The organism is Pseudomonas sp. Y24-6, from assembly GCF_020295325.1.
In the GTDB taxonomy this organism is placed as follows: Bacteria; Pseudomonadota; Gammaproteobacteria; order Pseudomonadales; family Pseudomonadaceae; genus Aquipseudomonas; species Aquipseudomonas gregormendelii.
Map to the genome: position 1 here is coordinate 1 of NZ_JACBXG010000016.1, position 56,222 is coordinate 56,222.

Sequence of the window (56,222 nt, forward strand, 5' to 3'; positions counted from 1 at the left end):
CGTTGTCGAGGGTTCGATCCCCTTCGTCCACCCCATATTTCGAAAGGCGCCAGATTTAACAGTCTGGCGCCTTTTTTGTTTCAGTGGTTTCAGTGATTCACGGCCGCAGTTACTGGGTCGTAGTAGCGGGGCGTTTCGTCGTATTTATGTTTCTCGATGATGCCGCGCTCCCGCCGGCCTTGCTCGCAAGGTCGGTTGTCCGGGGTCTGCCCGGCAACCGCTTCTATATATAGGAGGGTTGGTGCAGAGCCCTGGCGTGATTGACCGTATTTGCCATTGGGGCGGGCTGCATTGGTGTATCCGCCCCTATAAATTGCCTGCCACGTTTTTACCCGTTTTCAGTAGGGTGACTTCTTGAGTTTGACCTACTAGAATGCATGCCCTTGATTCTGGGGTCGGAAACGGCCGGCCAACGTCTGTGCAACGAGGAATATCCATGCAAGTTTCTGTTGAAAATACTTCTGCTCTTGAGCGCCGCATGAGCATCACCGTGCCGGCTGAGCGCATCGAGACTCAGGTCAACAAGCGTCTGCAGCAGACTGCCCAAAAGGCCAAGATTGCTGGATTCCGTCCAGGCAAAGTGCCAATGAGCGAAATCAAGCGCCGTTTTGGTGCTGATGCCCGTCAGGAAGCTGTTGGCGACGTGATCCAGTCTTCGTTCTACGAAGCCGTCGTTGAGCAAAAGCTGAACCCGGCTGGCGCACCTTCGATCGAGCCAAAATCTCTGGAAGCTGGCAAAGATCTGGAATATGTAGCCATCTTCGAAGTGTTCCCTGAGTTCACCGTTGCCGGTTTCGAAGGTATCGCTGTCGAGCGCCTGAGCGCTGACGTAGCTGATGCTGATCTGGACAAGATGCTGGACGTGCTGCGCAAGCAGAACACCCGCTTTGAAGAAACTGATCGCGCTGCTCAGAACGATGACCAGTTGAACATCGATTTCGTTGGCAAGGTCGACGGCGAAGTGTTCGCTGGCGGTTCCGCCAAAGGTACTCAGCTGGTGCTGGGTTCGGGTCGCATGATCCCTGGTTTCGAAGACGGCCTGGTTGGCGCTAAAGCCGGCGAAGAGCGCGTTCTGAACCTGACCTTCCCTGAGGATTATCAGAACCTCGATCTGGCCGGCAAGACCGCTGAGTTCACCGTTACCGTGAACACTGTGTCCGAGCCGAAACTGCCAGAACTGAACGAAGAATTCTTCGCTCAATTCGGCATCAAGGAAACCGGTCTGGAAGGCTTCCGCGCCGAAGTTCGCAAGAACATGGAGCGCGAGCTGCGCCAGGCCATCAAGTCCAAGGTCAAGAATCAGGTAATGGACGGTCTGCTGGCCACCAACCCGATCGAAGTGCCAAAAGCCTTGCTGTCCAACGAAGTTGACCGTCTGCGTGTGCAGGCTGTTCAGCAATTCGGCGGCAACATCAAGCCTGATCAACTGCCTGCCGAGCTGTTCGAAGAACAAGCCAAGCGCCGCGTTGTACTGGGTCTGATCGTGGCTGAAGTGGTCAAGCAGTTCGACCTCAAGCCTGACGAAGCCCGCGTTCGCGAAATGATTCAGGAAATGGCTTCGGCCTACCAGGAACCTGAGCAGGTCGTGTCCTGGTACTACAAGAATGACCAGCAACTGAACGAAGTTCGTTCGGTTGTGCTGGAAGAACAAGTTGTGGATACTGTTCTGCAGAAGGCTAACGTGACCGACAAATCGGTCTCTTACGAAGAAGCAGTCAAGCCGGTAGAAGCTGCACCAGCCGCCTGATCGTTTTTGCGCTAAGAAGTACACACCATAAGCCAGCCTTCGCGCTGGCTTATGCGTATTCAAGACATAACTATTTGGGAGCGACTGCAGAGCATGTTCCGTAATTCTTATATTCAGCAGAACTCTGATATCCAGGCCGCAGGCGGCCTGGTCCCGATGGTTGTCGAGCAATCCGCTCGTGGCGAGCGCGCCTATGACATCTACTCGCGTCTTCTCAAGGAGCGCGTGATTTTCCTGGTTGGCCCGGTAGAGGACTACATGGCCAACCTGATCTGTGCGCAGCTGCTATTCCTTGAAGCGGAAAACCCGGACAAGGACATCCATCTCTACATCAACTCCCCGGGCGGTTCGGTGACTGCAGGCATGTCGATCTACGACACCATGCAATTCATCAAGCCGAACGTGTCGACCACCTGCATCGGACAAGCCTGCAGCATGGGCGCATTCCTGCTGACGGCCGGTGCCCCGGGCAAGCGTTTCTGCCTGCCGAACTCGCGCGTGATGATTCACCAGCCACTGGGCGGTTTCCAGGGCCAGGCTTCGGACATCGAAATCCATGCCAAGGAAATCCTGTTCATTCGCGAGCGTCTCAATACGCTGATGGCCAAGCACAGCGGGCACACACTTGAAGAAATCGAGCGCGATACCAACCGCGATAATTTCATGAGTGCGGAAGCCGCGCGTGCGTACGGGCTGATCGATGAAGTGATCGCCCAGCGCCCAGCTTAAAATAAGCAGCTCAAAATAGGGCTGGTCGGCTTGTCTGATCACCTGCGGACTTGAAAAAGCCCGCAATAGCCTTCATCTTGTGTTGCAAGCCTATCGGATTTGGATCGATCGAATGACTGACACCCGCAACGGCGAGGACAACGGCAAACTGCTTTATTGCTCCTTCTGTGGCAAAAGCCAGCATGAAGTGCGCAAATTGATTGCCGGTCCCTCGGTCTTTATTTGCGACGAGTGCGTCGACCTGTGCAACGACATCATCCGTGAGGAGGTGCAGGAAGCCCAGGCCGAAAGCAGCGCGCATAAATTGCCATCGCCTAAAGAAATCAGCGGCATCCTTGATCAGTATGTGATTGGTCAAGAGCGTGCGAAGAAGGTTCTGGCCGTAGCGGTGTACAACCACTACAAACGTCTGAACCAGCGCGACAAAAAGAATGACGACGTCGAACTCGGCAAGAGCAACATCTTGCTGATCGGCCCGACAGGCTCGGGTAAAACCCTGCTTGCCGAAACACTTGCCCGCTTGCTGAACGTTCCGTTCACCATCGCCGACGCTACCACCCTCACCGAGGCGGGTTACGTAGGGGAAGATGTCGAGAACATCATTCAGAAGTTGTTGCAGAAGTGCGATTACGACGTGGAAAAGGCCCAGATGGGCATTGTCTACATCGATGAGATCGACAAGATCTCGCGCAAGTCCGACAACCCGTCGATCACTCGGGACGTTTCCGGTGAAGGCGTGCAGCAGGCGCTGCTCAAGTTGATCGAAGGCACGGTCGCTTCCGTTCCGCCTCAAGGTGGTCGCAAGCATCCGCAACAGGAATTCCTTCAGGTCGACACCCGTAACATCCTGTTCATCTGCGGCGGTGCGTTCTCCGGTCTGGAGAAAGTCATCCAGAACCGTTCCACCAAGGGTGGCATCGGTTTCAACGCCGAAGTGCGCAGCAAGGAAGAAGGCAAGAAGGTCGGTGAATCCCTGCGTGAAGTCGAGCCTGACGATTTGGTCAAGTTCGGTCTGATCCCTGAATTTGTCGGTCGTCTGCCGGTACTTGCCACGCTGGACGAGCTTGATGAGGCTGCGCTGATGCAGATTCTCACCGAGCCGAAAAATGCTCTGACCAAACAGTATGCCAAGCTGTTCGAGATGGAAGGTGTTGACCTGGAGTTCCGGGCTGACGGGCTGAAATCGGTTGCCAAACGTGCCCTGGAACGCAAGACCGGTGCCCGTGGACTGCGCTCGATTCTCGAAGGTGTATTGCTCGACACCATGTACGAAATCCCCTCGCAATCCGAGGTGAGCAAGGTGGTGATCGATGAAAGCGTGATAGAAGGCAAGTCCAAGCCACTGTATATCTACGAAAACAGTGAGCCGGCTGCCAAGGCCGCGCCAGACGCTTAAGCGTCACGCCGCTGGAATAAAGAAGGGGCCTTCGGGCCCCTTTGCTTTTTGCAGGTTTTAACACAGTCATTGCGCTTGTTTTTTTTCAAGGCAGCCCCCATCTTGGTTTCAAGCTTACTTCCATCTGTTTACGGCCTTATGGCCGCCGTAGAGGCGAAATCATGAAGACAACCATCGAATTGCCTCTCCTGCCATTGCGTGATGTTGTGGTTTATCCGCACATGGTTATCCCGCTGTTCGTGGGGCGCGAGAAATCTATCGAAGCCCTCGAGGCCGCGATGACGGGTGACAAGCAGATCCTTCTGCTGGCCCAGAGAAACCCTGCTGACGACGATCCCGGTGAAGATGCCCTTTACCGTGTAGGTACCATTGCGACTGTCCTGCAGCTGCTCAAGCTGCCTGACGGCACGGTCAAGGTTCTGGTCGAAGGTGAGCAGCGGGGCGCCGTGGAGCGCTTCAGCGAAGTGGACGGCCATTGCCGTGCAGAAGTCTCCCTGATCGACGAAGTCGACGCACCGGAGCGCGAGTCGGAAGTTTTCGTCCGCAGCCTGCTGGCCCAGTTCGAACAATATGTGCAGTTGGGCAAGAAGGTCCCGGCTGAAGTCCTGTCGTCGCTCAACAGCATCGACGAGCCAGGCCGCCTGGTCGACACCATGGCCGCGCACATGGCCCTGAAGATCGAGCAGAAGCAGGAAATCCTCGAAATCATTGATCTGTCGGCCCGGGTCGAGCACGTGCTCGCGCTGCTGGATGCCGAGATCGACCTGCTGCAGGTCGAAAAACGCATTCGCGGTCGGGTCAAGAAACAAATGGAGCGCAGCCAGCGCGAGTACTACCTGAATGAGCAGATGAAGGCCATTCAGAAGGAGCTCGGCGACAGCGACGAAGGCCACAACGAAATCGAAGAGCTGAAAAAGCGCATCGATGCCGCTGGCTTGCCGAAGGATGCCCTGGCCAAGGCCCAGGGCGAATTGAACAAGCTCAAGCAGATGTCGCCGATGTCGGCGGAAGCGACCGTGGTGCGTTCCTACATCGACTGGCTGGTGCAGGTGCCGTGGAAGGCCCAGAGCAAGGTTCGCCTGGATCTGGCCCGTGCCGAAGACATCCTCGATGCCGACCACTATGGTCTGGAAGAAGTCAAAGAGCGGATCCTCGAATACCTCGCCGTGCAAAAACGCGTGAAGAAGATTCGCGGCCCGGTGTTGTGCCTGGTCGGTCCTCCAGGGGTCGGTAAAACGTCCCTGGCGGAGTCGATTGCCCACGCCACCAACCGTAAATTCGTGCGCATGGCCCTCGGTGGCGTGCGTGATGAAGCTGAAATCCGAGGTCATCGCCGTACTTACATCGGTTCGATGCCAGGAAGATTGATTCAAAAGATGACAAAGGTGGGTGTGCGTAACCCGCTGTTTCTGCTCGATGAAATCGACAAGATGGGCAGCGACATGCGCGGCGATCCGGCGTCGGCGTTGCTGGAAGTGCTCGACCCAGAGCAGAACCACAACTTCAACGATCACTATCTGGAAGTCGACTACGATTTGTCCGATGTGATGTTCCTGTGCACCTCCAACTCCATGAACATCCCGCCGGCGCTGCTCGACCGGATGGAAGTCATTCGTCTGCCGGGCTACACCGAAGACGAGAAGATCAACATCGCCGTCAAGTACCTCTCGCCCAAGCAGATCACTGCCAACGGCTTGAAGAAAGGCGAGCTGGAATTCGACGCCGAAGCCATCCGCGACATCATCCGCTACTACACCCGCGAAGCCGGTGTACGGGGGCTGGAGCGCCAGATAGCCAAAGTTTGCCGCAAGGCGGTCAAAGAGCACGCACTGGAAAAACGCTTCTCGGTGAAGGTCACTGCCGACATGCTGGAGCACTTCCTGGGCGTGCGTAAATTCCGCTACGGCCTGGCTGAGTCCCAGGACCAGATCGGTCAGGTAACCGGGCTGGCGTGGACCCAGGTGGGCGGCGAACTGCTGACGATCGAGGCCGCAGTCGTGCCAGGCAAGGGCCAGTTGATCAAGACCGGTTCCCTGGGTGATGTGATGGTCGAGTCGATCACCGCCGCTTTGACGGTGGTGCGCAGCCGGGCCAAGAGCCTGGGGATTCCCCTGGACTTCCACGAGAAGCGCGACACGCACATCCACATGCCGGAAGGGGCGACCCCGAAGGACGGCCCTAGCGCTGGTGTAGGCATGTGCACGGCCCTGGTATCGGCCCTGACCGGTATCCCGGTGCGCGCGGATGTCGCCATGACCGGTGAAATTACCTTGCGTGGCCAAGTGCTGGCGATTGGTGGTCTGAAGGAAAAACTGCTCGCGGCACACCGCGGTGGAATCAAGACCGTGATCATTCCTGAAGAGAACGTACGCGATCTGAAGGAAATTCCTGACAATATTAAGCAGGATCTGCAGATCAAACCGGTTAAATGGATTGACGAGGTCCTGCAAATTGCGCTGCAATACGCGCCGGAGCCCTTGCCTGATGTGGCTCCCGAGATAGTCGCAAAGGATGAAAAACGCGAGTCTGACTCTAAGGAAAGAATTAGCACGCATTAATACGCATTTGCCTGGGGGGCTTCCTTGACAGCTTTTTAGAGCCCTTGTTATAAAGCGGCTCTTATAGTGTCTGTAGGCCATTCAGCACTCGTTTTTGCTTTCACCAAAAAACTTAGAATCATACTCAAATAGATATAAGGGGACTTAGAGTGAACAAGTCGGAACTGATTGATGCTATCGCTGCATCCGCTGATATCCCGAAAGCTGCTGCTGGCCGTGCGCTGGACGCTGTAATCGAATCCGTCACTGGCGCTCTCAAGGCTGGCGACTCTGTTGTTCTGGTTGGCTTCGGTACTTTCTCCGTGACTGATCGTCCTGCTCGCATTGGTCGTAACCCACAGACCGGTAAGACGCTGGAAATCGCAGCCGCCAAGAAACCAGGTTTCAAAGCCGGTAAAGCACTGAAAGAAGCTGTCAACTAAGTTCGATTCAGGTTTTTGCCTATCCGGGTCGGGGTCATACCTGACCTGGCAGCGGAGCGGTAGTCCAGTCGGCGAGTCGCCGGTCCGAGACGCCGAGGGTCGCACGTTCGATCCCCTCGGTCCGCTCCGCCAGTTACGAGAAGGCGCATCCTCGGATGCGCCTTTCTTCTATCCGGATTCTACCCACGCTCCACGGTTGCCTAATTTTGAAGTTCAACCGTTTCTGGGGGACGCATGCTGCAAAATATCAGGGACAATTCACAAGGCTGGATTGCCAAAACCATTATCGGGATCATCGTTGTACTGATGGCTTTCACCGGTGTCGAAGCCATATTCCAGGCGACTAGCAACAGCCAGGACGCGGCCAAGGTCAATGGTGAAGAAATCAGTCAGAGCGAGCTCAGCCAGGCGGTTGATATGCAACGCCGTCAGCTGATGCAACAGCTGGGCAAGGATTTCGATGCCTCGCTGCTCGACGAGAAAATGCTGCGCGAATCTGCCCTCAAGGGCCTGATCGACCGCAAGCTGCTGCTGCAAGGTGCGCAGGACTCCAAGTTCGCATTTTCCGAGGCTGCTCTGGATCAAGTGATCCTGCAGACGCCTGAGTTCCAGGTGGACGGCAAGTTCAGCGCCGAGCGCTTTGATCAGGTTATTCGTCAACTGGGCTACAGCCGGATGCAATTCCGTCAGATGCTGGCTCAGGAAATGCTGATCGGCCAGTTGCGTGCAGGCCTGGCAGGCAGCGGTTTTGTCACCGACGCCCAAGTGCTTGCGTTTGCTCGCCTGGAAAAACAGACCCGTGATTTCGCCACCTTGAATGTCAAGGCCGATCCGGCGGCTGTGAAGCTGACTGACGATGAGGTCAAGGCTTACTACGACGAGCACGCCAAGGAGTTCATGACGCCGGACCAGGTGGTCATCGATTACATCGAAATGAAGAAGTCCTCCTTCTTCGATCAGGTCAGCGTCAAGGACGAGGACCTGCAGGCGGCTTATCAGAAAGAGATCGCGAACCTGTCCGAGCAGCGTCGGGCGGCGCACATCCTGATCGAAGTGAATGACAAGGTCACCGAGGCGCAAGCCAAGGCGAAGATCGAAGACATTCAGGCGCGCTTGGCCAAGGGCGAGAAGTTCGAGGCGCTGGCCAAGGAATTTTCCCAGGATCCGGGTTCGGCGAACAACGGTGGTGACCTCGGCTACGCAGGTCCGGGTGTGTATGACCCTGCCTTCGAAACGGCCTTGTACACCCTGGCCAAGGATCAGGTTTCCGCACCGGTTCGCACCGACTACGGTTTCCACCTGATCAAGCTGCTGGGCGTGGAAGCACCTGAAGTGCCGACGCTGGCCAGCCTGAAAGACAAGCTGACCCGCGAACTGAAAGCCCAGCAGGTTGAACAGCGTTTCGTCGAGGCTACCAAGCAGCTCGAAGACTCCTCGTTCGAAGCCTCCGACCTGGCCCAGCCGGCCCAGGACTTGAACCTGACCGTGCACACCTCCAAGCCGTTCGGCCGCGAGGGTGGCGAAGGTGTTACGGCCAATCGTGCCGTGGTCACTGCAGCGTTCAGCCCGGAAGTACTGGATGAAGGTGCCAACAGCACCGCCATCGAGCTGGACCCTGAAACTGTGATCGTGTTGCGCGCAAAGGAACACCTCAAGCCAGCTCAACTGCCGCTGGAAAGCGTGAATGCCAGCATTCGTTCGCAGTTGGCCAAGGAGCACGCCAGTGCTGCCGCCAAGACCAAGGCCGACGAGTTGATCGCCAGCCTGCGCGAGGGCAAGGCCCCAGCGGACAAGGCGATTGACGGTCAAGGCTGGAAAGTCATCGAAGCCGCCACTCGCGCTCAGGAAGGGGTTGACCCGGCTGTGCTGCAGGCGTTGTTCCGCATGCCGAAGCCGGCTGCCAAAGACCAACCGACCTACAGCAGCGTGACCCTGGCAGATGGCAGCCTGGTAATCGTGCGACTGAATTCGGTCAACGAAGCCGCTGCACCGACCGACGAAGAGAAGGCTCAATACCGTCGCTTCCTTGCCTCGCGCATTGGCCAGCAGGACTTCGCCGCGTACCGTAAACAGCTGGAAAGTGCTGCAGACATCAAGCGTTTCTGATGCCTTGGCACGCTACACGCTAGACGAAAACCCCAGCCAGCCGGCTGGGGTTTTTTTTTGAGCTCGCATTCGGTTAAGTGACATTGCTGATACGCCAGATGGAATGGGAGGGTGAAATGATGGTCAACCACCTGTAATTGTTACAAGACGCAATCGATGCGACGCTAAGCATCGATCTGTTGCACAATACGCCCCGAATCGTTTTCTCCAGGATGTTCAATGTTTAAATCATTTCCCATGCGTGTTGTCGGGCTGGCATTGGTGCTGGGCGCTGCTGCCGGCTGTTCGTCGAAAAAAGCCGCGATCTACGAGCATGAGAATTTCGATGACTCCGGTACGTTTTCACGCAATTACCCGGTGACCGACGCACAAACCTGTGAAGCCGCTCGTCGGGCTCTGTTGAGCCAGGGCTATATCATCACCAGCAGCGATCCAAAACTGGTGAGTGGCCACAAGAGCTTTCAGCAGACTGGCGAAACCCACATGGAAATCAGTTTCAGTGTGGTGTGCGCCGATGACGGCAGCGAAGGGCACCACGCGACTATGTTCGCCAACGCCTTGCAAGACCGCTATGCGTTGAAAAAGACCAACAATTCCGCAAGCCTGGGTGTCGGTGTGTTGGGCTCGGTATCGATGCCGATCGGTTCATCGGATGATTCGATGGTGAAGGTGGCCAGCGAAACGGTATCGTCCGCCAAGTTCTACGAACGCTTTTTTGCCCTGGTCGAGCTGTTCCTGCCCCCGGAAGCAAAAAAAGCTGCACACATTCCGGAAAAGCCGAAAACCGATCTGGGCATGCCTGAAACCAAGGCCGCACCGGCTGCGCTGGTACCCGCTGCAACACCAGCACCAGCACCAGCACCAGCAGCCGAGCCAGCGCCAGCCGCACCGATAACGGAACCTGCCCCGGCGCCGATCGAAACGGCTCCTGCGGCTTCCGAGCCGGTTACGCCACCGGCTGAAGCGGCACCGATTACGCCAGCCGAAGTCAGCGAGCCTGCGCCATCGACTGAAACAGTCATGCCACCGCCCGAATCGAGCCTGCCGCCTCCCACCGAACCGATCCCGGCCATGCCCGCTTCAGGTCAGTAATATTCGGTCATTGATCCATGTCACCCAGGCCGTAGCTCTACGGCCTGTCTAGAAAAAACCCCGCGATAAATTCCCTGACGCCTGCTACGTTTTAATCAGTAGCCGCCGAGCGGCGCACCTGCGTCATTTTTCTTTCATGCGGGCACTTTATGCTCAAGGCGCTGGTCATTTATTCAGGCAGATTTTTTAACGAGCAGTGAGGGATGTAACAATGGACGATTATCAAGAAGAACTGCTCGAGTACCAGGCATTCGAACTCGATCCGCTGGAACCTGCCGAAGACGCTACCGAGCTCTAGGCGTCAAGCTGATTGGCGATGGCTTCGGCGAAATTCGCCGGGGGTCTGGCCGCTCCAGCGCTTGAACGCCCTTTGAAAGGCTTCGGCTGAAGCGAAGCCCAGCAAATAGGCGATTTCTCCGAATGCCAGTTCGGTGTCACGGATGTAGGTCATGGCCAGGTCGCGACGGGTATCGTTGAGGATTGCACGAAACTGCGTGCCTTCTTCAGCAAGCTTGCGACGCAAGGTCCAGGTGGGCAGCTTCAGGCGTGCCGCCACTTCTTCCAGGTCGGGTTCCCGGCCGCCATTCAATAACGGCCCCAGCAGCTGAGTGATGCGTTCACGCAGGCTGCGCGTGCGGGTCAATTGTTCCAGTTCCCGCTCACACAGCTGCAACAGGTGGCGCCAAGTGCTGGGGCAGTGCTCCGGGTTACGCTGGCCGAGGCTGGCAACGCTCAAGCGCAGTTGGTTGTGCTCGCTGCCAAACTGAATCGGGCAGTCGCCCAGGCCTTCGTAAGCTTGCGCGTAGTCCGGGGTCTGGAACTCGACTTCGATGCGTTCGGCGCGCAACGGGGCAGGGCACAGGCTGGACAGTTGATGCAACCAGCCCGAGATGATCGAATCCACCACAAAGCGGTTGTAGCTGTTGTACGGGCTGATGGAATAGAACCGCAACCAGGCACCCTGGGCGTCTTCGTGAAAGCTCGATTGGCCGCGGTAATTGGACCCGTACAAGGCTTCAAAGCGAATCAGGCAGCGGGCCCCTTCGCGTACTGTCGGCGCCTGGGCGGCGGTGATGCCCGCCAGGCCGGCCTGACTCAGGCGACTGAGCTGGCCCATGCGCAGACCCAATGCGGGATTGCCGGTCAGTTGGATTGCGCTGTGGCCCAGGCGCATGTAGCGAGGGATCGATAACCGCGCACCGGCTTCGCTCAAGCGCGCGGCGTCGAGCCCATATTGCTCGAGCAAGGGTTGCGGGTCCAGATCGTGGCTGCGCACCGCATCGGCCAGGCTGTGGACGAAGCCCACCGACAGGTCCCCGAGGCGCATTGGCAGCGGTTTCATGGCCTACAACCAGAGGTTCAGCAGACGTGCGCCACGGGCATCGCCGTCGGCAAAATGCTGGCCGTTGCTGCTGAGAAAACTATGCCCGGCGCTGCCCTTGTCCCAGAACTGGCCACGCAGGAACACACTCATGCCGCCGATGGCCTGGCTGCTCGGTGGTTGCGCAGTCAGGGTCAGGCGTTGCCAGGCCTGGCCTTCACTAAGCTCACCGGCCTTGAGGCTGACCGAGCTCGGAGTGGCCAGCCCTTTGTAGCCGCGCCATGGTTGACCCCAGGCGCCGCGTCCCATGACATAGGCCGGTACTGCTACCAGTTGCGCACCCTGTTCGTTGAGTTTGCGGTAGTTGTCCGGATACCAGCTGTCACTGCCGATCAATACGCCCAGGCGTCCGGCCGGCGTGTCGACGACATTCATGGCGTGCTCGCCGTTGGCAGCGATCACGTCAGTTTGATCGAACACCGGATGGATCTGCCGTTGTGGCTGGCCGATTGGCAACCCGTCACGACCAAACACCACGCTGCTGTTGAACAGCGCACCACGGCCGATTTTCAGCCTTCCGTCGATGATGCTCGGTTCGGGTAGCACGATGGACCCTGCGACCAGGGTCACGTTGAATTCTTTTGCCAGGCCACCGAACAGGGCCTGGTAGTCCTTGGCCATGCCCTTGGCCTTCATCCGCAAATGCGCGTCGTCCAGGCGATTGTCGCCTTCGGCGCCGATCCAGGCCCGGGCGAACTTCAAGGGGTTGCTCGCGGCCAGCCAGTTCATGGCTTCCTTCAGCGTGGTGGCCTGGTACAACTCGTCTTTTTCGCCGCTCACCATCAGCCAGGTGCCGACGTGTTCCGGCAGCACGACGATGGTTTTTTCGTTGAGCAGGCCCTGTTGTTCGGCTTTTTGCAGGTAAGCCGCCAGTTTGCGATGCAGGCGCGCCGGGCTTTGATAATCGGTGGGGAACAGCTCGGGTTGGATACCCAGCAGGTTGCCATGAGTGCCCGGAACACCCTGGTCGACCGCGAGATCGATGCGCAGGTCGGAGAGGTAATGTCCCACGGGACGATCTGCGGCCCACATCGCGTAGGTCGTCAGGGCGGCAATCAATGCCATGGATAAGGTCAGGTACAGAAGTTTGCGCATGGGAAAACAGTCAACGGCCGTGTGCAGGGTTCGCGACTAGGGTAGGGCCCATGCCGGCGCTTGCCAAGGGGCGCTGCGCATTTGGATCAATAAGTTGTCAGTTTCGGTCATTGAGCGATGGCGGCGCGGCTCTTAGTCTGTTCAGTATGAATGACGGGGCCGTAGAGCTCCTGCACTTTTTCCGTGATCGCTCGTTGTGGAGTTACCGATGGCCGCCGCTTATTACCCGCACCTGTTGGCCCCGCTGGACCTGGGTTTTACCACGCTGCGCAACCGTACCCTGATGGGCTCGATGCACACCGGCCTTGAAGAGAAGCCGGGTGGATTCGAGCGCATGGCGGCGTATTTTGCCGAACGCGCTCGTGGCGGTGTCGGCCTGATGGTCACCGGGGGCATCGGCCCGAACGACGAGGGCGGGGTTTACTCCGGCGCGGCCAAGCTGACCACCGAGGAAGAGGCACTCAAACACCAGATCGTCACCCGCGCCGTGCACGAGGCCGGTGGCAAGATCTGCATGCAGATCCTGCACGCTGGCCGCTATGCCTATAGCCCCAAGCAGGTGGCACCGAGTGCGATCCAGGCGCCGATCAACCCGTTCAAGCCTAAAGAGCTGGACGAGGAAGGCATCGAGAAGCAGATCAGCGATTTTGTCACCTGCTCGACCCTGGCACAGAAAGCCGAGTACGACGGCGTGGAAATCATGGGGTCCGAAGGTTACTTCATTAACCAGTTCCTCGCGGCTCACACCAACCATCGCACCGACCGCTGGGGTGGCAGCTACGAAAACCGCATGCGCCTGCCGGTGGAAATCGTCCGGCGAGTGCGCGAAGCGGTAGGCCCGAACTTCATCATCATCTTCCGCCTGTCGATGCTCGACCTGGTGGAAGGCGGCAGCTCATGGGAAGAAATCGTCACCCTGGCCAAGGCCATCGAACAGGCTGGCGCGACTATCATCAACACCGGTATCGGCTGGCACGAAGCGCGCATCCCGACCATCGCCACCAAGGTACCGCGAGCCGCGTTCAGCAAAGTCACGGCCAAGCTGCGCGGCTCGGTGAGCATTCCCCTGATCACCACCAACCGCATCAATACACCGGAAATCGCCGAACAGATTCTGGCCGAAGGCGACGCCGACATGGTGTCGATGGCGCGACCATTCCTCGCCGACGCCGACTTCGTCAATAAGGCCGCCGCTGGCCGCGCCGATGAAATCAATACCTGCATCGGCTGTAACCAGGCGTGCCTGGACCACACCTTTGGCGGCAAACTCACCAGCTGCCTGGTGAATCCGCGGGCCTGTCATGAAACCGAGCTCAACTACCTGCCGGTGCAGCAGATCAAGAAAATTGCCGTCGTCGGCGCCGGTCCTGCCGGTTTGTCGGCGGCCACCGTGGCCGCAGAGCGCGGCCATCAGGTGACGCTGTTCGATTCGGCGAGTGAGATCGGCGGCCAGTTCAATATCGCCAAGCGCGTGCCGGGCAAGGAAGAGTTCTTTGAAACCTTGCGCTATTTCGGGCGCAAGCTGCAGACCACCCACGTGGAACTGTGCCTGAACACCCGTGTAGACGTCGCGCAACTGGTCGAGGGCGGTTTCGACGAGATCATTCTCGCCACCGGTATCGCGCCGAGAACGCCAGCGATTCCGGGGGTGGAAAATGCCAAGGTGTTGAGTTACCTGGACGTGATCCTCGAGCGTAAACCGGTGGGCAAGCGCGTGGCGGTGATCGGTGCGGGGGGTATCGGCTTCGACGTCTCGGAATTCCTGGTGCATCAAGGCGTATCGACCAGCCTGGATCGGACCGCGTTCTGGAAAGAATGGGGCATCGATACTGCTCTGCAGGCCCGCGGCGGCGTAGCCGGAATCAAGGCAGAGCCCCATGCTCCGGCCCGTGAAGTGTTCTTGCTGCAACGCAAGAAATCCAAGGTCGGTGACGGTCTGGGCAAGACCACCGGCTGGATCCACCGCACCGGCTTGAAAAACAAACAGGTGCAGATGCTCAACAGTGTCGAGTACCTGAAGATCGATGATGAGGGTTTGCATATCCGCATTGGCGAAACCGGCGAGCCGCAGGTGCTGGCGGTGGACAATATCGTGATCTGCGCCGGGCAGGACCCGTTGCGCGAGTTGCACGATGGCCTGGTCGCGGCGGGACAGAACGTGCACCTGATCGGCGGCGCGGATGTGGCGGCCGAACTGGACGCCAAGCGCGCCATCAACCAGGGATCGCGACTGGCTGCGCAGTTGTAACAGCAGGTCCAGCTTGCCAGTGGCCATCGCGAGCAGGCTCGCTTCCACAGATTCAGTGTGGGAGCGAGCCTGCTCGCGATGGCGTCCTTCGAACGACTAGAATAGGGGGTCTTTCCAGGTACCAGACGCGAATGCTTTTTCCTCCTTCCAGTTGGCTCCCCCACGCCCCCCTCGAACGCCTTCAGCTCGATTGGCTCACACGATCCAGTATCGAAGTCGCCGTCCTGCGCCTCGACCAGATCGACCCACTGATCAGCGGCAACAAATGGTTCAAGCTCATTGAGCATCTCAAGGCCGCAGACCTCGTCGGTGCCAGGGGCATCATCAGCCTCGGCGGCGCGCACTCCAATCATCTCCACGCATTAGCGGCGGCAGGCAAGCGCTTCGGCTTCGGCACTGTAGGGCTGTTGCGCGGTCATCCCCAGGACACGCCGACAGTTCTGGACCTGCAAGCGTACGGCATGCAATTGCACTGGCTGGGTTATGGCGGATATCGTGCGCGGCATGAGGCAGGGTTTTGGGAGCCCTGGCGCGCCCTGTATCCAGACTTGCTGGCGGTGCCGGAAGGCGGCGGCGGTTTGCTCGGGGCCAAAGGCTGCATGCAACTCAGGTCGATGGTCGCCCGGCAATTGCATGGCCTCGGCTGGAGTGGTTACGACGGCTGGTGGCTGGCCTGTGGCACCGGTACCACCCTGGCCGGCCTGGTGCTCGCGGAGGCGGGTGCGCATCCGGTCCACGGCGCGCTGGCGGTGCCGGATGACCATGGCGTGGCGCAGCAGGTCGAAGCAATCATGCAGCAGGCCGGTTCGCCCCACAGCGCTTATCAATTGCTCGACGCCAGTCGCGGCGGGTTCGCAAAGGTCGATGCGCCGTTACTTGAATTCATCGAGCAGACCGAGCAGGCCAGCGGTATTGCACTGGAACCGCTCTACACTGGCAAGGCACTGCTCGCGCTAAAACAGCACATCGACGCCGGCAAACTCAAGCCAGGGTCGCGCCTGATTTTCATCCATACGGGCGGCTTGCAAGGCCGGCGAGGATTTCTGGCGGCGCCAAGTCCCTGAGCCCCGCGTTCGCCTCAGCCCCGTTTAGGCATCATCCGCAACAAGGTGTTATCACGCACCACGTAATGGTGATAAAGCCCCGCCAGTGCATGCAGCCCGATCAGCCAGTAGCCAATCGTGCCACCCAGCTCATGCCAGCCCTCGATCTGTTTCGCCAGCGCCTTGTCTTCCGGGATCAGTAGCGGCAGGTCGAAGCCGTAGAACATCACTTGATGCCCCTTGGCGCTGGTGGTCAGCCAACCCAGCATCGGCATGGCAATCATGAACAGATACAACGCCCAGTGCATCGCCTTGGCGAGTGCGTTCTGCCAGCGCGGTGAGGCCGGGAATATTCTGGGGGCGGGGCCGACACTGCGCGCCAACAGGCGCAGCCAGACCAGGACGAAGACCGTTAGGCCAAGCATGAAATGCGATTCGGTGATCAACGTCCGCCCGCCACTGCCTTTGGGGAACGCTCCACGAAACTCGATACAGGCATACACCAGCGCCAGCAGGACCAGCATCAACCAATGCAAGGTGATGGATACGGTGCTGTAACGTGATCCAGAACTCTTCCACGGCATACAGGTATTCCTCACGGGCGGTTTGCAGGTTCACCGCTCTTTCGACGGTGTGCCTTAACTGTAAGCCCGTTTCGTCCCGTGCGCCTGTCGCGACCCTTCTTTCAATGCCCTGGGTCAACCAACAGTCAACAAAAAGGCGCCAGGCCCGACGGGGGCTGGCGCCTTGCAGGATCACGACTGCGTGATCAACGGGTCTGTGGCATTTCGCCGTTGGCCAGGCGTTTGTTGATGTCGGCGATGACTTCGGGCAGGTCTGAAATCGTGTCGATCATGTAGTTCGGGCGCGAGCCTTCGAACATGGCGTGAATGCGCTGGCGCTCGCTGTCGAGCTGTTCGCTGCCAAGGGCGCGATAGCCTTTGTAGTCCAGGCCCAGCGCGTTACCCGAACAGATCAGGGCAACCGTCCACATTCCCGCGCGACGTCCTTCGAGAATGCCCGGCACGGTGTCGTCGATCTTCACGCACGCGGCGACGTCGTCGATGCCCAGGGCTATCACGTTGGCCAGCGCCTGGGCCGGCCATGGGCGACCGTTTGGAACTTCATCGGTGGCGACCACGTGGTCGGCGACGTAACCGTTGGTGGCCGCCAACTCGACCACTTTGTCCATGACCTGCTTCGGGTAACCGGAGCAGGAACCGATCTTGATGCCTTGTTGGCGCAGGTTGGCGATGGTATCCAGTGCGCCCGGGATCAGCGCCGAATGCTCGGCGATTTTCTCGATCTGCAGGGGCATGAAGCGTTTGTAGATGGCGGTGACGTCGTCGTCGGTGGGGGTGCGTCCGAACACCGCGCGATAACGCTCGGCGACTTGTGGCTGATCGCACAGGGTGCGGATGTGATCCCACTTGCCCATGCCCATCGGCCCGCGAGCTTCTTCGATGGACACCTGGACGTCGAACTCGGCGAACGCTTCGACAAAGATCTGGGTCGGCGCGAAAGAGCCGAAGTCGACGACGGTACCGGCCCAGTCGAGGATGGCGGCCTGGAGTTTGGTTGGGTTGTTGTAGTTCATGGTGACGAATTCCTGTGTGGGCACAATGTTCAAAGGGTTGACTTATGTAGGGGTGAGCCTGCTCGCGAAAGCGGTCTTTCATTCAGGTGTGTTGACTGAGCGGGCGTCATCGCGAGCAGGGGCACTAGATTTCGAGCACTTCCATCTCCCGCAGCACTTCAGCCACCGCCGCCACAGCCGCGTGCATCTCAGCCTGGTTGACGTGGCCGATGCAGCCGACGCGGAAGGTTTCGACCTGGGTCAGTTTGCCGGGGTAGAGAATGAAACCCTTGGCCTTGACCCGTTCGTAGAACTCCTTGAACTGATAGCGCGGGTCCTTGGGCGCATGGAAAGTGACGATGATCGGCGCCTGGATCGCAGCGGGCAAAAAGCTGCGCACGCCCAGTTTGGCCATGTCGTCGAGCAATACCTGGCAGTTGTTGGCGTAGCGCTGGTGCCGGGCCGGCAAGCCGCCTTCTTCGTTGTATTGCAGCAGGGCTTCATGCAGCGCCGCGACCACGTGGGTCGGCGGGGTGAAGCGCCATTGGCCGGTCTTGGCCATGTAGGTGTGCTGGTCGAACAGGTCCATGGCCAGCGAATGGGAGTTGCCGGCGGCATTGGCCAGGGCTTCCTTGCGGGCGAAAACAAAACCCATGCCCGGTACGCCTTCGAGGCATTTGCCCGAGGCGGCGATCAGCGCATCGAACGGGACCTGCTGTGCGTCGATCGGCAAGGCTGCGAAGGAACTCATGGCGTCGATGATCAGGCGTTTTCCCTGTTGCGCGATGACCTGGGCGATTTCCGGCAGCGGGTTGAGGATGCCGGTGCTGGTTTCGCAGTGAATCAACGCGACGTGGGTAATGCTGGCGTCCGCCCGTAACAGACAGTCGACATCGGCCGCCGTGGTGGGCTCGTCTTCGGCGGTCTCGAAAGTGCTGAAAGAGCGACCGAGGACCTCGCAGATTTTAGCCAGCCGTTTGCCATAGGCGCCGTTGATCAGCACCAGCACCTTGCCGTCACGGGGCACCAAAGTGCCGATGGCCGCTTCTACCGCAAAGGTGCCGCTGCCTTGCAGTGGCACGCAGTGGTGGCTGTCGCCGCCGTTGATGATTACCAGCAATTGCTCGCAGACGCTGGCGGTCAGGTGGTTGAAGCGGTCATCCCATGAACCCCAGTCGACCATCATCGCCTGACGGGTGCGCGCCGAAGTGGTCAACGGGCCGGGGGTGAGCAGGATGGGTTCGGCAGTACTCATTCTCGTGTCCTCGCAATCGATGGCATGAAGCTACGGGACTTAAATTGCAATTTGCCGTGCTATCAATCAAATTGTTTGTTGTTATGCCAGCCATCAGTGAGGGTTATTCATGAATCTGTTCCAGCTGCGCGCCTTCGATGCGGTGGCGCGCGAAGGCAGCTTCACAAGGGCCGCCGCACGGCTGTTCATCAGCCAGCCGGCAGTCACCGGGCACATCAAGGCTTTGGAAGAGCATTACCAGATCACCTTGTTGCGCCGTACTGCGCGACGGGTAGAACTGACGGAGGAAGGCACCAAACTGGCGGCGATCACCCGGGCGATGTTTGGCCTGGCCGAGGAAGCGCAGGTGATGCTGGAGGCTAACCGGCAGTTGCTCACCGGGCGCCTGGAGGTGGCGGCGGACGGGCCGCACCTGGTCATGCCGATGCTTGCCAGTTTGCGCGCCCGTTACCCCGGCATCACGGTGAACCTGCGCCTGGGTAACGCCCAGGAGACCTTGGCTGCGTTGTTGTCCGAGCATGCGGACATCGCCGTACTCACTGAGGTCGAGCCACGCAAAGGCCTGCATTTGCAAGCGTTGAGCGAATCACGGCTGTGCGCGTTGGTGCCGCACAATCATCCCTGGGCGCAACGTTTGAAGGTGTCGCTCAAGGAGCTGGACGAGGTGATCATGGTGTTGCGCGAGCCGGGTTCGATCACCCGTCGAACCTTTGATGATGCCTGTCTCCAGGCCAGTGTCGGTCCGCGGGTATTACTGGAGCTGGACAGCCGCGAGGCAGTGACCGAAGCCGTGGCGGCTGAGCTGGGCGTTGGTGTGGTGTCGTCGGTGGAAGTCAGCCATGACCCGCGGGTGACTGCGCTGCCGATCATGGGCGAGGGGTTGGTGAATCGGCACATGATGGGATGCATGGAGCGGCGGCGGGATTTGCGCTTGATCCAGGCATTCTTTGAATTGGCGTCGGGCCGCTAGACCGCAGCGCGGCTATCACGGGCCAGCCTTGCTCCCACTGCCGGTTAGCGCATTTCCTTGTCGGAGCCAATCATCATTGAAAAAGCCTGACCCTCATGGTGATCAAACCGGTGGAATTTTTGGTCGATTGCCGACTTTAGGCCGTATAAACTTGCGCAAAGCGTCGGCCAATAGATGTTTCGGCGCCACAGACAAGAGAGTGATTAATGGGCGCACAGTGGAAGGTTAAACACAAAGAAGCGGCATCCAATGCCAAGGGCAAGATCTTCGGCAAACTGGTGAAGGAAATCACCATTGCCGCGCGCAATGGTGCCGATGTCGCGACCAACGCGCATTTGCGCCTGGTGGTGGAGCAGGCGAAGAAGGCGTCCATGCCTCGCGAAACCCTGGAGCGTGCGATCAAGAAAGGTTCGGGCCAGCTCGGCGAAACCGTGCAGTACCATCGTGTGACGTACGAAGGCTTTGCCCCCCATCAGGTGCCGCTGATCGTTGAGTGCGTGACCGACAACATCAACCGTACCGTTGCCGAGATTCGTGTTGCGTTTCGCAAGGGCCAGTTGGGCGCTTCGGGTTCGGTCTCCTGGGATTTCAACCATGTCGGCATGATCGAGGCGTCCCCGGACAGCCCGGATGCTGATCCGGAAATGGCCGCAATCGAAGCCGGTGCACAGGATTTCGAGCCGGGTGAAGAAGAGGGCACGACCCTGTTCCTGACCGAGCCTGCGGACCTCGATGCGGTCCAGAAAGCCTTGCCTGAGCAAGGTTTTACCGTGCTGTCGGCGAAGCTGGGCTACCAGCCGAAAAACCCGGTGAGTGGCTTGAGCGACGAACAGATGGCTGAAGTCGAGGCGTTCCTTGAAGGCCTGGACAACCATGATGATGTGCAGGACATGTTTGTCGGCTTGGCGGGTTAATCGGTTTCTTTCGTAATACCGCTATCGCGGGCAGGCTTGCTCCCCCGGGTCGTGGGAGCAAGTTTGGTTCTGCAGGCTCTGTGCCGGTCACAGATCCTGCAGCGCCCGTACCACCTCGCCAAACCCGGGCCGCTCCATCACCTGCGCCTGACAGCAACGCTGTTGCAATTGCTCCAGTCGTTCACGGCCCTGCGCGGTCAAGTCCGAATCGATCCGCTCCAGCAATTCCCCCAGCAGTACCCCAAAGGCACGTACTTCAAGTCGCTGCAAGGCACGGCTTTGGACACTGTCTGACTTCGCGTGGAAAGACGCCGCGCCAAAGTCTCCCAGCAGGCAATCACCGCGCTCGTTAAAGAGAATATTGTGGCCGTAGAGGTCGCCGTGGGTGATCCCCTGGCGGTGCAGATGTTCGGCCACCGAAGCGATGGCGCCAGCGATGCGCAAGGCCACACTGGCGCTGAAGCGGGTGTGATCGGCGTAGACGTCGCGGCTGCAGGAATCCAGGCTCGGCAGACCCGCCAGGTTGCGGAAGCTCGGCTCTATCAGCTCCATGACCAGTCCGGCCTGAGCCTGTGGATGGTCGACGATTCGTCCCTCGACCCGGATGAGGTTGGGGTGCTCGCCTGCAGTGATGCACGCGTTCATTTCATGCAAGGGCGAACCGTCGCTGGTCATTTCACCTTTGTAGAGTTTGACCGCCACTGGCAGCTCCCCAGCGCCTGGTCGGGTCCAGGTCGCTCGATGGATCACCCCGGAAGCACCTTCGCCCAGTTGCTGCTCAAGGCGCAATGCCGGCCAGGGGATGACGGCAGTCGATTCAAGCAGCGCAGCATCGGCCTCGGTTTCCAGCGGGTTACCGGCGTACGCCAGCCAGGTCAGGCTTGGCAGGGTGAGCAGCCATTCGGGGAGTTCGGTTAGCTGGTTGGCGGCGACCCGGATCAGTTCCAGTCGATGACAGTGTTGCAGGCTGTCAGGCAAGCGCTTGAGCTGATTACCGGCGAGCATGAGTTTTTGCAGGTGCGGGCGCGCGCCCAGTTCGCTGGGCAGTTCGCTGATGCAGTTGTCAGTCAGGATCAGCCAGCGCAGCAATGGCGGGAGTGCGCTGCCCGGGACCTGCGTAATGCGGTTGGCCTTGAAACCGACCATGGTCAATGAACTGCACTGGCCCAGGCATGCGGGCAGTTCGGTGAACAGGTTGTCCGAGCAGAACAACACCCGCAGGCGGGTCAGTCGATGCAGGTCGTCTGGTAGTTGGCTGAGCGCGTTGCCACTGAGGTTGAGGATTTCAAGGGAGTCCGCCAGGTCGAATATTTCCCGGGGGAAGTCACTCAGGCCGCAGGCGAGATCAAGGCGGGTGCTGCCCGCCAGTTGGCCGGCGCGCAGTTGGTCAAGGGTGTCCATGAAATCGATTCGCTATTCATTTGGAGAGGGGCGCCCGCATGATAGCGAGACATGTGGTGACTGTACCAATCGCGAGCAGGCTCGCTCCCACAATGATTTCCGAGCACCTGTGGGAGCGAGCCTGCTCGCGATTGGCATTCAAGGCGAAGAATGATCAATTCAACTCATTGATTTCCATCAACTGCCCCAGCCGACTGCGGGTTCGCGCCAGGTCGATTGCATCACCACCCAGGCTCGCACTCAGCGAATGCTGGCTGACCAACGTCAGGTGTTTGTCCTGATCGTAAAGCACGTCGACCAGGTTGATGAACCGCTGCTGCGCGGCGATGGTGGTGTCGGCGAGCAGAGGCAGGTCGACGATGATCCAGTGGTCGAACTGTCGGCACAGTTCCAGGTAGTCCATGACGGCCGTGGGGTGTTCACACAGGTCGGCGAAAGTGAATCCGATCGTGCGCCGATCGCTGAAGCGGGCCTGCACTTGACGGGTGCCGACAGACAGTTGCAGGGGCGCAGCATCAGCCTCGGGGAAATTCAACCGGCGTCTGATCTGCAGTGTGTCCGGCCAGAGGTAATGTCCATGGGTGAAGACTTGCTGGGCGTAGTGCCGCGCCTGACTGCGGTAGTCGTGGGGCCCGCCGACTTCCATGACCTGCATTCTCGAGTTGATCAGGTCGATGACCGGTTTGAAACGTGCGTGGTACAGCGGGTTTGGCAGCAAGCCTTCCGGCGGATAGTTTGAGGTGACCAGCAGCAGGATGCTTCGGCGAAACAGCGCCTGGAACAAGCGGGTGATGAGCATCGCGTCGCCGATATCGTGGACGTGAAACTCGTCAAAACACAACACCCGACAACCGTCCAGCAGGTGGTCAAGGCTGAGCTCCATGGCATCGGTCTGCTCGCGATGAGTGAACATTTCCTGATGCAGTTGGGCAAAAAACTGATGGAAGTGCAGCCGCTTTTTTTCGGCGATCGGGATGGCCTGGAAAAACCCGTCCAACAACCAGCTCTTGCCCCGCCCCACGGCGCCGTGCAGATACAGCCCGGGAAGTTTTTGCTGCGCTGAGCCTGCCAGCAAGGGGGCGTAGTGCGCCATGCAATCGATCACGCGCTGCTGACTGTGGCTGAGTGTATAGCCTTGGGCATGCGCCTTGTGGCGAAAGTAGTCGTGGATCACCCTTGCGCTGGCCACCGGGGTAGTCGATGCCTTGGCAAACAGGCGACGCAGTGCCGGCCAACGTGGTGTGAGTCGCAAACGCTTGGGTGGTCGAACAGCCACTGGAATGTCACCCCGTGATTTTTTCGCCGGCGCCCCGCGCGGCGGCGGCACAGTTTAACCAAATGGGTAGTTTTGCTTCCAGCGCTGTGGGTCAAAACGTTTTCGTTTGCCTGAGCAACTGCGCCGCCGGCGTATCGCTGGGGCTGACCATTGCATAGTTATACCCGGCGCCTGACCAGTACTCGGCCTGCAGCTCACCATCGCTGCGACTGCCTCGGGGTAGCAGGAAGTTCTTCGGCCCTGGCGGGCGCACGTAGAAGCTGATCTTCTGTCCGTTCCGGTTCTCGTAGACCACCATCGCCGCCGGCCCTTGCTCGGTGCTGAGCAGGCGCCCGCTGACCGGTTTGAAGCCGGCGTGAGCGAGGTCGGGAAGACGGTTGGCCTGGGTGAAATAACGGTCCAGCCAGGCCTGCATGTCGCCCTGTTCGCCGACTTTGAAGTCCGCCGGCAACAGGCTTTGCTGTGCGATCAGGCGATATGCCTGCATGGCATCGGCCATTGGTGCCGCAGCGCTGAGCAGGGTCATTTCCCGGGCCTGCCAGCCGCTGAAACCGCCAACACCGACGGCCAGCAGCAGTACGGCGGCGCTGGCCAGGTGACGGCGGGATTGGCGCTTGAGCCCTTGGCGAATGAGCGCCGGCTGCAGCTGCGGATTGGCCGGTTGCTGCAGCGCGCCGCTCAGGTCAGCTCGCAACTGTTGGGCATCCTGCTGCCAGGCGCGCACGGTGGCGGCCACGGGCGGATTGTTTGTCAGATAAGTTTCAACCAGAAGTCGGTCCGCCGCGCTGAGCTGGCAGTCGATGTAGGCGTGCAGATCACGCTCGTCAGGGGGCATGCTGATCATTTGAGTCTCCGCAGGGCAGGGCGGGTGATTTCACCTTCGCTGAGCTGGCGCAACGCCTGGCGGGCGCGAGACAGGCGGGACATCACGGTGCCAATGGGCACTTCGAGAATCTCGGTCACCGCTTTGTAGCTCAAACCTTCGACTGATACCCACAGCAACAGTGCGCGTTGCTCGGTGGTGAGCTGGTCGAAGGCCTTGAGCGTCGATTGCGCGATCACCGTGCGCTCTGCAGACGGCTCGGCTTCTTCACGGCCGGTAAAAAATTCGAGCATTCGCGCATAACGCCGGGAGCGCCGGTGGGCGTCAAGGAACTGTCGATAGAGAATCGAGAACAACCAGGCGCGCAAGTCTCCCTCCGGGCGTTTGTCGCTCCAGCGTGAGAGTGCGCGCTCCAGGCAGGTCTGCACCAGATCATCGGCGCTGCTGGGATTACGCGTCAGGGACAGCGCAAATCGCCTCAACCTGGGAATGATTTCACTCAGTTGTTCGTCGATATCGTTCATGAAGTTCTGACTAGTCACTACGCTGTGGACCAGGAAGACGCTCGGCGTTCGAGGTTATTCCACGCGCGAACAAATAAACACCGGTGATGGAATAAACCGTCCGGGGGTTCGTCTGCTTGATTCTTCTCACTTGCGGCCACAGGCCCTGGAGTCTTTCATGGTAGATCGCTCATCACCGCCCATCCGGCCACCGCTGAGCGCCACCAGCCTGGTGTTGCGCCTTGGCTGTATCGCTTTGGTGGTCGCCGCTGTTGCCGGGGCCTTTGCCTACGTCAACGGCACATTTGACCCACAGCGGCTCACGCCGAAAAAACTGATCAACGTGCTGGAAACCAACAACGGCGTGCACCCGGGGTACCGGCGCAACCACTCTAAAGGTGTTTGCGTGATCGGGCATTTCGAGAGCAGCGGCGAGGCGCGCAGCTACTCCAGCGCCCAGGTATTCAATGAAGCACGCACCCCGGTGGTCGGGCGGTTCGCGCTGCCGGCTGGCAATCCCTACGCACCGGACAGCAGCGTGCCGATCCGCAGCATGGCGTTGCGCTTTACCCAGGCCAATGGTCAACAATGGCGCACCGGGATGAACAGCATGCCGGTGTTCCCGGTAGGCACCCCCGAAGCCTTCTATCAATTGCAGCAGGCCCAGTCACCCGTACCCGCCACTGGGAAACCCGACCCTGCGGCGGTACCAGCATTCTTCGGCGCGCATCCGGAAGCTGCGCCGTTTCTGGCGTGGATCAAAACCGCCAAGCCGTCGGCCAGCTACGTGACTGAAACCTACAACAGCGTGAACGCGTTTTACCTGGTCAACGCCGCCGGTCAGCGCCAGGCGGTGCGCTGGAGCATGGTGCCGGTTGCCCAGGACTCACCCGGTGCGACGGCGCCGCAAGGCACCGATTTTCTCGAGCAGGACCTGGCCCAGCGAATGGGCGCCGGGCCGTTGCGCTGGCAGCTGAACATCACCCTGGCCAACCCCGGTGATCCGGTAGACGATGCCAGCAAGGCCTGGCCCGAAGGGCGCAAGGTGGTAAATGCCGGGACTCTGGTGCTCGAAAACGTCCAGCCGCAACTCAGTGGCGAGTGCCGGGACATCAACTATGACCCGCTGGTACTACCTGCCGGCATCGAGGGCTCGGGCGATCCACTGCTCGCCGCTCGTTCAGCCGGTTATGCCAGTTCCTACTTGCGTCGTACCAGTGAAGTCAGCCAGTTGCCCGCCGCCAAACAGGAGGCTCGCCAATGAGCACTCAACCGAACCACTTCGCGCCATTGGCGCGGTTGCTGCACTGGCTGATGGCACTGATGGTTATTGCCATGCTGTTTATCGGGGCAGGCATGGTTGCCTCGGTGTCCGAGCGTCATGAGTGGCTGATCCACCTGCACAAACCCTTGGGCATCGCCATTCTGGTGTTGGTGATCGTGCGCATCGTCGTGCGTTTTTCCACTCGACAGCCGCCACTGCCTGCCGATTTGCCGGGATGGCAAGTGCTCGCGGCCAAAGGCTCGCACCTGCTGCTATACGCATTGATGCTGGTACTGCCTCTACTGGGGTGGGCAATGATTTCGGCGGCGGGCGATCCGGTAATGCTCAGCAGTTCGTTGCAGCTGCCTTCGATTGTGCCGGCCAACGCGCAGGTATTCGCCTTTCTGCGCAAGGCCCACGGTTACCTGGCCTACCTGCTGTTCCTGACCGTGTTGCTGCACCTGGCGGCGGCGCTGTTCCATGGCTGGGTGCGCCGTGACGAGGTGCTCGACAGCATGCTGCGTGGCAAGGACCGCGCCTGACTTCGATGGCCGCAGCTGCAGCTGCGGCCACGGCCAATCAGCGCAACACGTCAACTATGTCGGCAACAGTCGTCAGCACGTCCTTGCCCAACTGTTTGGAGCGCTTGCCCGACCAGCCCGTCAGCGGGTTCGGCGCATCGTCGTTGTCCTTGAAGGGCATTTCCAGGGTCAGCGACAGGCAGTCGAATTTCTCGCCGACGCTGTTGCACGCCAGGGTCATGTTGGCTTTGCCCGGCTCATCGCGGGTGTAGCCGTGCTTGGTCTGGAAGTCCTTGGTAAGGTGCTTCAAATGACTGCGAAATTGCTCTTCGAGTTTGGCGAGCCGCGGGGTGTAACCAGGGTTGCCCTCGCAGCCGGCGGTGAACACGTAGGGAATCTCTTCGTCGCCATGAATGTCGAGGAACAGGTCAACGCCGTAGCGTTCCATCTGTTGTTGCACGAACAGCACTTCAGGGCTGATGTCCTGGCTGGCGCTCTGCCAGGCGCGGTTCAGGTCCTGGCCCATGGCATTGGTGCGCAGGTGACCATGGAAGGCGCCGTCCGGATTCATGTTCGGCACCAGGTACAGATCGGCACTGGCCAGTAGTTTGTTCAGGACCGGGTCGTCGTGTTTTTCCAGGCGCTCAATCACACCTTCCATAAACCATTCGGCCATGTGTTCGCCCGGGTGCTGCTGGGCAATCATCCACACCTTGCGTCGACCCTCGGCTCCGGTGCCTTTGCGCAGAAGCTGGATGTCCCGGCCTTCGACGCTTTTACCGGTAGCCAGCAGCTCGGTGCCGGCCTTGGTCAGCGCCTGCTCGATCAGCCAGTCGTGCCGCCCGCGACTGTAGGGTTCGAAGTAGGCGAACCAGGCATGGGTAGCAGTGGCTTCCAGGCTGAAGCGCAGGCAGTCGCCTTCGAAGATGGTGGGTACCCGGAACCAATTCACGTGGTCATACGAGGCAACGGCCTGGTAACCGTCCCAGGCTTTGTTATAGGAGGACTTGCTGGCGTTACTCAGGCGAAACCAGTGCTCCTGGCCCACGTGCAGGCCGCTGGCCTTGAAGTGGAACCACTGGAAGTGCGGGCTGCGGGTATCGGGTCGAATGGCCAGCAACGCTTGCAGCGGATTGCTGATATCGATCACTTCAATATTGCCGCTGTCGAAATTTGCGCTGATGTCGAAAGAGGATTTAGCCACGGTCATAGTCGATTCCTGAATATGATTTTTATGGCTGTTACTTTACACGCAGGGAAGGGAAAAATCGGGGAAATTGCCAGGAATTTGGGGGGCGTCCTCCTTGACGCCGACGCAGCTTAGAGACTGTGCGATTGATTCTCAAGTGCTATTTATCAATAGTTTGGCCCAATGTTACCGGGCCTCTCTTGCCAAGGAACATTCTTTTGATATCATCCGCGCCATCGAATGTGCAGTGCCTGAAGACTTCATTAGCCTGAAGCCAAAGCCAGACTAACTGGCAAAAAAAGACCCGGCAAAAAGCCGGGTCAAAAACCGTGATTAGCCTGATGAGGAGATAGTCCAGGAGACCGACCTAAGGTCTCTTGGTCCATCGACTGATCTCGCGACCAGCTGATGCAATAATAATCATTCTCGTTTGCAAGTCAAACGCTTTTCGCTGTTCGCCAGGGAAATTCTTTCCTGGTGCCTTTGGTTTCAACCCTTATTACCCTCGTCAAGCGACTGATTCACCAAGGCCCTGGCCATATCGATCAGGTGCACCGTCGACAGCGTCAGGTCCCGGCTGGCGCCTTGAAGGTTACTGGCCGACTCATAGGCAATGGAGGCCGCGCACCGCATCAGGTCAGAGGCATGTACAAGTGCCTCCTCGCTGCTGACGTTCTTGTTTACAGCAAAAAAGCGCGGTTGTTCGGGCTCTGCTGACACGGCTGGTTTCAAGTAGTGATCGAGCGCGCGCTGTGCGGCAGCGAAGCCCTGTGGCGAGTTGAGGGCGGTATCCATTGGCTCGTCGGGCAGGTCAGTGCTGGTGATTGCCATGGTGACGTAAACTCCTTTTTTATGGTCAAATCCGTGAAAGCAGATTAGTACAAAACGTATTTGTTTCGACCAGTGAAATAATACAGATTGTGTTTTGAGCGCAGGCAGGAGCCCGCGTATCGTGCCCGACATGGATAAATGGATTGAACTGGTCAAGGCCAAGATGAGTGAGCTCAATATCACTCAGGAGATACTCGCAGACCGTCTTGGGATGTCGCAGGGTGGTGTTGGACACTGGCTGAATAAACGACGTCAGCCCGCTGTCGACGACATGAACCGTGTACTGCAAGCCTTGGGCCTGGATTTCCTCGAAGTGGCAATGGTGCTCCGGGAGGTCGAGGCTTGCGAGGAAGATAATCCTCCCCTGGCGCAGCGCTATAACCCTTCATTTCGCTACCCGATCACTGACTGGCAAGACGCACAGCTGCTGCGCGATGGGGAGTTGCCGGTGTACGGTGCGACGCATTTCGAGCTGTCCGACTACCACGCTCGCGGCGGCGCGTTCTGGCTCAAGGTAGAGGGTGATGCGATGAACGCGCCCAGTGGGCCGAGCATTGCCCACAACATGCTGATCCTGGTCGATCCGGAGGTTGAGGTGCTGCCCGGCAAGCTGGTGATTGCCCAATGGCCCGGCAGCGCCGCAGCCACTTTCCGCCAATTGATCGAGGAGGGCGGCCAACTTTACCTGGTGCCGCTCAACCCGACTTATCCGAAGGCTTTGTACACTGCCGACTGCCGAATCATCGGCGTGGTCGTACAGGCCACCGCCAAGTTCTGATCAGATCGACCCTGCCAGTGGGTAGGGCCGTTCCTTGTTTCAAGCCTCTTGCAGCTCGACCAGCGCGCTGCCTTCACTGACCATTTCGCCTTCCTGGCAGTACAGCGCCTTGATCACTCCAGCGTGCGGCGCACGAATGCTGTGTTCCATTTTCATGGCTTCCAGGACCACCAGTTGCGCGCCGGCTTCAATCGATTGCCCGACCTCTACCAGGACCCGCACGATACTGCCGTTCATGGGTGCGGTCAGGCCGCCCTGATGACTATGACTGGCTTCCACGGCACTGATCGGGTCGTAGGATTCGATGCGGCGAAGCTCCCCATCCCATTGCAGATAGACCACGCCGTCGCGGCGAATGACCCGGTGCTGCCGGCGCAGGCCTTCTTCCTTGATCAGCAGTTGCTCGCCCTTGAGCTGTGCTGTGCTGGCATCGACTGCGCCCAGCGTAAGAGCACGGTCCTGGCCTTCGCAGCTCAGGTGCAGGCTGATCTGCGTTGGCAGTCCGGTACGAAAACCGTTGCCGCTCGCCCAAGGCGACGCCAGGTCGTCAGTGCGCGGCGCGGTGGTTTGACTTTGGGCAAATGCCTGGCCAGCGGCTTGCCAGAAATCCTCACCCAGCGCTGCCGGTTTCGGCAGCAACTGCTCCTGGTATCGCGGGATGAACCCGGTATCCAGTTCTGCGGCGGCAAAAGCTGGATGGCCGATGATCCGGCGCAGGAAGTTGATGTTGGTCCTGAGCCCGCCAATCGCGAATTCGTCGAGCATGCCCAGCAGGCGTAGCCGCGCCTGTTCGCGGTCTTCGCCCCAGGCAATCAGCTTGCCCAGCATCGGGTCGTAGAACGGCGAGATCTCATCACCTTCTTCCACGCCGCTGTCGACTCGACGTCCGGCGCCGGGCGCCGACTCGCGATACAACTCCAGGCGGCCGGTCGCTGGCAGGAAGTCATTACCCGGGTCTTCGGCGTACAACCTGACTTCAATGGCGTGTCCGATCAGGGGCACCTGCTCCTGGGTCATCGGCAGGGTTTCACCCCGGGCCACGCGGATTTGCCAGGCGACCAGGTCGAGCCCGGTAATGGCTTCGGTCACCGGGTGCTCGACCTGCAGACGGGTATTCATCTCCATGAAGAAGAACTCGCCTCGCGAGTCCAGCAGGAACTCCACCGTACCGGCCCCGACGTAGCCAATGGCCTGTGCCGAGCGTACGGCGGCTTCGCCCATGGCGCGGCGCAATTGCGCGCTCAGGCCTGGAGCAGGGGCTTCTTCGACAACCTTCTGGTGGCGACGCTGGATCGAGCAGTCGCGCTCATTGAGGTACAGGCAATTGCCCTGCTGATCGGCAAAGACCTGGATCTCCACGTGCCGCGGTTTGAGCAGGTATTTTTCTACCAGCATGCGTGAGTCGCCAAACGACGATTGGGCTTCACGCTGCGCCGAGGCCAGGGCTTCGGCCAGTTGGCTGACATCTTCGACCACTTTCATGCCTTTACCGCCGCCGCCTGCCGTGGCTTTGAGCAGCACCGGATAACCGATGCGTTCACAGGCTGTGCGGAAGGTTTCCAGGTCCTGGGCTTCGCCGTGATAACCAGGCACCAGTGGCACGCCGGCGGTTTCCATCAGCGCCTTGGCGGCGGACTTGCTGCCCATCGCATCGATCGCCGAGGCGGGAGGGCCGAGGAAGATCAAGCCGGCATTCTCGATGGCCCGGGCAAATCCGGCGTTCTCCGACAGGAAACCATACCCCGGATGAATCGCCTGGGCACCACTGGCCAGTGCAGCAGCAATCAGTTTGTCGATCTGCAGGTAGCTGTCGGCGGCTTTGCTGCCACCCAGGTCCACCCGGATATCGGCCTCGCGGCTGTGCCGGGCGTCACGATCAGTGGCGCTGTGCACGGCCACGGTGGTCAGGCCCAGGGCCTTGGCGGTGCGCATCACCCGGCAGGCGATTTCGCCGCGGTTGGCCACCAGTAAAGTGGTAATGACGGGCGTGCTCATCAACGCGGCTCCTTCGTGTTTGGGGTAGCGATCCAGTTCGCCGGGCGTTTTTGCAGAAAGGCACGCAAGCCTTCCTGGCCTTCAGGGCTGACGCGGATCCGCGCAATGGCATTCTCGGTGTAGCGCCGCAGCGCCGGTGTCAGCGCGCCGTTCCCCACCTCGCGCAGTAGATCCTTGCTGGCGCGCATGGCGGCGGGGCTGTTGAGCAGCAAGTTGTCGATCCACTGCTCGACCTTCGATTCCAGCTCTGCCAGGGGGTAGCTTTCTGACAGCAAACCGATCTCCCGTGCCTGCTGGCCGCTGAAGCGCTCGGCTGTCAGGGCGTAGCGACGCGCTGCGCGTTCGCCGATGGCCTGCACCACGAACGGACTGATTACGGCAGGCGCCAGGCCGATGCGGACCTCCGACAGGCAAAATTGCGCGTCATCGGCACCGATGGCCATATCACAGCAGCTGATCAAACCCAGTGCTCCCCCAAACGCCGCCCCTTGCACCACGGCCAGGGTGGGGATTTTCAGTTTGGCGAGGTTGTACATCAACTCGGCCAACTCGCGGGCATCGTCGAGATTGGTGTGGTAATCCAGTTCGGCGGACTGCTGCATCCAGGCCAGGTCGGCGCCGGCGCTGAAATGCTTGCCGCGGCCGCGCAACAGCAGGAACCTGAGGCTGGTATCGGCCGAGACCTTATCCAGGGCGATGATCAACTCGCGGATCATCTGCGCGTTAAAGGCGTTGTTCTTGTCTTCGCGAGCGAGCCACAAGGTTGCGAAACCCCGGGGGTCGGTGTGCAATTGGAGGGTGTTGAAGTCGCTCATTTTGTCTGTCTCCACAACTCATGTGTGAGGGGGCTGCTGGCGAAGAACGCTAACGCGGTACATGGAAGACCGCGGTGAATCCTTCGCCAGCAAGCCCGCTCACACAGAAAATCACATCCGGAATACGCCGAAACGGCTCTGTTCTACTGGCGCGTTCAGCGCGGCCGACAAGGCCAGGGCCAACACATCGCGGGTCTGCGCGGGGTCGATGACGCCGTCATCCCACAGCCGGGCGCTGGAGTAGTAGGGATGTCCCTGCTGTTCGTACTGATCGAGGATAGGTTGCTTGATCTCGGCTTCCTGCTGGGCGCTGAAGGCCTGGCCACCTCGCTCGGCCTGCTCGCGCTTGACTTGGACCAGCACGCCGGCAGCCTGCTCGGCACCCATCACGCCAATCCGCGCATTTGGCCACATCCACAGGAAGCGTGGGTCGTATGCGCGTCCGCACATGCCGTAGTTGCCGGCGCCGAAGCTGCCGCCAATGATCACGGTGAACTTTGGCACCTTGGCGCACGCTACGGCGGTCACCAGTTTGGCACCGTGCTTGGCGATGCCGCCGGCTTCGTATTTCTGGCCCACCATGAAGCCGGTGATGTTCTGCAGGAATAGCAATGGAATGCCGCGTTGACAGGCCAGTTCGATGAAGTGCGCGCCTTTTTGCGCGGCTTCGGCGAACAGAATGCCGTTGTTGGCGAGAATCGCGATCGGATAACCGTGCAGGTAGGCAAAACCGCACACCAGTGTCGTGCCGAACAACGCCTTGAACTCGTCGAACACCGAGCCGTCCACCAGCCGTGCGATGACTTCACGCACATCAAAAGGTTGCTTGGCGTCAGCCGATACCACGCCGTAAAGCTCGTCGCTGGCATACAGCGGGGCGATCGGGGTGCGTTGCTGCACTTCGCCGAGCTTGCGCCAGTTAAGGTTGGCAATGCTGCGCCGGGCAATGGCCAAGGCGTGCTCGTCGCTCTCGGCGTAATGATCGGCGACACCGGAAACCTTGCAGTGCACATCGGCGCCACCAAGGTCTTCGGCGCTGACCACTTCACCCGTCGCGGCTTTCACCAAAGGCGGGCCGGCAAGGAAGATGGTCGCCTGGTTGCGCACCATGATCGCCTCGTCGGCCATGGCCGGAACATAGGCACCGCCAGCGGTGCAGGAGCCCATGACCACGGCGATCTGCGGAATGCCCATGGCACTCATGTTGGCCTGGTTGAAGAAGATTCGACCAAAGTGCTCGCGGTCCGGGAACACTTCATCCTGGCGCGGCAAGTTCGCGCCACCGGAGTCCACCAGGTAAATGCAGGGCAGGCGATTTTGCTGGGCGATGGTCTGGGCGCGCAGGTGTTTTTTCACGGTCAGTGGATAGTACGAGCCACCTTTTACCGTGGCATCGTTGGCGACGATCATACATTCGACGCCTTCCACGCGGCCAATTCCGGCGATCACGCCAGCCGCCGGAACATCCTCACCGTACACCTCGTAGGCTGCCAGCTGGCTGATTTCCAGGAAGGGCGAGCCGGGATCGAGCAGCCGGTTGATGCGCTCACGAGGCAGTAACTTGCCCCTTGATGTGTGGCGCTCTTGCGCTTTGGGGCCGCCACCTTGCTGCACCTGCGCGAGCAGGGTATGCAGGGCGTCGACCTGTTTGCGCATCGCCGCGCTGTTGGCCGCGAACTCCGCCGAGCGGGGGTTGAGCAGGGTATGCAGGATAGCCATGGACAACTCCGGTTATCGGGTTTCGTTAAACAGTTCACGACCGATGAGCATGCGACGAATCTCGCTGGTACCCGCGCCGATTTCGTAGAGCTTGGCGTCGCGCAACAGACGGCCCGCGGGGAATTCATTGATGTAGCCGTTGCCACCAAGAATCTGAATCGCGTCGAGGGCCATTTGCGTGGCACGTTCGGCGCTGTACAGGATGACGCCGGCAGCGTCCTTGCGCGTGGTCTCGCCGCGCTCGCAGGCCTGGGCCACTGCATACAAATAGGCTCGGCTGGCGTTGAGTTGGGTGTACATGTCGGCGACCTTGCCCTGGATCAGCTGGAATTCGCCGATGCTCTGGCCAAATTGCTTGCGGTCATGGATGTAGGGAACGATCAGGTCCATGCAGGCCTGCATGATGCCGGTCGGGCCGCCGGACAGTACTACGCGCTCGTAGTCGAGACCGCTCATCAGTACTTTCACGCCGCCGTTGAGTACGCCCAGGATGTTTTCCTCCGGTACCTCGACGTCATCAAAGAACAGCTCGCAGGTGTTCGAGCCCCGCATGCCGAGCTTGTCGAACTTGTTGCTGCGGCTGAAGCCTTTCGAGTCGCGTTCGACGATGAAAGCCGTAATGCCGTGGGGGCCTTTTTCCAGGTCGGTCTTGGCGTAGATCACGTAGGTGTTGGCGTCAGGGCCGTTGGTAATCCAGGTCTTGCTGCCATTGAGCACGTAGCGATCACCACGTTTGTCGGCGCGCAGTTTCATCGATACCACGTCGGACCCGGCGTTCGGTTCGCTCATGGCGAGGGCGCCGATGTGCTCGCCGCTGATCAGCTTGGGCAGGTACCTGGTCTTCTGCTCATGATTGCCGTTGCGGTTGATCTGGTTGACGCAGAGGTTGGAGTGCGCGCCGTAGGACAGCGCAACTGAAGCCGAGCCGCGGCTGATTTCTTCCATGGCCACCACGTGCGCCAGGTAACCCAGGCCAGCGCCACCGTATTCTTCGCTGACAGTGATGCCCAAAAGGCCCATGTCGCCGAACTTGCGCCACAGGTCTGCTGGAAACAGGTTGTCGATGTCGATCTGGGCGGCGCGCGGGGCGATCTCGCTGGCAACAAAGGACTGAACCGAATCACGCAGCATGTCGATGGTTTCACCGAGGGCAAAGTTCAGGGATGGGTAGCTCATGGGGCACCTTTTGGCTTTTTTGTTGGGTGGGGAGGGCAGTGCTGCAGCTCTCACCTTTACGTTAACGTAAGCCTGTGACGAAGCGCTGTCAATCGCCCTTTACGTTAACGTCAACTTGAGCGACAGTAGGGCTGCGGTAACACCCACTAATAAAGACAATAGGGGTCGTCATGGATCAACCCAGTGCAAGCCCGCAGCGCAGCTATACCCGCGGTTCCCAGGACAAAGCCTTGCTGGCGATGACTGTCGGCCAGGCGTTCGATGACACGGTCGCCCGCTACCCGAACGGCGAGGCGCTGGTAGTGCGCCATCAACAGCTGCGCTACACCTGGCAGCAATTATCCGCGGCTGTCGAGGTGCATGCCCGGGCCCTTATGGCGCTGGGTTTGCAGGCCGGGGACCGGCTCGGTATCTGGGCGCCCAACTGCGCCCAGTGGTGCATCAGCCAGTTCGCCAGCGCGAAGATCGGCGTGATTCTGGTCAACATCAACCCGGCGTATCGCAGCTCCGAACTGGAATATGTGCTCAAGCAATCCGGTTGCCAGTGGCTGGTCTGTGCCGGTGCCTTCAAGACATCCAACTATCACGAAATGCTCCAGGGACTGCTGCCTGAACTGGTCGAGCAGTCCATTGGTAAATTGCACAGCGAACGCCTGCCGGATTTACGCGGGGTAATCAGCCTCGACGCGCAGCCGCCGTCAGGTTTCCTGCCTTGGTCGCAACTGGCTGATCTGGCGGCCAGCATACCGGCGCAACAATTGCTGCAACGCCAGGACAGCCTGAATTTCGATCAGGCCGTGAACATTCAGTACACCTCTGGCACCACCGGTTTCCCCAAGGGCGCGACCCTCAGTCATTACAACATTCTCAACAACGGTTACATGGTTGGCGAAAGCCTGGGGCTGACTGCCGATGATCGGCTGGTGATCCCGGTGCCTCTCTATCATTGTTTCGGCATGGTCATGGGCAATCTGGGGTGCATCACCCACGGCACCACCATGATCTACCCCAATGATGGATTCGACCCGCTGCTGACCCTGACCACCGTCGCCGAAGAAAAAGCCACCGCGCTTTACGGTGTGCCCACCATGTTCATCGCCCTGCTTGACCAGCCAGGGCGTCAGGAATTTGATTTGTCGAGCTTGCGCACCGGCATCATGGCTGGCGCAACCTGTCCGATCGAGGTGATGCGACGAGTGATCAGCGAGATGCACATGAGCGAGGTGCAGATTGCCTACGGCATGACGGAAACCAGCCCGGTTTCCTTGCAAACCGGGCCTTCGGACGAACTGGAACTGCGAGTGACCACTGTCGGTCGCACCCAGCCGCAGCTGGAAAGCAAGATCATCGACGAGGCGGGCAATCTGGTGCCGCGCGGTACCATCGGCGAGCTCTGTACCCGCGGTTACAGCGTGATGCTCGGTTACTGGAACAACCCGCAAGGCACGGCGCAAGCCATCGACCAGGCAGGCTGGATGCACACCGGTGACCTGGCCAGCATGAATGATGACGGCTACGTGTGCATCGCCGGCCGGAACAAGGACATGATCATCCGTGGCGGCGAGAATATCTATCCGCGTGAGCTGGAGGAGTTTTTCTTCACTCATCCAGCCGTTGCCGACGTGCAGGTGATCGGGATTCCCTGTTCACGCTATGGCGAGGAAATCGTCGCCTGGATCAAGTTCCATCCCGGCTACAGCGCCACCGAACAGGAGCTGCAGCTCTGGTGCAAGGAGCGCATCGCCCACTTCAAGACGCCGCGTCACTTCAAGTTCGTAGAAGAGTTCCCAATGACGGTAACGGGCAAGATCCAGAAATTCCGCATGCGCGAGATCAGTATCGTGGAGCTCAAAGCGGTACTGTAGGAGCTGGCAGGTCAGCGATGGCGGTGTTCCATTCAATTTGAATGTCGACTGGCCCACCGCTTTCGCGAGCAAGGCCGCTCCCACAGGGTAATGCAGTGTCGGTGCTGGTGATGTCGAAAACCCGAATCCCAGACAGCACAAAGGGGAGCCGAAGCTCCCCTTTAATTTGTCGTTGCGCGTGCTCTTTTTTTATTATTGAGGGGCGGTCTGTTGTTGTTTTTGGTAACCGTGACCCTTTACCGCTGTTTTTGTCGATCCCCATCCGGGATCAAGAGCAAACGTATTTTTTTGAGCGCTGATCTGCTTTTTCGCCAAGCGATCCAACCAGTTCGGGAGCTACCTGAAGGTAGTTTTATTGTTCTCTGCCCGGTTGCGGGTTACTCCGAAAAGCACCCTGAAAAGCACACCTTCTCCAAAAAAATCTGTTAGCTGCGTCTCTGCCGTGTTGTTCTTGTTATGTCAGAGTCGTTACGTCTTATTTTTATTGGTTTGCTGCTTTTTATTCTTGTTATGCCATAGAGATAGCAGGAGCCGTGCCAACTTTTAAAAAAGCTTTAAAAACAGATACTTATGATTTAGCTTCTTTTTGGCAAAGGCTCTGACTCTCATAATCTGTTTCCGTGTTACTCGATTGCGCCCACATTTCACGGCTGGCGGTAACACCCCGACACAACCGCTCGCTCACTGTGCACTGCGTGCCTTGGCCACCCGCGATCCGGTAGGGCGGCCTAACACGGTACAGATATGCTGGCCTGCCAAAATCAAGGCGTCCAGGTCAATACCGGTGTGTATGCCCAGGCCGTTGAGCAGGTAGACCACATCCTCGCTGGCCACGTTACCGCTGGCGCCTTTGGCATAGGGGCAGCCGCCGAGGCCGGCGATGGAGCTGTCGAAGGTCGAGATGCCTTCCAGCAGGCTGGCGTAGATATTGGCCATGGCCTGCCCGTAGGTGTCGTGGAAATGCCCGGCGAGTTTGTCTCGAGGGACATCGGCCGAGACCACTTCGAACATTCTGCGAGTGGCGCCTGCGGTGCCGGTACCAATGGTGTCGCCCAGGGAGACCTCGTAACAGCCCATCGCGTGCAGCTCGCGAGCAACCCATGCGACTTGCTCGGGTGCTACATCTCCTTCGTAGGGGCAGCCCAGCACACAGGACACGTAACCGCGCACCGTTATCCCGTGTTGTCGGGCTGCGTCCATGATGGGAACGAAGCGCTCCAGGCTTTCGCTGATCGAGCAATTGATGTTGCGCCGGGAGAAGGCTTCGGAGGCGGCGGCGAACACCGCCACTTCCTTGACCCCGGCAGCAATGGCGTCTTCGAACCCACGCAGATTGGGGGCGAGTGCGCCGTAGGTGACGCCTGGTTTGCGCTGGATCTGCGCAAAGACTTCTGCCGAACCTGCCATCTGCGGCACCCATTTGGGCGAAACGAAACTGCCAACTTCGATGTAACCAAGGCCAGCGGCGCTCAGTGCGTCGACCAGTTGCACCTTGTCGGCGACGCTGATGGGCTGAGCTTCATTTTGCAAACCGTCGCGGGGACCCACTTCGATCAGGCGCACGTGAGTTGGGAGGGACATGGGAATTGACCTGTGCTGATAGCCCTGCAAGAGCGAGCTTGCTCGAGATGGTCGTTAACGATAACGCGGGTTTCCTGATTAAACGCGTTGACCTTGATTCCATCGCGAGCAAGCTTGCTCCTGCAGGGGGAGATGGGTGGGATTATTGAGTTTGCTGGCTCTTGATCGTCTGTTCCAGGGCCTGGGTGCAGCGCTCCTGCGCCGTGTCCAGTTCCAGCTTCATCTGCTCGATGTCGAGCATCTGCTGTTCCAGTTGATCACGACGCTCGGCAATCTTGTTCAACATGGTCTGCAACTGTTTCTGGTTGCCGCCGGCAGGGTCGTAGAGTTCGATCAGTTCGCGGCATTCGGCCAGTGAAAAACCGATGCGCTTGCCGCGCAAGATCAGCTTCAGGCTGACCTTGTCCCGGGGCGAGTAGATGCGTTCCTGGCCGCGTCGCTCGGGGCTGAGCAGGCCTTGCTCCTCATAGAAGCGGATCGCCCGGGTGGTAATGTCCAGCTCGCGGGCGAGGTCGGAGATGCTGTAGGTCAGGCTGCTCATGGGCGCGCTCGAAAAAGGATCATGGCGCTAAGCTAAAGGCAGGTTGACGTTTACGTCAAGGGCCAGCGCCCTACACCTTATCCAGTTTCTTCTCATGTGCCGTCACCTGCTGGCACAACTCGATCATCTGCTCGCGCATCCAGCGGTTGGCCGGGTCCTGGTCAGTGCTTTCGTGCCAGTAAAGGTGGGTCTCCACCGGGGGCACATCGTTGACCGGCAAACTGAAGGCATGCAGATCGTTGCGACGGGCAAAGCGCTCGGGCACGGTCATGACCATGTCCGTCTGCTGCAGCACTTGCGACGCCATCAGGTAATGCTGCGAGCGCAGGGCGATCTTGCGCTGGATGCCCATCTTGCCCAGCGCCAGGTCGACATGGCCCAGGCCACTGCGGCGGCTGGAGATATGAATGTGGGTCAGCGACAAGTAGTCATCGAGGCTGAATTTTTCCTTGTTCGCCAGCGGATGCCCCTTGCGCATGGCGCACACGTAGCGGTCCTCCATCAACTTGACATGGCGTACCTGGGGATCGGTATTGAGCGGGGCATCGACGGCGAAGTCGAGACGCCCGGCCGCCAGTTCCTTGGTGGTCTCGCGACGCTTGGACAGAAAGCTCTCGATGATCACGGTCGGCGCCAGGCGACGCAGGCGCTGAAACAGCGGGGGCAGGATCACCGCCTCGGTGAGGTCGGTCATGCTGATGCGATACGTCTTGACTGCCTGCAGCGGGTTGAATATGCGGCTTTCCTGAACGGATACACGCAGCAGCGAGAGCGCATTGCGCACCGGCCCGATGATGTTCTGCGCCATGGGCGTCGGAACCATGCCCTGGGCGGTGCGCACGAACAACGGGTCGTTGAATGTCTCGCGCAGGCGGGCGAGGGCGTTCGACACCGCCGGCTGGGTGATGCCAACGATCTGTCCGGCGCGAGTCAGGTTGGCTTCGGTGTAGATCGCGTCAAAGACGATGAAAAGGTTGAGGTCGACCTTGCTCAGATTCATGGCGCTGCACTCTTATTGTGTGGGCTCGGTGGCCTTGGCGATCAGTGGATCATATATCGGTGATGAATGTTAATACACGCCGAGAATAGGCTAGGTAAATTTTCGTCACTGTTCTAGCATCAAATCCATGACCTGAACAACTCATTAAAACCCCCGTTAAAAGGTAGAGCTGCCCATGGATTTCGCTTATTCGCCCAAGGTGCAAGAACTGCGTGAGCGCGTGACCGCGTTCATGGACACCTACGTTTATCCCGCTGAAGCCGTGTTCGAGCGTCAGGTCGCCGAAGGCGATCGCTGGCAGCCGACCGCGATCATGGAAGAACTCAAACTCAAGGCCAAGGCCGAGGGCTTGTGGAATCTGTTTCTACCCGAGTCCGAGCTGGGGGCCGGCCTGACCAACCTGGAATACGCGCCGCTAGCGGAAATCATGGGTCGCTCCTTGCTAGGCCCTGAGCCCTTCAACTGCTCGGCTCCAGACACCGGCAACATGGAAGTGCTGGTGCGTTACGCCAACGAAGAGCAGAAGCAGCGCTGGCTCGAGCCCCTGTTGCGTGGCGAAATTCGGTCAGCCTTCGCCATGACCGAACCCGACGTGGCGTCCTCCGACGCTACCAATATGGCCGCCCGCGCCGTGCGTGACGGCGATGAGTGGGTCATCAATGGCAAAAAGTGGTGGACCTCCGGCGCCTGTGATCCGCGCTGCAAAATCCTGATCTTCATGGGCCTGAGCAATCCAGACGCACCGCGGCATGCCCAGCACTCGATGATCCTGGTACCGGTGGATACCCCTGGCGTGAAGATCCTGCGTCCGCTGCCGGTGTTTGGTTACGACGATGCACCGCATGGTCACGCCGAAGTGCTGTTTGAAAATGTCCGGGTGCCGTTTGAAAACGTCCTGTTGGGCGAGGGCCGCGGGTTTGAAATCGCCCAGGGTCGACTTGGCCCGGGGCGGATTCACCACTGCATGCGTTCTATCGGCATGGCCGAACGTGCGCTGGAATTGATGTGCAAACGTTCAGTGAGCCGTACCGCGTTCGGCAAGCCACTGGCGCGCCTGGGCGGTAACATCGACAAGATCGCCGACTCGCGTATGGAAATCGACATGGCGCGTCTGCTGACCTTGAAGGCCGCGTACATGATGGACACTGTCGGTAACAAGGTGGCCAGGAGCGAGATCGCGCAGATCAAGGTCGTTGCACCCAACGTGGCCTTGCGCGTGATCGACCGCGCGATTCAGATTCACGGCGGCGCCGGGGTTTCCAACGATTTCCCGCTGGCCTACATGTACGCGATGCAACGCACCTTGCGCCTGGCCGATGGCCCGGACGAAGTGCACCGCGCCGCCATTGGCAAGTTCGAGATCGGCAAGTATGTGCCGAAGGAAATGCTGCGCAGCGGTCACTGAACAAACGTGTAGCACCGACCCACGAGATTCACTGTACGAGCGAGCTTGCTCGCGATGATCGTCAACGATGACGCGTTAATGCTGGATTAACGCGGCGCCTCTGAGTTCATCGCGATCAAGCTCGCTCCTACAGAGGGCGAGTTCAGTGAGTATCCACCTCGGGCAGCCCGTAGAACGTCCGGGCGCACGCGGTGGTGTGTGCTGCCAGGTCTTCCTCGCTTTCCCCCCGATGCAATGCCACCTCACGCAACACCTCCGTCAGATACGCCGGTTCGTTACGGCCATTTTTCGGCTTGGGCCGCAAGCTGCGGGGCAACAGGTACGGCGCATCGCTCTCCAGCATCAATCGACCGCGTTTGATCTCCTTTACCAGTGGGTGCAGGTGCGTGCCCCGGCGCTCGTCGCAGATCCATCCGGTAATGCCGATGTGCAAGTCCAGGTCGAGGTAGCTGAACAGGGCCTTTTTCTCTCCGGTAAAACAATGCACCACGGCAGCCGGCAACTGATCCCGATAGTCGCGCAAGATGTCCAGCAGGCGCTGGCTGGCATCGCGCTCGTGCAGGAACACCGGCAATTGCAGTTCGACCGCCATTGCCAGGTGCTCCTCCAGCACCTTCTCCTGTTGCGGGCGCGGCGAGAAGTCGCGATTGAAGTCCAGCCCGCATTCGCCCACGGCGACCACGTTGGGTTCCTTGAGCAAACTGCGCAGGCGCCGGGCGCTATCGGCGTTCCAGTCGCTGGCGGAATGCGGGTGGATGCCGGCAGTGGCAAACAGTCGCTGATTGCTGTCGTCCAGCTGCTGGCACAGCTCCAAGGCCTGTTCGCTGCCTTCGACACTGGTGCCGGTAAGGACCAGTTGGCACACGCCGGCGGCGTACGCACGGTCGAGTACCGCCTGGTGCTTGTCGGCAAAACTGGGGTTGGTCAGGTTGACGCCGATATCGATGAGTTGCATGGTGCTACCTCGGACCAAAGGCCGGAAAGCATATCAGAGCTGCAGATTTATAAGAAAAGCCAAGAACTACAATCAGTTGTAGCTGTCTCTTGATCCCGCGAGGCAGGTCGTGCTGGTCAGTTGACCCGCATGAAGCCAGTTTCTCGCGCCTTGTCAGCGCTGTTTCTGACGTTCGATTTCACTCACTCCTTGAAATCGGCCCAGTATTCTTTCCGGAGAGTGGATGACCCGTCCCTCGGTGTTGCTGTTGCTGTGTTTATCGTTGCTACTGCCGATGCCGGCGCTTGCGCGTCTGGCCGGCCCGCTGCAAGCCGTACCCGCCGCGAAGGTCCGTGACCTGGTGGAAATCCGCAGCAGCCGTGTGCTGCGGGTGCTGGTCAACCAAAGTCGCAACAGCTCCGGGGAAGTCGAAGGCCAGGCGATCGGCGTCGAATACCACCGCCTGCGCGCCTTTGAGCAATACCTCAACGGTCACGCCCGTGACGGTCAGGAAATCACCCTCAAGATAATCCCTAAAGGCAAAGACCAGCTCATCGGCGCATTGCAGCGCGGGGAGGGTGACTTGGTGGCGCCAGGGGAACTGCTCGACCTGCAGCCCGGCCACGCCATCAGCACCAGTCAACCCATTGCCAGCAATATTCCGTTGGTGTTGGTCGGGATCAAGGGCGAGCGGAGTTACACCCGCCTGGAGCAGTTGTCCGGCAAGACCCTGGCCCTGCCAACGGGCAGCGCTGCCGGGGATGCGGTCAGCCAGATCAATCAGAGACTGGCGCTGCATAAATTGCCGCCGGTGAACGTCGAGTGGGTCGACCCCAGCCTCGCGGTCGAGGATGTACTGGAAATGGTCCAGGGCGGCATTTTCCACCTGACGATAGTCGAACAACCGATTGCCGAGCGCTGGGGCAAGATTCTGCCCAAGTTGCGCCTCGACCGGAAGGTGCTGATCAGTGAGCCAGGAGAAGAGTTCTGGTTCGTGCGGCGCGATGCTTCAATGCTGCGGGCCAGCATCGACCGCTTTCTACTCACCTATAAGAAACCCTCGGACCAGGATGTGGCCTTCCTGCGCATCTACCGTCGCCTGTATCAAGTGCACTATCCCTTGGCCAAGGCCAATCGTCAGCGCCTGGAAAAGCTGCGTCCGGTGCTGCAGAAGCACGCGGCGGCCCAAGGCATGGACTGGCTGAATCTGGCGGCGCTGGCATTCAAGGAATCCGGGCTGCAACCCAGTGCCCGCAGCGGCGGTGCCCCGACCGGGCTGATGCAGATCACCCCTGCGGCGGCGCAACGGGTAGGCGTCAATAACATTCAGGAACTGGATGCCAATGTTCAGGCCGGGGCCAAGTACCTGGCGATGATTCGCCGCAATTTCTTTGCCAGCCCCAAGCTCAATGAGCGTGAGCGCATGGCGTTTGTGCTGGCCGCTTACAACATTGGGCCGGAGCGGGTCCAGGGCATGCGCGCCGAGGCACGACGTCGAGGCTTGAACCCCAATCAGTGGTTTTTCCAGGTTGAGCGCATTGCCATGGAGCAGGTTGGAATGGGGCCGGTCGGCTATGTTAATAGCGTGAACAAGTATTACCTGGCGTTCGATCGGGAGCGAGAGTCGCTGGAGGCTCAGGGGCAACAGGTTGTCACACGGAAATGATCTACTAAACTGATTGTTATGGTGAGTTATTTACGCTTTTAACATAAGAATAACCGATTAATATAGCGGCCAACCAACACTCAAACCAAGAATGGATGACACAGCATGAGCACACTGATCAACAAGGTCCTGTTTACCCGCGCCGGCTACGGCTTGACTGTCCTGCGGATTTTCGTCGGCATCATCTTTGCCGCCCATGGCGCGCAGAAGCTTTTTGGTGCGTTTGGCGGTTACGGTTTGGCCGGCACTGCGCAGTACATGGAAAGCCTGGGCCTGACGCCTGGCTATGTGATGGCGACGCTGGCCGGAGGCACCGAGTTTTTTGGCGGCCTGGCATTGATCATCGGCCTGTTGGTGCGCCCGGCGGCATTGGGCCTGACGTTTCTGTCGCTGGTTGCCATCTTCAGCGTGCACATCAGCAACGGCCTGTTCATGGCCAACAACGGTTACGAATTTGCCCTGGCCCTGCTCGGTGGCTCCATCGCGGTGTTGATCGAAGGCGCCGGCAAGCTGTCGGCAGACCGCGCCATCGCCGGCTAACCGCTCTGGATCAATAAAAAGGCCCGCATCAAGCGGGCCTTTTTTGTTGCTCGCAATTCTTGACACTGCCGTGTCGGCTTCTCTAGGATGCTGCTCATGCGCCGATTTAAACAGCTACTTGCGGGGCGCCAGGTGACTCGATCAGTTACCGACAGAAGCTCGGAAACAGGCTTCGAAATTCCGCTAAAGCGCTGGTTCGGTGTTGCCTCTCACCTGCCATGCAGACCTTTGAGGCAGAGACACGATACGATGAATGCACTAAGCCCCGTTGTACGCCCCGCGCCGATCACGGCACACCTCACCCAGCGCAATCCCAAAATCCTGCTTGGCGGCAAACATCAGCCAACGCTCCTGCGTTATCTCGATGGCTGGCCTCGCCGCACGGGTGGTCCTGCGGCCTTCCTTATCCAGTTCGTCGAAGACGGTGAGTCCCTGGCGCGTTTCGCCAGCGACAGCTTCGACTTGGCGGTGATTCAGTCACCGACTGTTGAAGGGGCCAGCGAAATGATCAGCCAATTGATCCGCGTGGCCCGCCAGGGCCTGATTACACGACGCTGAATGTCACCATTTTGTCGATTGACGGCGCGTGCCAGCGGCTGGCGCTGGCGTCGGTATTCGCGCGAATCAATCAGACGAGCGTCTTAAGGGCCAACTCAAAAGCTTCACAGCCTTTGCTGGCAAAGCTCTGGTAGTTACCGAACAGACGGATCAGGTAGATCGAGCCGACGTTCAGGTAGCCCAGGCGGTAAATGGACTTCAACGAATCGAAGTTGCTCGACTCCACATAAGAGACCAGTCCTTTGTAACCCTCCTCCAGGTAGTGCCTGAGCGCAAGGTTCATGCCTATGGCGTGCAGGCGCTGGCCTCGATAGTCGTGATGGGTGAAGCCCTTGTACATGTAGATGTAAGAGGGGCTGAAGTGCAGGAACAGTTCTGGCGGGTCGATGTGCGTCGGTTTGCGCGAATACCAGCCATAAGAAGCCAATACCGCGCCATCGAAGATGCCGAAGCATTGATCGCCCTTGGCCAGGGATTCTTCGATAAAGCTCTCGGGCATCTCATTGACTGGATCGCGCGCGTAGTGGCGCATCATCTGTTCACTGAGGAACATCGGCTTGAAGTGCGATGGGTAGTCGAGGAACGCCGGGTCGACTTTCTGCAGCGTGACCCCGCGCAGTATCTTGAACAGCATGAAGGCGTTGACCGTCTTCAAAAAGAGCTGATGACTCGCGCTGGACAACCCGATCTTTCGAATCTTCGTTTGGCTTTTCTCAAGCAGCTGCTGCACGATCATGCCGTCCTCCCAATGGATCTTGTTTATGAAAGGGAATTTGCGTGACTTCCAACTGCCAATTTATTGGCCTTTGTAACAGGATGTTAGCAAGGTATTTTGCGTTTGCCCGGCAAAGCGTCATAAAACTAGCGATATCCGACAGACGTTCCGTAGAGTCAGTTGAGTACTCGCAGCTAACTATCTGAGTTGTCAGACGTTCATTTCCCGCCAGCCTGGATAGTGGGGAAAATTTTTTTCAGTGACATCCATTCGCAACTTGCCCCAAGGAGGCCCTCGACTTGAGTACCAACATCATCACAAAGGAAGGGCATGACGCCCTGAAACAGGAGCTCGATTACCTGTGGCGGGAGAAGCGTCCGGACACGACTCGCAAGGTCACCTGGGCCGCCTCCCTGGGCGACCGCAGTGAGAATGCCGATTACCAGTACAACAAGAAGCTGCTGCGCGAAATTGATCGCAGGGTGCGCTACCTGCGCAAGCGGCTGGAGGATGTGCGGGTGGTCGAGTACTCGCCGGAGCAGGAGGGAAGGGTGTTTTTCGGTGCCTGGGTCGAGATTGAAAACGAGGCCGGGGACATCAAGAAATTTCGCGTGGTGGGGTATGACGAAATCTACGGGCGCAACGATTACATCTCGATCGATTCACCGATGGCGCGCGCATTGCTGAAAAAGGAAGTGGGTGACGAGGCGGTGGTGCAGACCCCGGGGGGCGAAACGTTGTGGTGGATCAACGCCATCTCCTACGGGCAAACGCCAAACGATCGCCCAGGGTAGGGCGACCGCCCAGGCGTCGATCAACCCTCGCGCAACACGGTCAGCGGGCTGGCGTTCAGGGCCCGACGGGTCCCGAATACGCCCGCGCCGCCAATCAGCACGGCACCGATCAATGGCATTACCAGCAGCCATGGATGCGGCTGCCACGGCAGGTCGAATGCATAGCGGTACAGCACCAGGCTGACCAGTTCCGAGCCCAGTGCCGCGAGCAGGCCACTCACGGCCCCCAGCAGACCGAACTCGATCCGCCGGGCCTTGACCAACAGCTTCCGTTCCGCGCCCAGCGCACGTAGCAGGGCGCCCTGGCGAATGCGTTCATCCAGCGTTGCCTGCAATCCGGAAAACAGCACCGCCATGCCAGCCGCCAGGACGAACAGCAGGACGTACTCCACTGCCAGGGTGACCTGGGCGAGGATGCTGCGCAGTTGTTCCAGCAGGGCTTCGACTTGCAGGATGGTCACTGCCGGAAAGCTTCGGGACAGATCGACGATCTGCTGATCATGCCCGGCGGCCAGGTAGAAGCTGGTCAGGTAGGTGGCCGGCAGGTCCTTCAGGGTGCCGGGCTGGAAGATCATGAAGAAATTGGGCTGGAAGTTGTCCCAGTTGATGTCACGCAAGCTGGTGACTTTCGCTTCGCGATTGACCCCGCCAACGGTGAAAACCATGTGATCGCCCAGCTTGAGCTTCAGGCTGTCGGCAACCTTGCCCTCCACCGACACTCCGGGAATCTCGTCGGGTGTCTGTTCAGTCCACCAGTTGCCGGCGGTGAGCTTGTTGCCCGCTGGCAGGTCGGCCGCCCAGGTCAGGCTCAGGTCGCGCTGGATGGCCCGATCTCCGGCTGAATCCTTGCTGACGATTTGCTGCACCGGTTCGCCATTGATACTGATCAGCCTTCCGGGCACCACTGGGTACAAGGGCGCTGCCTGTGCCGAGAGTTCGATCAGGCGGTCGGTGAATGCCTGCTTGTCTGCCGGCAAAATGTTCAGCGCAAAATAGTTGGGGGCATTTTTCGGCAGCTGGTTCTGCCAGGTATCGAGTAACTCGCCGCGCAACAGGGCGATCAACGCCATGGACAGCAAGATCAGACCGAACGCCAGGGACTGCCCCGCAGCGGCCAGGGGGTGGCGCAGCAACTGGCCCAACCCCAGGCGCCAGGGCAGGGAAGCGCGTGCCAGCATGCGCCGCAGGCTTTTGAGCAGCAGCAACAGCAAGCCGCCCAGGACCAGCGCGGCAATGACGCCGCCGCCGAGCAGGGCGAAGGTCAGCACCAGGTCCAGGCTCAGGCGCCACATGATCAGCCCCAGTGCCCCCAAGGCCGCGCCATAGACCATCCAGGTGCTGGACGGTATGGGCAGCATGTCTCGACGCAACACGCGCAGCGGCGGCACCCGCCCCAACGCCGCCAGGGGCGGCAGGGCAAAGCCGGCCAACGCCACCAGCCCGGTGCCGATCCCGGCGATGGCCGGGAACAGGCCGCCAGGCGGGACATCGGTGGGCAGCAGGTCATGCAGTAACGCAAACAACCCGAGCTGCGCCGCCCAACCGATCACCGCGCCGCTGATACTCGCCAGCAAACCCAGCACAGTCAGCTGCACGCTGAACAGCAGCAGGGTTTCCCGGCGTGACAGGCCCAGGCAGCGCAGCAGTGCGCTGGCATCGAAGCGGCGAGTGGCGAAGCGCGTGGCCGACAGGGCCACTGCGACTCCGGACAACAGCACGGCGACCAGGCTGGCCATGTTCAGGTAGCGCTCGGCCTTGCCCAGCGCACCACCGATTTGCCGATTGCCATCGCGGGCATCCTGCAGCCTCTGATTCGGCGCCAGGCCGGGCTTGATCGCTTGTCGATAGCTTTCCAGTGCCTCGGCCTTGCCGCGCCAGAGTTCCCGATAACTGACCCGGCTGCCGGGCTGGACCACGCCCGTGGCCGCCAGGTCGCTGAGGTTGATCAAGACCCGTGGCGTCAGGCTGTAGAAATTCCCCGCCCGATCGGGTTCATAGGTCAGCACCCTGGCGAGCTTCAGCGTCTTCATGCCGACGTCGATGCTGTCGCCCATTTTCAGGTCCAGGGCCGTCAGCAGCCGCGCTTCGACCCAGGCTTCGCCGGGTTTCGGACCACCACCTGGCTCCTCCGGGGCAAAGGGCGCTGCCGCGCTTTTCAGTTCGCCGCGTAATGGGTAGACGTCATCTGCCGCCTTGATGCTCGACAGCTGGATCCCGTTGTCGGTGGCGATCACGCTGGAGAACTCGACCACCTGGGCGTGTTCGAGTCCCAGCTCGACGCCGCTGGTGATCTGTTCCGGTCGCGCTGGCGAGCTGCCTTCGAGCAGCAGGTCGGCGCCGAGGAACTCGGTGGCCCGCAGCAACATGGCGCCGTTCAGGCGGGCGCCGAAGTAACCAATGGCCGTGCTCGCCGCCACGGCGACCAGCAAGGCGAAGAACAACACCCGCAGCTCACCGGCGCGGGCGTCGCGCAGCAGTTGGCGCAGGGCAAGGCTGAACAGGCGCAATAGCGGCAGGCGTGCCATCAAGGCTCCAGAGGGGCGACCAGCAGGCCGGCTTCAAGGCGGATCAGGCGCCGGCACCGGTGTGCCAGGCGTTCGTCGTGAGTCACCAGCACCAGCGTGGTGCCGCGCTCTTTGTTGAGTTCGAACAGCAGGTCGCTGATGCGCTCGCCCGTGTGGCTGTCGAGGTTGCCCGTGGGCTCGTCGGCAAACAGCACGTCGGGCTCGGCTGCGAACGCGCGGGCAATTGCCACGCGTTGCTGTTCGCCACCAGAGAGCTGGCGCGGAGAATGGGTCAGGCGCTGGCCCAGGCCTACCCGCTGCAACAACTGCGTGGCCCGTTCGCGGGCGTCCTTGCGACCGTCCAGCTCCAGCGGCAGCATGACGTTTTCCAGGGCGTTGAGACTGTCGAGCAGCTGGAACGACTGGAACACGAAACCGACGTGCTCGGCCCGGATGCGCGCGCGCTGGTCTTCGTCAAGATTACTCAGGGCCTGGCCGGCCAGTGTGACTTCGCCGCTGCTGGGCAGGTCGAGGCCGGCGAGCAAACCGAGGAGGGTGGATTTGCCTGATCCGGAGGCGCCGACGATAGCCAGGCTATCACCCTTGTTCAGTTCCAGGCTGAGTTCGTGCAGGATAGTCAGTTCACCTTCCGCGCTGGGTACCACTTTGCTGAGGTTCTTCGCGGTGAGAATGCTTGCGCCCATGGAGAATCCGATGCGAGTGTGGTTTTTGAGTGCTGGCCTGGCCTTGATGTGCATGGCCCAGAACGCAGCGGCGGGTACAGTCCTGATCGTTGGCGATAGTATCAGCGCGGGTTTCGGCCTGGATACCCGCTTAGGCTGGGTGTCTTTGCTTGAGCAGCGGCTCAAGCGCGAAGGTTTCGACGATAAGGTGGTCAACGCGTCCATCAGTGGCGACACCAGTGCCGGGGGCCAGGCGCGCCTGCCGGCGCTGCTTGCAGAGCATAAGCCGGAGTTGGTGATCCTCGAGTTGGGTGGCAATGATGGCTTGCGCGGGATGCTCCCAACTCAATTGCAACAAAATCTTGCGTCGATGATCGACAGCTCGCGCGCCAGCGGAGCAAAAGTGTTGCTGCTGGGTATGCAATTGCCGCCCAATTATGGTGCTCGCTACACCAAGGCTTTTGCCGAGGTCTACAGCACCGTGGCCGACGAGAAAAAAATCCCGCTGGTACCCTTTTTTCTGGAGGGGGTGGGTGGGCATCCGGACCTGATGCAAAGCGACGGCCTGCACCCGGCTGCAGGGGCTCAGGGCAAGTTGCTGGAAAATGTCTGGCCGACACTGAAACCGCTGCTTTGACGCTTTTCTACTGGCTGCGTTTCGGCTAAGGTGGCGCCCCCGATTTGGAGCCCCCGATGCCGCGTCCCGCCTGGTCACTTTTCGCCTATCAACTGATCGAGCCTGACGAGCAGCTGGATCTGTTCGCCTGCCAGGAAGTGCGTGTGCATCTGGTGACCCGACAGCTTGAACTGGGCGGCTCGGCAGACCGGACCCTCTGCGGCAGCCTCCTGCCGGCGCAGCCACGCTGGTCGAGTGTGGATCGTCGGGTGTTTCAGGACCAGCGCTTGTGTTCGTTGTGTCGTGCGATTCTGGAATCGCAGAAACGCGGGACTTCGCCGATCTGGCCGGAGTTGCGGTTTGAGCTGTAGGAGCTGCCTCGTTTCACTCGACAGCTCCTACAGCTCCCTCAACTGCCCAGCTCCACCGGACCTCAAGGACACCCTGACCTCAGGCCGAATTCGTTAGCAGGGGTTTCGAGATAAACCGAACCCCCCACCCGCCAAGCCCCCCAGCCAATGCGCGCTCTATCGGTGCGTCTCCCCGAATACCGAAGCGCCAGTGTACAATCGCGTTCTTATACCTTGTCGATCATGCGAAGGATTTTCCGGATGTTGCCGCGTTTTCCCGCCGTCACCCGCTGCCTGACTCTTGCCGCGCTCTGTGCCGCAGGCCCCGTGGCAGCCTTGGAGTTGCCTCTTCCGCCACCCGGTGAAGACATCATTGGCCAGGTGCAAGTGATCAAGGCCAAGTACGAAGATACCTTCGCCGACCTTGGCACTACCTACGACCTGGGCTATTCGGAAATGGTCGCCGCCAACCCGGGCGTCGACGCCTGGCTGCCTGGCGTGGGCACCGAAATCATTCTGCCAACGCGCTTCATCCTGCCCCCGGGGCCGCGTGAAGGCATCGTGATCAACCTCGCCGAGTACCGCCTTTATTACTACCCCAAAGGCCGGGACGTGGTGTACACCTTCCCGCTGGGCATTGGCCGTGAAGGCTGGGGCTCGCCGATTGCGCATACCACCATCACCGCCAAGACACACAATCCGACCTGGACGCCGCCTGCGTCGATCAAGGCCGAACACCTCGCCGATGGCGATCCGCTGCCCAACGTCGTACCGGCCGGTCCGGACAACCCGCTGGGGCCGTTCAAGTTCAACCTGGGTACCCCGGGCTACCTGATCCATGGCTCGAACAAGAAATTCGGTATCGGCATGCGCACCAGCCATGGCTGTTTCCGCATGTTTAACAATAACGTGCTGGAAATGGCGAGCATGGTCCCGGTGGGTACCTCGGTGCGTATCATCAACGACCCGTACAAGTTCGGCGTGAGTGGCGGCAAGGTCTACCTTGAGGCGCACACGCCGCTCGACGACAATGGCAACCCGTCGGTGGTCGACAAGCACACGGCGGTGATCAACGCGATGCTCAAGCGTGAGGACATCACCAACAACCTGCGTATGAACTGGGATGTGGTGCGTGATGTGGTCGCAGCCGAAGATGGCTTGCCAGTGGAGATTGCCATACCCAACGGTGCGGCGCCGATGGTGACCAGCTCACCTGTCGACCTGCAGCAGTAGGCCTGTGCAAAAGCCCGTCGACGTGAATCGCGTCGACGGGTTTTTTATTGCCCGCAGAAATCCGGGCAATAAAAAAGCCGACCCAAAAATGGGTCGGCTTGATAACAATCCCGAGGGATTATTACTTGCGGCTAGCTTTGTCGAGCATGCGCAGAGCGCGCTCGTTAGCTTCGTCAGCAGTCTGTTGTGCTTTTTGAGCAGCAGCCAGAGCTTCATCAGCTTTACGGTAAGCTTCGTCTGCACGAGCCTGGGAGCGAGCTGCTGCGTCTTCGGTAGCAGTCAGACGTGCTTCGGTTTCTTTCGATGCGCTGCTGCAACCGGTAGCCAGAACTGCGGCCAGGGCCAGAGCAGAGAATTTCAGAACGTTGTTCATCGTGTTCCCCTTCAAGGACTTTCTATTAAGTAGCTGTCTCCTCAGAGTGAGGAAATAGCCGGCGTACATACTACCCATTACTTGTAGTAAGTAAACTGACGTGTAGCAAGAAGCAAAAAAAATTGTAGGCGTTGATTCTTTTTCGAGCAACTTTTAACTGCGTTGTATAAAAAATATCCAGCTGCAAGCCCCGATCTGAGCGAGCCCCCCGGAAAAAGTTCCCGATCCGCAGCGCTGTTTTTGCGGTCTAGGGTAAAGTCTGTCTAAATGATTTCGTCTACACTTTTGTTCGGGATTTGTGCAGTGCTTCGCTTATCTTTCTGCTAGTTGAGGTGACTTTAACAACGGGCGCTCGTCTTAAGTCTCAACATCCGGCAATGTTCAGGTAATCGGCTGCGGGAATCCCCGGTCTTCAAGTCCCTGCGTCTCCTCCGGAGCAGCACCCGCCAATCTGCGTAATGACGAGCGTACCTTGAGCATTTTTGCCAATGGTGCCTACTATTTGTACGTGCCCGGTTGCGCGAGATTGGTGCAGCTCTTCTCGGTGTCCGTTCAGGCACGGGGTGGCGTAGATGTTCCTTCGCCGGAAAAACATCGGTAAGGTAGGGGTCAAAATTCAAGACCCGCGAGGAGTAGTGATGAGCGAGGCGTTGTCCATCCACCATGACCAGGCTGGTCATCAGTTCGAGACCAATGTGGACGGTCATCGTGCCTACCTGACCTATATGGACCTGGGTAAACAGACCCTGGATATATATCGTACCTTCGTACCCAACGCGTTGCGTGGTCGCGGTATTGCCGCCGCGTTGACCGAGCAGGCGCTGCAGTACGCCGAGGAAATGGGCTACACGGTCATTCCATCGTGCTCCTATGTGGAGCGCTACATGGAGCGTCACCAGCGCCATGCCGCCAAGCTGAGCCAGTAAACGCAACGCAAAAAAACGCCGGGCTGACCCGGCGTTTTTTTATGCGTGGCTTTTACTGACCCGCCTGGCCGTGCTCAGTTGCGAGCGCGTTTCGGCAGTACGTCCTTGAGCTTGGCATGCATGCTGCGCAAGGTGGTCTCGGTGGCAGACCAGTCGATGCAGGCGTCGGTGATCGACACGCCGTATTGCAGGTCGGCCAGATCCTTCGGAATGGACTGGCAACCCCAGTTCAGGTGACTCTCGACCATCAGGCCGATGATCGACTGGTTGCCTTCGAGGATCTGGTTGGCGACGTTCTCCATCACCAGCGGTTGCAGGGCCGGGTCCTTGTTGGAGTTGGCGTGGCTGCAGTCGACCATGATGTTCGGCTTGATCTTCGCCTTGTTCAGTGCCTGCTCACAGAGCGCGACGCTAACCGAATCGTAGTTCGGTTTGCCGTTGCCGCCGCGCAGTACCACGTGACCGTAGGCATTGCCCTTGGTGGTGACGATCGACACGCCACCTTCCTGATTGATGCCCAGGAAACGGTGCGGGCTGGAAACCGACTGCAGGGCGTTGATCGCAACGGTCAGGCCGCCGTCGGTGCCGTTCTTGAAGCCGACAGCCGAGGACAGGCCGGAAGCCATTTCACGGTGAGTCTGGGATTCGGTGGTGCGCGCTCCGATGGCCGACCAGCTGATCAGGTCCTGCAGATACTGCGGGGAGATCGGGTCAAGGGCTTCGGTGGCGGTGGGCAGGCCCATCTCGGCCAGGTCCAGCAGCAATTGACGACCGATATGCAGACCGTCCTGAATCTTGAAGGAGTCATCCAGATACGGATCGTTGATCAGGCCCTTCCAGCCAACGGTGGTACGTGGCTTCTCGAAATACACTCGCATGACCAGATACAAGGTATCGGACACTTCGGCGGCCAGTACCTTGAGGCGCTCGGCGTATTCGTGGGCGGCCTTGATATCGTGGATCGAGCAAGGCCCGATAACGACGAACAGGCGGTGATCGGTGCCATCAAGAATGTTGCGAATGACTTCGCGACCCTTGGTGACGGTGCGCAAGGCAGCGTCGCTCAGGGGAATATCACGCTTGAGCTGGTCAGGAGTGATCAGCGTCTCGTTGGAGGCGACGTTTAGGTCGTTGATCGGTAAATCAGCCATCGTTTACTCGTCAGGTCACGGGTGCCGGCCGCCAGCGAACCCGCGCGGCGGAGCACAGCAAATTAAGCGCGTCGGGGAGCGGAACCTTAGCGCGTTACACCGTGGCTCGACAATGGGCAGAAGTGGGTTTAATCCAGCACAGGCTGCGCAAAAGCCTTGCTCACCGTGTCGTGGGAGAACTCATCGGCATGCTGCTGCACCCATTCAAGCGCCAGCGCCTGATTGTCCTGGCGCTCGCTGTGCGGTTCATGCAGGCGGCAATAGCGTTCGATCTGGCAAATCTGCTCGCCCATTCTCGCGCTGAAGAGCATCTGCTCGTCGACAAAGGCTATGCCTACCAGATACCCGCGCTTGCGGCGCAGGCACCAGGCTACATAGCCCAGGTAGCGCAGGTCCGGGTTGAGGGTCGGCATGCGCACTTCAAGCGCCGTGCCGTGGCGCCAGGCGCGGTGATAATTGCAAGCCATGCCGCCGAGGCTGATAGTGTGCAGCCGTTGTCGCGATATGCATTCATGTTTGAGCAACGTTAATTCAACGGGCACATCGTCAGGGTGAGGAAGAAAACGTCCCATGAACACAGACTCCATGTGTCGGTCATCTGACAGCGTTTCCCCCAGTATAGTGGTCGAATTAGAATTGACCGATTTCGATGCCGACCAACGGCTGCTGGCGCTGAGAGGCGTTTCGCTGGTGGTTTTCACCAGTGTCGGCTGCGCCAGTTGCCGATATGCCAGGGCACGCTTGCCGGGGCAGGCGCTGGCGGTCGAACGACTGTGCTGGATTGATGCCGGCAGCAACGGTGGCGTGGTCGAGCGTTACCAGGTCTTTCACTTGCCAGCACTGTTTGTCGTGCGTGACGGTGAATTCTTCGGGGCACTGAATTCGCGCCTTGAGACTACTGAACTCAATGAGGCGCTGACTAAGGCGCTGACACGAACAGCAGAGGAATTGCCATGATGGGGGCGGCAGCGAAGCCGACAATCGGCATTATCGGCACCGGGGCGATCGGTGGATTTTACGGGGCGATGCTGGCGCATGCCGGCTTCGATGTGCATTTCCTGGTGCGCAGCGAGTTCCACGCCGTTGCCGAACGTGGCCTGCAAGTGGACAGTGCGCAGCATGGGACAGTAAACGTTTTCCCGGTGCAAGCCTGTTCCTCGGTCGACGACATGCCGCCCTGCGACTGGTTGCTGGTGGGGACGAAAACCACCAGTAACGCCGAGCTGGCTTCCACCATCGTTCGCGCTGGCGCGCCTGACGCCAAGGTGCTGCTGTTGCAAAATGGCCTGGGCGTCGAAGACAGTCTGCGCGAATCGCTGCCTGATTCGCTGCACGTGCTCGCAGGTCTCTGTTACATCTGTGTTCATCGCGAGGCGCCCGGGGTTATTACTCATCAGGCCCTTGGCGCAGTGCATGTCGGTTACCACAGCGGTCCTGCCGCCGACCTGCCGGCGCGCCAGGCAATAGTCGAAGAAGGCGCCGGACTGTTCCACTTCGCCGGCATCGACTCCCAGGCCATGGCAAATCTGCATCAGGCACGCTGGCAGAAACTGGTCTGGAATATCCCCTACAACGGACTCTCGGTGCTGTTGCGCGCGAGCACTGTGCCCTTGATGGCCGATACCAATAGCCGGGAACTGATCAAGGCGTTGATGGCCGAAGTGGTGCAGGGCGCCACCGCCTGCGGTTATCAGGTGCCCGCCGGATACGCCGAGCATCTGTTCATGATGACCGAAAAGATGCCCGATTACTGGCCGAGCATGTATCACGATCATCTGCACGGGCGGCCACTGGAGCTGGAGGCGATCTACGCCCGGCCCCTGGCAGCCGCGAAAGCCGCGGGATGCGAAATGCCGCGAATCGAAGCCCTGTTCCGCAGCTTGGCTTTCATCGATCGACGTCCTGCCTGAGTCGGTCATTCAGTGAGGGAAGGTATGGCAAAGACTATCGATGACAAGCTGGTG

52 protein-coding genes (1 of these 52 running past the window's edge) are annotated in these 56,222 nt (G+C 59.6%); 27 read left to right on the forward strand and 25 right to left on the reverse strand.

Annotation, left to right across the window (positions count from 1 at the left end; all coding sequences use genetic code 11):
• Positions 1–436 precede the first annotated feature (436 nt).
• The 7 genes from tig (at position 437) to HYI44_RS24775 (ending at position 10,050) form a co-directional block, all read left to right on the forward strand.
• Positions 437–1,747: a trigger factor gene (gene tig / locus HYI44_RS24745; protein ID WP_122839347.1), complete on the forward strand. Its 1,311-nt coding sequence runs from the start codon at positions 437–439 to the stop codon at positions 1,745–1,747.
• 93 nt (positions 1,748–1,840) lie between these two features.
• Complete coding sequence (clpP, locus tag HYI44_RS24750) at positions 1,841–2,476, forward strand: ATP-dependent Clp endopeptidase proteolytic subunit ClpP (protein WP_122839346.1); 636 nt, start codon at positions 1,841–1,843, stop codon at positions 2,474–2,476.
• A 112-nt stretch (positions 2,477–2,588) separates the two neighbouring features.
• Positions 2,589–3,872, forward strand: a complete 1,284-nt coding sequence (gene clpX / locus HYI44_RS24755) for an ATP-dependent Clp protease ATP-binding subunit ClpX (RefSeq protein WP_225570753.1) — start codon at positions 2,589–2,591, stop codon at positions 3,870–3,872.
• A gap of 161 nt (positions 3,873–4,033) precedes the next feature.
• Entirely contained in the window at positions 4,034–6,430 is a 2,397-nt protein-coding gene (gene lon, locus HYI44_RS24760) for an endopeptidase La (protein ID WP_052909694.1), read from the forward strand.
• 149 nt (positions 6,431–6,579) lie between these two features.
• Positions 6,580–6,852 (forward strand): HU family DNA-binding protein, encoded by a 273-nt coding sequence (locus HYI44_RS24765; protein WP_002552737.1) that lies wholly within the window; start codon positions 6,580–6,582, stop codon positions 6,850–6,852.
• Between the two features lie 234 nt (positions 6,853–7,086).
• Positions 7,087–8,958 (forward strand): SurA N-terminal domain-containing protein, encoded by a 1,872-nt coding sequence (locus HYI44_RS24770; RefSeq protein ID WP_122839345.1) that lies wholly within the window; start codon positions 7,087–7,089, stop codon positions 8,956–8,958.
• A gap of 219 nt (positions 8,959–9,177) precedes the next feature.
• Positions 9,178–10,050, forward strand: a complete 873-nt coding sequence (locus tag HYI44_RS24775; protein ID WP_225570754.1) for a DUF2242 domain-containing protein — start codon at positions 9,178–9,180, stop codon at positions 10,048–10,050.
• Between the two features lie 301 nt (positions 10,051–10,351).
• On the opposite strand, the gene HYI44_RS24780 is transcribed toward HYI44_RS24775, so the two are convergent.
• Together HYI44_RS24780 and HYI44_RS24785 are read right to left on the reverse strand one after the other, a co-directional pair.
• Entirely contained in the window at positions 10,352–11,392 is a 1,041-nt protein-coding gene (locus HYI44_RS24780) for an AraC family transcriptional regulator (protein WP_122839343.1), read from the reverse strand.
• A 3-nt stretch (positions 11,393–11,395) separates the two neighbouring features.
• Positions 11,396–12,526, reverse strand: coding sequence for a carbon-nitrogen hydrolase family protein (locus HYI44_RS24785; RefSeq protein ID WP_225570755.1), 1,131 nt, complete (start codon positions 12,524–12,526; stop codon positions 11,396–11,398).
• 208 nt (positions 12,527–12,734) lie between these two features.
• Here HYI44_RS24785 and HYI44_RS24790 point away from each other — a divergent pair, with 208 nt between their 5' ends.
• Both HYI44_RS24790 and HYI44_RS24795 read left to right on the forward strand, forming a co-directional pair.
• The gene (locus HYI44_RS24790) at positions 12,735–14,774 is read left to right on the forward strand and encodes an NADPH-dependent 2,4-dienoyl-CoA reductase (protein WP_225570756.1); all 2,040 of its coding nucleotides are present in this window, start codon (positions 12,735–12,737) and stop codon (positions 14,772–14,774) included.
• 131 nt (positions 14,775–14,905) lie between these two features.
• A complete protein-coding gene (locus HYI44_RS24795; RefSeq protein ID WP_225570757.1) occupies positions 14,906–15,838 on the forward strand; it encodes a 1-aminocyclopropane-1-carboxylate deaminase/D-cysteine desulfhydrase in 933 nt (310 codons plus the stop codon).
• Between the two features lie 14 nt (positions 15,839–15,852).
• Here HYI44_RS24795 and HYI44_RS24800 read toward each other — a convergent pair whose 3' ends face one another.
• The 3 genes from HYI44_RS24800 to HYI44_RS24810 all read right to left on the reverse strand — a co-directional run bounded on the left by HYI44_RS24800 (position 15,853) and on the right by HYI44_RS24810 (position 18,648).
• Positions 15,853–16,401, reverse strand: a complete 549-nt coding sequence (locus HYI44_RS24800; RefSeq protein ID WP_225570758.1) for a cytochrome b — start codon at positions 16,399–16,401, stop codon at positions 15,853–15,855.
• A gap of 185 nt (positions 16,402–16,586) precedes the next feature.
• Positions 16,587–17,414 (reverse strand): phosphonoacetaldehyde hydrolase, encoded by an 828-nt coding sequence (phnX, locus tag HYI44_RS24805; protein ID WP_225570759.1) that lies wholly within the window; start codon positions 17,412–17,414, stop codon positions 16,587–16,589.
• 124 nt (positions 17,415–17,538) lie between these two features.
• Positions 17,539–18,648: a 2-aminoethylphosphonate--pyruvate transaminase gene (locus tag HYI44_RS24810; protein ID WP_225570760.1), complete on the reverse strand. Its 1,110-nt coding sequence runs from the start codon at positions 18,646–18,648 to the stop codon at positions 17,539–17,541.
• Positions 18,649–18,757: 109 nt separating this feature from the next.
• On the opposite strand from HYI44_RS24810, the gene HYI44_RS24815 reads away from it, so the two are divergent.
• Together HYI44_RS24815 and HYI44_RS24820 are read left to right on the forward strand one after the other, a co-directional pair.
• Entirely contained in the window at positions 18,758–19,618 is an 861-nt protein-coding gene (locus HYI44_RS24815) for a LysR substrate-binding domain-containing protein (RefSeq protein ID WP_225570761.1), read from the forward strand.
• A 206-nt stretch (positions 19,619–19,824) separates the two neighbouring features.
• Positions 19,825–20,532: a YebC/PmpR family DNA-binding transcriptional regulator gene (locus HYI44_RS24820; RefSeq protein ID WP_045060175.1), complete on the forward strand. Its 708-nt coding sequence runs from the start codon at positions 19,825–19,827 to the stop codon at positions 20,530–20,532.
• Between the two features lie 87 nt (positions 20,533–20,619).
• On the opposite strand, the gene HYI44_RS24825 is transcribed toward HYI44_RS24820, so the two are convergent.
• From HYI44_RS24825 to HYI44_RS24840, 4 genes are all read right to left on the reverse strand, one after another.
• Positions 20,620–21,933, reverse strand: coding sequence for a leucine-rich repeat-containing protein kinase family protein (locus tag HYI44_RS24825; protein ID WP_122839335.1), 1,314 nt, complete (start codon positions 21,931–21,933; stop codon positions 20,620–20,622).
• 154 nt (positions 21,934–22,087) lie between these two features.
• Entirely contained in the window at positions 22,088–23,209 is a 1,122-nt protein-coding gene (gene zapE, locus HYI44_RS24830) for a cell division protein ZapE (protein WP_225570762.1), read from the reverse strand.
• Positions 23,210–23,300: 91 nt separating this feature from the next.
• Positions 23,301–24,053 (reverse strand): anti-sigma factor family protein, encoded by a 753-nt coding sequence (locus tag HYI44_RS24835; RefSeq protein WP_225570763.1) that lies wholly within the window; start codon positions 24,051–24,053, stop codon positions 23,301–23,303.
• Positions 24,050–24,556 (reverse strand): sigma-70 family RNA polymerase sigma factor, encoded by a 507-nt coding sequence (locus HYI44_RS24840; protein ID WP_225570764.1) that lies wholly within the window; start codon positions 24,554–24,556, stop codon positions 24,050–24,052. Before HYI44_RS24840 ends, HYI44_RS24835 begins: the two co-directional genes overlap by 4 nt.
• Positions 24,557–24,713: 157 nt before the next feature.
• On the opposite strand from HYI44_RS24840, the gene HYI44_RS24845 reads away from it, so the two are divergent.
• Together HYI44_RS24845 and HYI44_RS24850 are read left to right on the forward strand one after the other, a co-directional pair.
• Positions 24,714–25,799, forward strand: coding sequence for a catalase family peroxidase (locus HYI44_RS24845; protein ID WP_225570765.1), 1,086 nt, complete (start codon positions 24,714–24,716; stop codon positions 25,797–25,799).
• On the forward strand, positions 25,796–26,341 hold the full coding sequence (locus HYI44_RS24850) for a cytochrome b (RefSeq protein ID WP_122839332.1): 546 nt from the start codon (positions 25,796–25,798) through the stop codon (positions 26,339–26,341). Before HYI44_RS24845 ends, HYI44_RS24850 begins: the two co-directional genes overlap by 4 nt.
• A 37-nt stretch (positions 26,342–26,378) precedes the next feature.
• Here HYI44_RS24850 and HYI44_RS24855 read toward each other — a convergent pair whose 3' ends face one another.
• Together HYI44_RS24855 and HYI44_RS24860 are read right to left on the reverse strand one after the other, a co-directional pair.
• Positions 26,379–27,530: a M14-type cytosolic carboxypeptidase gene (locus tag HYI44_RS24855; protein ID WP_122839331.1), complete on the reverse strand. Its 1,152-nt coding sequence runs from the start codon at positions 27,528–27,530 to the stop codon at positions 26,379–26,381.
• Between the two features lie 468 nt (positions 27,531–27,998).
• The gene (locus HYI44_RS24860) at positions 27,999–28,340 is read right to left on the reverse strand and encodes a DUF6124 family protein (RefSeq protein WP_225570766.1); all 342 of its coding nucleotides are present in this window, start codon (positions 28,338–28,340) and stop codon (positions 27,999–28,001) included.
• A 130-nt stretch (positions 28,341–28,470) separates the two neighbouring features.
• Between HYI44_RS24860 and HYI44_RS24865 the strand changes: the two genes are divergently transcribed.
• On the forward strand, positions 28,471–29,118 hold the full coding sequence (locus tag HYI44_RS24865) for a LexA family transcriptional regulator (protein ID WP_225570767.1): 648 nt from the start codon (positions 28,471–28,473) through the stop codon (positions 29,116–29,118).
• Between the two features lie 39 nt (positions 29,119–29,157).
• Here HYI44_RS24865 and HYI44_RS24870 read toward each other — a convergent pair whose 3' ends face one another.
• The 4 genes from HYI44_RS24870 to HYI44_RS24885 form a co-directional block, all read right to left on the reverse strand.
• Positions 29,158–31,113: an acetyl/propionyl/methylcrotonyl-CoA carboxylase subunit alpha gene (locus tag HYI44_RS24870; RefSeq protein WP_225570768.1), complete on the reverse strand. Its 1,956-nt coding sequence runs from the start codon at positions 31,111–31,113 to the stop codon at positions 29,158–29,160.
• Entirely contained in the window at positions 31,113–31,928 is an 816-nt protein-coding gene (locus HYI44_RS24875; protein WP_225570769.1) for a gamma-carboxygeranoyl-CoA hydratase, read from the reverse strand. The genes HYI44_RS24870 and HYI44_RS24875 overlap by 1 nt, the downstream gene beginning before the upstream one ends.
• A gap of 111 nt (positions 31,929–32,039) precedes the next feature.
• On the reverse strand, positions 32,040–33,647 hold the full coding sequence (locus tag HYI44_RS24880) for a carboxyl transferase domain-containing protein (protein ID WP_225570770.1): 1,608 nt from the start codon (positions 33,645–33,647) through the stop codon (positions 32,040–32,042).
• 12 nt (positions 33,648–33,659) lie between these two features.
• Positions 33,660–34,823: an isovaleryl-CoA dehydrogenase gene (locus HYI44_RS24885; RefSeq protein WP_045060188.1), complete on the reverse strand. Its 1,164-nt coding sequence runs from the start codon at positions 34,821–34,823 to the stop codon at positions 33,660–33,662.
• Positions 34,824–34,993: 170 nt separating this feature from the next.
• Here HYI44_RS24885 and HYI44_RS24890 point away from each other — a divergent pair, with 170 nt between their 5' ends.
• Complete coding sequence (locus HYI44_RS24890) at positions 34,994–36,688, forward strand: AMP-binding protein (protein WP_122839324.1); 1,695 nt, start codon at positions 34,994–34,996, stop codon at positions 36,686–36,688.
• Positions 36,689–37,369: 681 nt separating this feature from the next.
• Here the strand turns inward: HYI44_RS24890 and HYI44_RS24895 are convergent.
• The 3 genes from HYI44_RS24895 to HYI44_RS24905 all read right to left on the reverse strand — a co-directional run bounded on the left by HYI44_RS24895 (position 37,370) and on the right by HYI44_RS24905 (position 39,810).
• Complete coding sequence (locus tag HYI44_RS24895; RefSeq protein WP_225570771.1) at positions 37,370–38,269, reverse strand: hydroxymethylglutaryl-CoA lyase; 900 nt, start codon at positions 38,267–38,269, stop codon at positions 37,370–37,372.
• 142 nt (positions 38,270–38,411) lie between these two features.
• Entirely contained in the window at positions 38,412–38,810 is a 399-nt protein-coding gene (locus HYI44_RS24900; protein WP_122839322.1) for a MerR family transcriptional regulator, read from the reverse strand.
• A gap of 70 nt (positions 38,811–38,880) precedes the next feature.
• Positions 38,881–39,810, reverse strand: coding sequence for a LysR family transcriptional regulator (locus HYI44_RS24905; RefSeq protein WP_122839321.1), 930 nt, complete (start codon positions 39,808–39,810; stop codon positions 38,881–38,883).
• A gap of 175 nt (positions 39,811–39,985) precedes the next feature.
• Here HYI44_RS24905 and HYI44_RS24910 point away from each other — a divergent pair, with 175 nt between their 5' ends.
• On the forward strand, positions 39,986–41,215 hold the full coding sequence (locus HYI44_RS24910) for an acyl-CoA dehydrogenase (RefSeq protein ID WP_122839320.1): 1,230 nt from the start codon (positions 39,986–39,988) through the stop codon (positions 41,213–41,215).
• 142 nt (positions 41,216–41,357) lie between these two features.
• Here HYI44_RS24910 and HYI44_RS24915 read toward each other — a convergent pair whose 3' ends face one another.
• Positions 41,358–42,170 carry a TatD family hydrolase gene (locus HYI44_RS24915; RefSeq protein ID WP_045060193.1) on the reverse strand — a complete coding sequence of 271 codons (813 nt, stop codon included), beginning with the start codon at positions 42,168–42,170 and terminating at the stop codon, positions 41,358–41,360.
• Between the two features lie 223 nt (positions 42,171–42,393).
• Here HYI44_RS24915 and HYI44_RS24920 point away from each other — a divergent pair, with 223 nt between their 5' ends.
• The 3 genes from HYI44_RS24920 (at position 42,394) to HYI44_RS24930 (ending at position 44,913) form a co-directional block, all read left to right on the forward strand.
• Positions 42,394–43,815, forward strand: a complete 1,422-nt coding sequence (locus HYI44_RS24920) for a transglycosylase SLT domain-containing protein (protein WP_225570772.1) — start codon at positions 42,394–42,396, stop codon at positions 43,813–43,815.
• A gap of 105 nt (positions 43,816–43,920) precedes the next feature.
• Positions 43,921–44,355: a DoxX family protein gene (locus HYI44_RS24925; RefSeq protein ID WP_122839317.1), complete on the forward strand. Its 435-nt coding sequence runs from the start codon at positions 43,921–43,923 to the stop codon at positions 44,353–44,355.
• A gap of 249 nt (positions 44,356–44,604) precedes the next feature.
• Positions 44,605–44,913, forward strand: a complete 309-nt coding sequence (locus HYI44_RS24930; RefSeq protein WP_122839316.1) for a class I SAM-dependent methyltransferase — start codon at positions 44,605–44,607, stop codon at positions 44,911–44,913.
• Positions 44,914–44,983: 70 nt separating this feature from the next.
• Here the strand turns inward: HYI44_RS24930 and HYI44_RS24935 are convergent, their stop codons facing one another.
• On the reverse strand, positions 44,984–45,649 hold the full coding sequence (locus HYI44_RS24935) for a GNAT family N-acetyltransferase (protein ID WP_225570773.1): 666 nt from the start codon (positions 45,647–45,649) through the stop codon (positions 44,984–44,986).
• Between the two features lie 278 nt (positions 45,650–45,927).
• On the opposite strand from HYI44_RS24935, the gene greB reads away from it, so the two are divergent.
• Positions 45,928–46,422 (forward strand): transcription elongation factor GreB, encoded by a 495-nt coding sequence (gene greB / locus HYI44_RS24940; RefSeq protein WP_045060197.1) that lies wholly within the window; start codon positions 45,928–45,930, stop codon positions 46,420–46,422.
• A gap of 20 nt (positions 46,423–46,442) precedes the next feature.
• On the opposite strand, the gene HYI44_RS24945 is transcribed toward greB, so the two are convergent.
• Together HYI44_RS24945 and HYI44_RS24950 are read right to left on the reverse strand one after the other, a co-directional pair.
• Positions 46,443–48,947, reverse strand: coding sequence for an ABC transporter permease (locus HYI44_RS24945; RefSeq protein WP_122839314.1), 2,505 nt, complete (start codon positions 48,945–48,947; stop codon positions 46,443–46,445).
• Complete coding sequence (locus tag HYI44_RS24950) at positions 48,947–49,630, reverse strand: ABC transporter ATP-binding protein (RefSeq protein WP_028619977.1); 684 nt, start codon at positions 49,628–49,630, stop codon at positions 48,947–48,949. The genes HYI44_RS24945 and HYI44_RS24950 overlap by 1 nt, the downstream gene beginning before the upstream one ends.
• 10 nt (positions 49,631–49,640) lie before the next feature.
• Here HYI44_RS24950 and HYI44_RS24955 point away from each other — a divergent pair, with 10 nt between their 5' ends.
• From HYI44_RS24955 to HYI44_RS24965, 3 genes are all read left to right on the forward strand, one after another.
• Positions 49,641–50,246: an arylesterase gene (locus HYI44_RS24955; RefSeq protein WP_045060199.1), complete on the forward strand. Its 606-nt coding sequence runs from the start codon at positions 49,641–49,643 to the stop codon at positions 50,244–50,246.
• Between the two features lie 56 nt (positions 50,247–50,302).
• Positions 50,303–50,596 carry a hypothetical protein gene (locus tag HYI44_RS24960; protein ID WP_003226812.1) on the forward strand — a complete coding sequence of 98 codons (294 nt, stop codon included), beginning with the start codon at positions 50,303–50,305 and terminating at the stop codon, positions 50,594–50,596.
• Between the two features lie 240 nt (positions 50,597–50,836).
• Positions 50,837–51,808, forward strand: a complete 972-nt coding sequence (locus HYI44_RS24965) for a L,D-transpeptidase family protein (RefSeq protein ID WP_122839313.1) — start codon at positions 50,837–50,839, stop codon at positions 51,806–51,808.
• A 121-nt stretch (positions 51,809–51,929) separates the two neighbouring features.
• Here HYI44_RS24965 and oprI read toward each other — a convergent pair whose 3' ends face one another.
• Complete coding sequence (gene oprI, locus HYI44_RS24970) at positions 51,930–52,181, reverse strand: outer membrane lipoprotei OprI (RefSeq protein WP_003199355.1); 252 nt, start codon at positions 52,179–52,181, stop codon at positions 51,930–51,932.
• A 638-nt stretch (positions 52,182–52,819) separates the two neighbouring features.
• On the opposite strand from oprI, the gene HYI44_RS24975 reads away from it, so the two are divergent.
• Entirely contained in the window at positions 52,820–53,107 is a 288-nt protein-coding gene (locus tag HYI44_RS24975; protein ID WP_020800382.1) for a GNAT family N-acetyltransferase, read from the forward strand.
• A gap of 74 nt (positions 53,108–53,181) precedes the next feature.
• Here HYI44_RS24975 and HYI44_RS24980 read toward each other — a convergent pair whose 3' ends face one another.
• Both HYI44_RS24980 and HYI44_RS24985 read right to left on the reverse strand, forming a co-directional pair.
• Positions 53,182–54,258 carry a 3-deoxy-7-phosphoheptulonate synthase gene (locus HYI44_RS24980; RefSeq protein WP_122839312.1) on the reverse strand — a complete coding sequence of 359 codons (1,077 nt, stop codon included), beginning with the start codon at positions 54,256–54,258 and terminating at the stop codon, positions 53,182–53,184.
• 128 nt (positions 54,259–54,386) lie between these two features.
• A complete protein-coding gene (locus HYI44_RS24985; RefSeq protein ID WP_045060202.1) occupies positions 54,387–54,830 on the reverse strand; it encodes a PilZ domain-containing protein in 444 nt (147 codons plus the stop codon).
• Here HYI44_RS24985 and HYI44_RS24990 point away from each other — a divergent pair.
• The 3 genes in view from HYI44_RS24990 to HYI44_RS25000 are tightly spaced (at most 24 nt apart) and all read left to right on the forward strand, a layout consistent with a single transcriptional unit that may run on beyond the window.
• On the forward strand, positions 54,829–55,215 hold the full coding sequence (locus HYI44_RS24990) for a thioredoxin family protein (RefSeq protein ID WP_225570774.1): 387 nt from the start codon (positions 54,829–54,831) through the stop codon (positions 55,213–55,215). The genes HYI44_RS24985 and HYI44_RS24990 overlap by 2 nt on opposite strands.
• The gene (locus HYI44_RS24995; protein ID WP_225570775.1) at positions 55,212–56,168 is read left to right on the forward strand and encodes a putative 2-dehydropantoate 2-reductase; all 957 of its coding nucleotides are present in this window, start codon (positions 55,212–55,214) and stop codon (positions 56,166–56,168) included. The genes HYI44_RS24990 and HYI44_RS24995 overlap by 4 nt, the downstream gene beginning before the upstream one ends.
• A gap of 24 nt (positions 56,169–56,192) precedes the next feature.
• On the forward strand, positions 56,193–56,222 hold the 5' end (the start) of the coding sequence (locus HYI44_RS25000; protein ID WP_045060205.1) for a 5'-nucleotidase. The gene runs 876 nt beyond the window's last position; only the first 30 of its 906 coding nucleotides appear in the window; it begins with the start codon at positions 56,193–56,195; the stop codon falls past the right edge of the window.

Coding starts and splice junctions, on each gene's coding strand:
- HYI44_RS24770 (WP_122839345.1), top strand. CDS start 7,087: ATGCTGCAAAATATCAGGGACAATTCACAAGGCTGGATTGCCAAAACC.
- HYI44_RS24990 (WP_225570774.1), top strand. CDS start 54,829: ATGAACACAGACTCCATGTGTCGGTCATCTGACAGCGTTTCCCCCAGT.
- HYI44_RS24845 (WP_225570765.1), top strand. CDS start 24,714: ATGGTAGATCGCTCATCACCGCCCATCCGGCCACCGCTGAGCGCCACC.
- HYI44_RS24935 (WP_225570773.1), bottom strand. CDS start 45,649: ATGATCGTGCAGCAGCTGCTTGAGAAAAGCCAAACGAAGATTCGAAAG.
- HYI44_RS24915 (WP_045060193.1), bottom strand. CDS start 42,170: ATGCAACTCATCGATATCGGCGTCAACCTGACCAACCCCAGTTTTGCC.
- HYI44_RS24810 (WP_225570760.1), bottom strand. CDS start 18,648: ATGAGTACTGCCGAACCCATCCTGCTCACCCCCGGCCCGTTGACCACT.
- HYI44_RS24835 (WP_225570763.1), bottom strand. CDS start 24,053: ATGATCAGCATGCCCCCTGACGAGCGTGATCTGCACGCCTACATCGAC.
- HYI44_RS24795 (WP_225570757.1), top strand. CDS start 14,906: ATGCTTTTTCCTCCTTCCAGTTGGCTCCCCCACGCCCCCCTCGAACGC.
- HYI44_RS24875 (WP_225570769.1), bottom strand. CDS start 31,928: ATGAGCGACTTCAACACCCTCCAATTGCACACCGACCCCCGGGGTTTC.
- lon (WP_052909694.1), top strand. CDS start 4,034: ATGAAGACAACCATCGAATTGCCTCTCCTGCCATTGCGTGATGTTGTG.
- HYI44_RS24995 (WP_225570775.1), top strand. CDS start 55,212: ATGATGGGGGCGGCAGCGAAGCCGACAATCGGCATTATCGGCACCGGG.
- HYI44_RS24865 (WP_225570767.1), top strand. CDS start 28,471: ATGGATAAATGGATTGAACTGGTCAAGGCCAAGATGAGTGAGCTCAAT.
- HYI44_RS24820 (WP_045060175.1), top strand. CDS start 19,825: ATGGGCGCACAGTGGAAGGTTAAACACAAAGAAGCGGCATCCAATGCC.
- HYI44_RS24905 (WP_122839321.1), bottom strand. CDS start 39,810: ATGAATCTGAGCAAGGTCGACCTCAACCTTTTCATCGTCTTTGACGCG.
- HYI44_RS24775 (WP_225570754.1), top strand. CDS start 9,178: ATGTTTAAATCATTTCCCATGCGTGTTGTCGGGCTGGCATTGGTGCTG.
- tig (WP_122839347.1), top strand. CDS start 437: ATGCAAGTTTCTGTTGAAAATACTTCTGCTCTTGAGCGCCGCATGAGC.
- oprI (WP_003199355.1), bottom strand. CDS start 52,181: ATGAACAACGTTCTGAAATTCTCTGCTCTGGCCCTGGCCGCAGTTCTG.
- HYI44_RS24815 (WP_225570761.1), top strand. CDS start 18,758: ATGAATCTGTTCCAGCTGCGCGCCTTCGATGCGGTGGCGCGCGAAGGC.
- HYI44_RS24885 (WP_045060188.1), bottom strand. CDS start 34,823: ATGAGCTACCCATCCCTGAACTTTGCCCTCGGTGAAACCATCGACATG.
- HYI44_RS24855 (WP_122839331.1), bottom strand. CDS start 27,530: ATGACCGTGGCTAAATCCTCTTTCGACATCAGCGCAAATTTCGACAGC.
- phnX (WP_225570759.1), bottom strand. CDS start 17,414: ATGAACTACAACAACCCAACCAAACTCCAGGCCGCCATCCTCGACTGG.
- HYI44_RS24960 (WP_003226812.1), top strand. CDS start 50,303: ATGCCGCGTCCCGCCTGGTCACTTTTCGCCTATCAACTGATCGAGCCT.
- HYI44_RS24900 (WP_122839322.1), bottom strand. CDS start 38,810: ATGAGCAGCCTGACCTACAGCATCTCCGACCTCGCCCGCGAGCTGGAC.
- clpP (WP_122839346.1), top strand. CDS start 1,841: ATGTTCCGTAATTCTTATATTCAGCAGAACTCTGATATCCAGGCCGCA.
- HYI44_RS24840 (WP_225570764.1), bottom strand. CDS start 24,556: ATGAACGATATCGACGAACAACTGAGTGAAATCATTCCCAGGTTGAGG.
- clpX (WP_225570753.1), top strand. CDS start 2,589: ATGACTGACACCCGCAACGGCGAGGACAACGGCAAACTGCTTTATTGC.
- HYI44_RS24850 (WP_122839332.1), top strand. CDS start 25,796: ATGAGCACTCAACCGAACCACTTCGCGCCATTGGCGCGGTTGCTGCAC.
- HYI44_RS24945 (WP_122839314.1), bottom strand. CDS start 48,947: ATGGCACGCCTGCCGCTATTGCGCCTGTTCAGCCTTGCCCTGCGCCAA.
- HYI44_RS24890 (WP_122839324.1), top strand. CDS start 34,994: ATGGATCAACCCAGTGCAAGCCCGCAGCGCAGCTATACCCGCGGTTCC.
- HYI44_RS24895 (WP_225570771.1), bottom strand. CDS start 38,269: ATGTCCCTCCCAACTCACGTGCGCCTGATCGAAGTGGGTCCCCGCGAC.
- HYI44_RS24800 (WP_225570758.1), bottom strand. CDS start 16,401: ATGCCGTGGAAGAGTTCTGGATCACGTTACAGCACCGTATCCATCACC.
- HYI44_RS24860 (WP_225570766.1), bottom strand. CDS start 28,340: ATGGCAATCACCAGCACTGACCTGCCCGACGAGCCAATGGATACCGCC.
- HYI44_RS24920 (WP_225570772.1), top strand. CDS start 42,394: ATGACCCGTCCCTCGGTGTTGCTGTTGCTGTGTTTATCGTTGCTACTG.
- HYI44_RS24955 (WP_045060199.1), top strand. CDS start 49,641: ATGCGAGTGTGGTTTTTGAGTGCTGGCCTGGCCTTGATGTGCATGGCC.
- HYI44_RS24790 (WP_225570756.1), top strand. CDS start 12,735: ATGGCCGCCGCTTATTACCCGCACCTGTTGGCCCCGCTGGACCTGGGT.
- HYI44_RS24825 (WP_122839335.1), bottom strand. CDS start 21,933: ATGGACACCCTTGACCAACTGCGCGCCGGCCAACTGGCGGGCAGCACC.
- HYI44_RS24980 (WP_122839312.1), bottom strand. CDS start 54,258: ATGGCTGATTTACCGATCAACGACCTAAACGTCGCCTCCAACGAGACG.
- HYI44_RS24965 (WP_122839313.1), top strand. CDS start 50,837: ATGTTGCCGCGTTTTCCCGCCGTCACCCGCTGCCTGACTCTTGCCGCG.
- HYI44_RS24925 (WP_122839317.1), top strand. CDS start 43,921: ATGAGCACACTGATCAACAAGGTCCTGTTTACCCGCGCCGGCTACGGC.
- HYI44_RS24930 (WP_122839316.1), top strand. CDS start 44,605: ATGAATGCACTAAGCCCCGTTGTACGCCCCGCGCCGATCACGGCACAC.
- HYI44_RS24880 (WP_225570770.1), bottom strand. CDS start 33,647: ATGGCTATCCTGCATACCCTGCTCAACCCCCGCTCGGCGGAGTTCGCG.
- HYI44_RS24975 (WP_020800382.1), top strand. CDS start 52,820: ATGAGCGAGGCGTTGTCCATCCACCATGACCAGGCTGGTCATCAGTTC.
- HYI44_RS24985 (WP_045060202.1), bottom strand. CDS start 54,830: ATGGGACGTTTTCTTCCTCACCCTGACGATGTGCCCGTTGAATTAACG.
- HYI44_RS24870 (WP_225570768.1), bottom strand. CDS start 31,113: ATGAGCACGCCCGTCATTACCACTTTACTGGTGGCCAACCGCGGCGAA.
- HYI44_RS24785 (WP_225570755.1), bottom strand. CDS start 12,526: ATGCGCAAACTTCTGTACCTGACCTTATCCATGGCATTGATTGCCGCC.
- HYI44_RS24950 (WP_028619977.1), bottom strand. CDS start 49,630: ATGGGCGCAAGCATTCTCACCGCGAAGAACCTCAGCAAAGTGGTACCC.
- HYI44_RS24780 (WP_122839343.1), bottom strand. CDS start 11,392: ATGAAACCGCTGCCAATGCGCCTCGGGGACCTGTCGGTGGGCTTCGTC.
- HYI44_RS24910 (WP_122839320.1), top strand. CDS start 39,986: ATGGATTTCGCTTATTCGCCCAAGGTGCAAGAACTGCGTGAGCGCGTG.